Consider the following 56,421-nt stretch of genomic DNA (forward strand, 5'->3'; position numbering starts at 1 on the left):
TGTAGCGGCCGATGACGTGCTGCCACTCGACCGCGGAAAGCTCGGTATCCTGCTCGTGGCCGAGGCGGCCCTTCTCGTCTTCCAGGATTTCCTCGAAGACCTCGTGGTCGAGGCCCATGACGACATCGCCATACATCTGGATGAAGCGGCGGTAGCTGTCCCAGGCGAAGCGCGCGTCGCCGGCATCGTGGCCGAGCGCCTGCACCGTGCTGTCGTTGAGGCCGAGATTGAGCACCGTATCCATCATGCCGGGCATGGAGGCGCGCGCGCCGGAGCGCACGGAGAGAAGCAGCGGCTTTGCCGTATCGCCGAAGGCGCGGCCGGTGATGGCCTCCATCTGGCGAAGCCCGGCGCGGACCTGATCCTTCAGCTCCGGCGGCAGCATGCGGCCGCTGTCGTAATAGTGGTTGCAGGCGGAGGTAACGATGGTGAGCCCGGGCGGCACCGGCAGGCCGAGATTGCACATTTCGGCAAGGTTCGCGCCCTTGCCGCCGAGCAGATTGCGATCGCTCGCGCTGCCTTCGGCGCGGCCTCCCCCAAAGGTATAGACCCACTTCTCCATCGACGCCTCCCCAAATGCGTTTTGACAATCTACATGAACAGCATGTCCTTGAAAACGCGGCGTGATGAGTTTTTTGCTGCATTGCATCAAAATTGCGACCGCGATGCAAAATTATAAGGATCAAATATAAAAGCCGTGCCCCTGGCGGGAACACGGCTTGCGATCGGTGCGATCCGAAGGCTCAGTTTCCTTCGATGGAAAGCCCCTGGTCGTCGAGCTTTATCTCCACGCCGTCCGGCTTCTTCTCTTCCTGATAGGCATAGTAGGAAAAGCCGGCCACCACGACGATGAGGGCGCCGATGATCATGTAAAGTGCGTTTCTATTCACGTTTGGTCCCCGATTTCACAGATCGCCCGCGAATGTTCGCAGGCTCTCATAAACGCACGGGGGCAGCGTTTGTTCCTGAATGCAGTCAGGAGGCTTCGCGCAGCTGCTCGGCCGTCTGCAAGTCGACGGAGACCAGTTGCGAGACGCCCTGTTCGGCCATGGTGACGCCGAAGAGGCGGTTCATGCGGGCCATGGTGATGGGGTTGTGGGTGATGATGATGAAGCGGGTCTCGGTGGAGGCCGCCATCTCGTCCATCAGGTTGCAGTAGCGTTCCACATTGTGGTCGTCGAGCGGCGCGTCCACCTCGTCCAGCACGCAGATCGGCGCCGGGTTTGTCAGGAAGACGGCGAAGATCAGCGCCATCGCCGTCAGCGCCTGCTCGCCGCCGGAGAGCAGCGTCATGGTCTGCGGCTTCTTGCCGGGCGGGCGGGCGAGGATTTCGAGGCCGGCGTCGAGCGGGTCGTCGCTCTCGATCAGTTGCAGCTCGGCCGTGCCGCCACCGAAGAGGTGGGTGAAGAGGCGCTGGAACTGCACGTTGACCACGTCGAAGGCGGCAAGCAGGCGCTCGCGGCCTTCGCGGTTGAGGCTCTGGATGGCGGAGCGCAGCTTGCGGATCGCCTCGATGATATCCTCGCGCTCGGCGACGAGAGCGTCGAGCTTGTCCGTCAGTTCCTTCTGCTCTTCCTCGGCGCGCAGGTTGACCGCGCCGAGCCGTTCGCGCTCGATCCGCAGGCGGTCGAGCTCCCGCTCGCGCTCGCGCGGGTCCGGCAGCGGCGAGCCGGACGGATGGCCGGTGAGCTTGAAGGCTTCATGCGGCGCGCAGGACAGCGCCTCGCGGATGCGCGCCTCGCCCTCGACACGGCGCTCGCGGGCCGAGACGAGGCGTTCTTCCGCGCGGCCGCGGGTTTCGCGCGATTCGGCGAGCTGCGAGAGCGCGGTGACGGCGACGCGGTCGGCCTCGCGCTGGCGGTTTTCCGCCTCCTGGAGGGCATCGGCGGCCTCGCGGCGGGCGGCTTCGGCATTGGTGAGGCCGGTCAGGAGTTCGCGGCGCTTTTCCTCGATTTCATCCGGCGCCTCGGCGAGGCTCTCCATCTCGTCGCGCGCCTCCGCCTCGCGGTCGCGCAGCGTCGCGATGTGGTTTTCCGCATTGGCGGCGCGGCTTTTCCACGTCTCGCGCTCGGCGGAGATCGCCATCAGGCGGCGGCGGCGGTCGGCCATTTCGCGGGCGAGGCCGTCATGGGCGGCGCGGGCTTCGGCGAGTGCGGCGCGGTCGGTCGCGACGTCCATCGTGTGGGTGCGCAGGCGCAATTCCAGATCGCCGAGGTCGGGCGCGTCTTCCAGCGCGCCGCGGGTGTCTTCCAGGAATTCCGCGGCCTCTTCCGCCTGCGCCTCGATCTGCGCCCTCGTTTCGGAGAGCACGGCGCGGCGGCGGATGAGATCACCGGCGGCGCGCTCGGCGGCCTCCAGCGCGTCACGCGCCTCGGCGAGCATGCGGCCGGCATTGCGCTGCGCCTCTCGCGCCGCCTGCTGGCGCTGCGTTTCCGCGCGGATGGTTTCACCGGCGCGGGTGAGATCGGATTGCGCATCGGCAAGGGATGCGCGGGCGTCTTCCAGTTCGGCTTCGAGTTCGGCGAGGCGGTTCTTTTGTTCGAGACGCAGGGCGGCGGCACTTGGCGCATCGGCGCCGGTCACATGGCCGTCCCAGCGGAAGACCGCACCCTCGCGGGTGACGAGCCGCTGGCCGGTGCGCAGGTGCGGAAGGAGGGACAGCGCCTCGTCGACGCTTGCGACGACGCCGATCTGGGCAAGCCGCCGGTGCAGCACTTTTGGCGCACGGACGTGTGCGGTCAGCGCGGTGACGCCGCTCGGCAGATGCGGATCGTCCGAGGTATTGCCCGACAGCCGCCAATGGGCGGGCGCCGAAACGTCCGTCGGCGATTCGAGATCGTCGCCGAGGGCTGCACCGAGCGCGGTCTCATAGCCGCGGTCGACATGCACATCCTCGACAACGGGCGCGAAGGAGCCGTCGCCGGCTCCGGCCTCCAGCATGCGGCGGATGGTGCGGGCTTCCGTCTCGATACCGGCAAGGCGGGCGCGCGCCACGTCGACGGGCGCGCGGAGCGCGGCTTCGGCAAAACGCGCCTCTTCCAGCGCCTCTTCCACGGCGGCGAGCATTTCGCCGGCCGCCTCCAGCGCCTCCTCGGCGGCCTGAACGTCGGCGCGGCGCTCTTCCGGATCGGGAAGCGCCGCAATGCGGGCGTCCATCTCCTCAAGCTCGCGGGCCTGCGCTTCGAGCTGCTGGCCGAGCCGCAGATGGCGCTCGGACAGGTCGCGGATCGCCTTCTCGAGCTGGTTGCGCATGGCGGACGCTTCCGCGCGTTCCGCCGTGACGGCTGCAAGTGCCGCTTCGCTTTCCGTAAGTTTCGCGGCCGCCTCGTCCATGGTTTCGCGGGCGGCCTCGGCGCGCTCGTCGGCCTCGGCGAGGATCTCGCCGATCTCCTCCTCCTCCGCGACCAGCCGCTCCAGCACGGCGGCATTGTCGGCCACCATGCGCTCCTCGCGCACGATATCCTCCGCGAGCTGCGCGAGGCGGCGGGTAAGTTCGTCGCGGCGGCGGAGCAGCCGGGCAGAGTCCTCTTCGAGCTGCGCGCGGGCGATCTGCAGGCGTTGCAGCACGGCGGCGAGTTTCGCTTCGTTCTCGCGCAGTTCCGGCAGCTTCAGGCTGGCGACCGCCTGTTCCTTGGCCGCCTGCATCTGCGCATTGGCGCGTTCGGCGACGAGCGAGGTCGCCTGGTTGAGCTGGCTTTCCGCCTCGCCTTCCGCTTCCTTCGCCTGCACCCAGCGAATGTGCAGCAGCATCGCCTCGTGGCGGCGGATATCGGCGGAGAGCGCCTTGAAACGGTTCGCCTGGCGCGACTGGCGCTTGAGACTCTCGATCTGGCTTTCGAGCTGCGAGGTCACGTCATCGAGCCGTTCGAGATTGGTTTCGGCGGCGCGCAGGCGCAGTTCCGCCTCGTGGCGGCGCGAATGCAGGCCGGAAATGCCGGCCGCCTCTTCGAGAAGCTGGCGGCGCGCCTGCGGTTTGGCCTGGATCAGCTCGCCGATGCGGCCCTGGCCGACCATCGAGGGCGAGCGGGCGCCGGTGGAGGCGTCGGCGAAGAGCAGCTGCACATCCTTGGCGCGCGCTTCCTTGCCGTTGATGCGGTAGATCGAACCGTTTTCGCGCTCGATGCGGCGGGTGACCTGGATCTCGTCCTGGTCGTTGAAGGCGGCAGGCGCGGTGCGGTCGGCATTGTCGAGATAGAGGCCGACTTCGGCGGTGTTGCGTGCGGGGCGATGTCCGGAGCCGGAGAAGATGACGTCGTCCATGCCGGACGCGCGCATGTTCTTGTAGGAATTCTCCCCCATCACCCAGCGCAGCGCCTCGACAAGGTTCGACTTGCCGCAACCATTCGGCCCGACGACGCCGGTAAGGCCGCGTTCGATGATGAATTCGGTGGGTTCGACGAAGGACTTGAAGCCGAGCAGGCGGAGTTTTGTGAACCTCATGCGGCGCACGCGAAGTGGCCGTGGCCACCCCCCTCTGCCCTGCCGGGCATCTCCCCCTCAAGGGGGGAGATCGGCAAGAGGAAACCACCCTGCCCAAACTGGGCTGCCTGCGATGGGCAAAGCGTCACCCCATCCAATCTCCCCCCTTGAGGGGGAGATGGCCGGCAGGCCAGAGGGGGGTAAGCGACACCCGCTACCATCCAATAAAAAGCGGGCGAGCGGCTTCCGCCGTCGCCCGCTTGAAATCCGGCCGAAGGATCAGAGCATGCTGTCGATGAGGGCCGACATGGAGTCAACCGACATGTCTCCGGAATAACGCTTGCCATTGATGAGGAAGGTCGGTGTCGCCGCGACGCCGAATTCCTTGGCACCGCGCTCGCGTACCGAGTTCACATCATCCAGAAGCTTCTGGTTCGTCAAGCAGGCCTGGAAGCTCTCCTGTGTAAAACCGGCGAGTTTCGACATCTGGAGCAGCGCTTCGCGGCCATCCTGCGCCGCAGCCCAGGTTTCCTGCTGTTTCATCAGCATGGAGATCATCGGGAAATACTGCGAGGCGTCCGTCAGTTCGGCGGGCGTCGCCGGCTTGCAGCGCGCCAGCATGAAGGCTGCGGCAGCGCGCGGATCGAACGGGAATTCGCGCACGATGAAACGAACCTTGCCGCTGTCGACATACTTCACCTTGATCGCGTCGAAGGTGTTGTTGTGGAAGGCCGCGCAGTGCGGGCAGGTCGTCGACATGTATTCGACGATGGTGACGGGGGCATTGGCCTCGCCGAGCGCCATTTCCGGCAGCGCGCCGGCCTTCAGCACTTCCGCCATGTCCACGTCGCCTTCGGCGGATGGAACTTCCGCCTTCTTGGTCTCGGTGGCAGGGGTCTGCGCAGTCTCGGTGGTGGTCGTTGTCGTGGTGGTCGGGGTCGTCGCGGTTTCCGTCGTCGTGCCGGTGGACGTGGCCGGTGTCGAGCTTGCGCTTTCCTCGGTCGTCGTCTGGCTGGTTTCGGGAGCCTTTGCGGTCTCCTTCTTCTCGTCGCTGCACGCGACGAGCGTCACGGCGAGCGCTGCAACGGCGACGCCGGAGAAGAGGCGCTTTATCAGGCTCATTTCGGAAAGGGACATGGTCTCTCCTGTCGGAAGGGATATGGAATTCTTTGGTCCATCGACGCAATGGCGGTCGGAAACCGGAATTGCTCTCGGCACTCCCGTTATACCTGCTTTGGGGCGGGAACAAGCGGAGTTAAGGCAAGTAACTTCAAAGAATTGTGACCGTTCGATGGTCTTACGCGACGCTTTCGAGCGCAGTTCGATCTGACTGGATCAGATCGGCGCTCTATCCTTTTTTTGAAGCGCAATCTTATCGATCCTCGTTTCACTCCGGTCGGATTGCGCTTTAGCGCGTCTTCGCGCGGCCGCCGAGCACCGCCGTGCCGAGCCGCTTCAGCGCCGCCTTCAACGCGTCACCCTCAATGCCGTCGACGAGGTCGTCGAGATGGCGGGCCGCCTCCCCCGTCAAGGGGCGCGGCTTCGGGCGACCACGCGACAGCGGCGTCACCGGTTTCTGCACGATGCGCACCTGGCTGATCGCCGGAAAGCCGAAGAAGCCGTTGATGCGCTGAATGATCTCGCCCTGCTGGTGGCTGAGGAAGAGCGCGCGCGCGCCTTCGCAGGCAATCGTCAAAACGCCCGGCTGGTGGCCGCCGCCCTCGCCCGTCATCTCGGAGGCGCGGCGCGGCCAGGTGATGCGCTCCGGCCGCGTGCAATCGGCAAATTGCGCGCCGGCGATCTCGTCCCAGGAGCCGAGCAGCATCGTGTTGAGGCCGGCGCGCTTGGCGAGCACGGGATCGATGAGCGCATTCGCCACTTCGCTGATCTGGACGATGCCGCGCCGCTGGCCGCTCTTGTAGCCGCTCTGCGGGCCGCGCCAGGGCGCCTTGCTGGTGTTCACGTGTCTCACCCCGATCGGGAAAATATTCCTGTCTTGCCGGCGAAGCACCTTGAAGATCGCCGGCTGCTCCGCCAGTTATAGGCGCTCCGACCCCGTTCAGGCAAATCATGACCCAGGCCCACCGGACCGCGGCGCCCGCCGACCTCATTCTCGACTGGTACGACCGGCACCACCGCGACCTGCCCTGGCGCGTGAGCCCGCCGATGGCCGCGCGCGGCGTGACGCCGGACCCGTACAGGATCTGGCTTTCCGAGGTCATGCTGCAGCAGACGACGGTGCAGGCGGTGAAATCCTATTTCGCGCTCTTCACCACCCGCTGGCCGACGGTGACCGATCTCGCCAAGGCCGACAACGAGGACGTCATGAAGTCCTGGGCAGGGCTCGGTTATTATGCGCGCGCCCGCAATCTCAAGAAATGCGCCGAGGCAGTCGCCTTCGACCATGGCGGCGTGTTTCCCGATAGCGAGGACGGGCTGAAGACGCTGCCGGGCATCGGCGACTATACCGCCGCCGCCATCGCCGCCATCGCCTTCAACCGCAAAAGCGCCGTGCTCGACGGCAATGTCGAACGCGTCATCTCGCGCCTGCATGCCATCGAGACGCCGCTTCCCGCGGCTAAACCCGAGATGCGGTCGCTGGTGGCGGCGATGACGCCCGAACATCGGCCGGGGGACTTCGCCCAGGCGATGATGGACCTCGGCGCGACAATCTGCACGCCGCGCCGGCCGGCCTGCGCGCTCTGTCCCGTCAATGCGCATTGTAGCGTGCTCGGCCGCGAGGACCCGGAGCTTTTTCCGCGCAAGGCCGCCAAGAAGGAGAAGCCGGTGCGCGTCGGCGCGGCGTTCATCGCCGAGGACCAGACCGGCGCGGTCTTCCTGCGCAAGCGCATCGACAGCGGCCTGCTCGGCGGCATGACGGAGGTGCCGGGCAGTGCCTGGACCGCCCGCATCGACGGCGAGACCGGCCCTGCCGCGGCCCCCTTCCCGGCCGACTGGCAGGCCTGCGGCACCGTCACCCATGTCTTCACGCATTTCGAGTTGCGCCTCTCCATCTACCGTTCCATGGTATCCGGCGCGGTACGGGCCGGCGAAGGGTGGTGGCAGCCGAAGGAGACGCTTGACGGCGAGGCGCTGCCGACCGTCATGAAGAAGGCAATAAAACAAGCGATACCGGACGCTTTCGAGCGAGTAGCGAATAGGGAGTAGCGAAGAGGAACAAGTGCTCGCGAACGTCCTTCTGGCAACTACTCCCCATTCGCTACTCGCCTATACACACGAGGAAAACATGAGCAGCATCGAAATCCGACACATCGTTTTCGACATCGGCCGGGTGCTGATCCATTACGATCCCCATATTCCCTTCACCCGCCTCATTCCCGACGATGCCGAACGCAACTGGTTCTTCGCCAATGTCTGCACGCATGACTGGAACCTGGAGCAGGACCGCGGGCGCGACTGGGCGGAGGCCGAAGCCCTGCTGATCGCCGAACATCCCGGCCGCATCGACGAGATCCGCGCCTTCCGCAAATATTGGCACGAGATGGTTTCGCATGCCTATGTGGAGAGTGTCGCGATCATGGAGGCCCTCATCGCTGAAGGCCGCGACGTGACCATGCTCACCAATTTCGCCGCCGATACCTTCAAGGAAGCGCGCAAGCTCTTCCCCTTCCTCGATATGCCGCGCGGCGTGACCGTTTCCGGCGAGATCGGCCTCATCAAGCCGGACCTCGCGATCTACGAGAAGCACACGAAGGATTTCGACCTGTCGCCCGCCCACACGCTGTTCATCGACGACAGCGGGCCGAACGTGGTGGGTGCCCGCGCCGCCGGCTGGCACGCCGTGCAGTTCACCGATCCGGAAAAGCTGAAGAGCGACCTTGCCGCGCACGGCATCCTGCTCTGAGCAATGCCTGATCCCTTGGAAACCGAAACGCCCGGAGCCTTGCGGCTCCGGGCGTTTTCGCATTTCCGGGACTGAAGGTACTAAAACCGGAAAAGCGATATCCTGCCTGCCTGACCGGTTGATCGATCTCAGCTTTCCACAACGATTTCCGTTGCTTGGCCTGATGTATTTGCCAAACTACCCTAAGCGCCTGATGGTTAAGATCAACTGAATGCCTCAAGTGGAAAGTTTGGGTTTTTGCGGCGCGCGGCGCCTTCAAAAGCCACAGCCCCCGGTGCAGGGAACACCGGAGGCCGCAGCTGGAGAACCACTTTTTTGGTTCGGGTATTGTCTATTCGAGGCCGGCCATGCCGCTGCGCACCACGGCGCGCAGCGCATCGATCGGCTTCAGTTCGGCGCCGTCGGCATAGTGCCAGAAGGTCCAGCCGTTGCAGGCGTCGAGCCCCTGCACCTTGGCACCCACCCGGTGGATGGAGCCGGCATCGCTGCCCGAGGCGAGCGTGCCGTCGGCGCGTACGATGGCGCTGTGGCGGCGGCGGGCATCCGTCAGCACCGTGCCCGGCGCGATCAGGCCGCTTTCGATCAGCGTGTTGAAGGCGACGCGCGGTTCGGCCTTCTTGCCGCTCATCACGGAAAGCGTGCCGGAACCGAGCGGTTCGACCGCGTCGATGCGTTCGCGGGCGGCGTCGATATAGGCCTGTTCGCGCTCGATGCCGACGAAATGGCGACCAAGGCGCTTTGCCACCGCGCCCGTCGTGCCGGAGCCGAAGAACGGGTCGAGGATGACGTCGCCGGGCTTGGAGGAGGCCATCAGGATGCGGGCGAGCAGCGCTTCCGGCTTCTGGGTCGGATGCACCTTCTTGCCGTCGGCATCCTTCAGGCGTTCGCCGCCGTTGCAGATCGGGAACAGCCAGTCGGAGCGCATCTGCACGTCGTCATTGGCGGCCTTCATGGCATCGTAGTTGAAGGTATAGCCCTTGGCCTTGGAATCGCGCGTCGCCCAGATCATCGTCTCATGCGCGTTCTGGAAGCGACGGCCCTTGAAGTTCGGCATCGGATTGGTCTTGCGCCAGACGATGTCGTTGAGGATCCAGAAATTGAGGTCCTGCAAGGTCGCGCCGACGCGAAAGATGTTGTGGTAGGAGCCGATGACCCAGATTGTGCCGGCGGGCTTCAGCACGCGGCGGCAGGCCAGCAGCCAGGCGCGGGTGAAGGCATCGTAGGCTTCGAAGGAGGCAAACTGGTCCCACTCGTCATCGACCGCGTCGACCAGCGACTGGTCCGGCCGATGCAGCGTGCCGCCGAGCTGGAGGTTATACGGCGGATCGGCGAAGATGACGTCGACCGACTGGTCCGGAAGCGCCTCGAGCGCTGCGACGCAGTCCCCCTTGATGATCGTGTCGAGCCACGCACTCCTGCGGGGCGAACGGGAGACGTCTGCAAGCGAAAGAACAGATGGCATTTTATACTCGCTGATACGCTTACTCGGAACTGAACTGTCCCTTATGGTTACCGAAGATGGTTACCAAAGGCTGAAAGGACTGAAGAAAAAGCGAAACTCGTTTCGCGGTGGGATTGCCGGCAGAATTCAAGCCACACCGAATAGACCTCCCTTCCCGCACGTCACTAACGCAACATCGCCGAGCCCTGCCGGCGTGGGCGGGCGGGTTTTACTTAAGGGTCGAGGAGGACAAACGTGCGATTGAGAGCCGTCTTCATGCTTCTGGCGGGGCTTCTTGCCGCCACCGAGACGATTGCCGCCGACAAGACGATGATCGTGCTCGATGCCTCCGGCTCGATGTGGGGGCAGATCGGCGGGCGCGCCAAGATCGATATTGCCCGGGAGACGCTCGGCACCGTTCTGAAATCCGTGCCTGTCGGCACCGAGCTCGGCCTGATGGTCTATGGCCACCGCGAGAAGGGTTCGTGCAGCGATATCGAACTCGCCGTGCCGCCGGGTGCGGGCACCGAGGACGCGATCAATGCCTTCGTCGCCGGGCTCAATCCGAAGGGCAAGACGCCGATTTCGCATTCCGTCGAGCAGGCGGCCGATATCCTCAAATATACCGAGGACAAGGCTACGGTCGTGCTGGTGACGGACGGGCTGGAGACCTGCGAGGCGGACCCCTGCGCGCTCGCCTCGGCGCTCGAAAGCAAGGGCGTCGATTTCACCACCCATGTCGTCGGCTTCGGCCTGACGGAAGAGGAAGGCAAGCAGGTCGCGTGCCTCGCGGAAAACACCGGCGGCAAATATTTCCAGGCTTCCGATGCCACCCAGCTCGTCGCGGCGCTGACGGAGACGGTGGCGGATGCGCCCATGTCGAAGCCGACGCAGGACGTGGCGGTCGCCGAGCCGGAGCCCGAACCGGTGCCGGCGATCGAGTTCAACACCGAGCTCGACAGCGTGCTTTCCGAAGGCGGGCCGTCGCTCGGCGACAACAACGACGTCTTCTGGACGATCTACAAGGCGGACGCGAATGGCGCGCCGGAAGGCGACTACATCGAGAGCCAGTACAAGGGCAAATATTCCGGCAACTACCCGCCGGGCAAATATGTGGCGGTCGCGACGCTGCAAAGCTCGATCAAGCGGCAGGTGGCCTTCGAGGTGAAGGATGGCGAGGTCGCAAAACCCTTCATCAATTTCGATGCGGGCCTGTTGACGATCAAGCCGAAGCGCACGCCGCAGGACGCGGAAGCCGATTCCAACGCCGCCATCGAAATCGCCTTCGGCGACTATTCCACCACCTATTACGGCACCGCGAAGTTCTACGCTTCGGCCGGCGACGTGACGCTCAACGGCTCCATCGGCCCGGCCAAAGTGACGGAGACCGTGGCGATCAAGGCCGGCGAGACGATCGAGCGCGACCTCGTCATCGGCTCGGGCATAGTGCTCAACAAGGCGATCTATGCGGAAGGCGGGCCGGAGGTGGATTCGGGCAACATATTCTTCGAAGTGGTCGAGGCGAAGAAAGCCATCGACGGTACGCGCAAGGCCATCGCCAACAGCTACGGCACCGGCACCAAGATCGACGTTCCCCCCGGAGACCATGTGCTGACGGCAAAACTCGGCTCGGCGACGGGCGAAATCCCCTTTACCCTGAAGGCGGGCGAGATGAGCGAGGTCATCGTCAACATCAATGCCGGCGTATTGGCCGTCACCGCCCCCGGTGCCTACAGCATCGAAATCGTCAGCGCCAAGAAGGACATCCAGGGCAACCAGAAGTCCATCTCCACCAATTACGGCGCCGAGGTGCAGGACACGCTGCCGCCCGGCGATTACGTCGTGCGGGTGAAATACGAGGGCGACCTGGCGCCGAAGGAAGCCAAGACGACGATCAAGGCCGGCGAGCGGTCGGAAGTGACGGTGGAGTAGGCTAAAACAGACGCCCCACTCTCATCCGTCATCCTCGGGTCAAGCCCGAGGATGACGGATGAAAAGGTTGAGAGTCCCATAAACGAACTGGAATGGCCTACCGTGAGTGGGCCGCCCTCACGTCACGCCGCATGAAACGCCCGGCTGTCCTCCGGCGCCTCATCCCGGTCGTTGAGGCCATAGTCCCGCACCACGCTCGCAATGCGCAGCCGGTAGGCGTCGAGCACGCCGTCGCGGCCCATGGCCTGGGCGGCGCGGTGTTCCTCGGTGTTGCGCCAGGCCTTCACCGCCGCCTCGTCGCGCCAGAAGGAGAGTGACAGCAGCCGCGTCGGGTCGGTGAGGCTGCGGAAGCGCTCGATGGAGAGGAAGCCGTCGAGCAGCGGGCGCAGGTCCCGTGCGGTATCGAGGTAGAGATCGATGCGGCCGGGGGCGGGAACCACCTCGAAGATGACGGCGATCATGGCGTCACCTTCGGTGCGTGCGGCAGCGAGACGTTTTTCAGGAAGATGCGGTCCTCCTTCAGGATGAAGCGCTCGTTGCGGGAGAAGTCGTAATTTTCCCGGCCGAGCGGATCGGCGGCGAGCCTCGCGCGGTAGGCCTCATAGGCGGCGAGATTTTCGATGTTGTAGACGCCGTAGGCGGTGGTGGCGGAGCCTTCGTGCGGGCCGAAATAGCCGATCAGGTCTGCGCCGCAGCGCGGGATCGCCTGGCCCCAGTTTCGGGCATAGGTGGCGAAGGCGTCTTTCTTGAAGGGATCGATCTCGTAGCGGATGAAGCAGGTGATCATCGTGATTTCTCCTTGTTTGGCGCAATCCCGGACGCAAAACCGCGTACGCACATTTTGCTGGTATCGCTTCTGTTTGCGATGACCCCTTTTCCCACATTGCCGGACGTGAATGCTTCGGCTATCATCGAAGTATGAAAGAAGGACCGGACATTTCCCAGATCGGCGCGCTGATCGGCGACCCCGCCCGCGCCAACATGCTGACCGCGCTGATGGGCGGGCAGGCATTGACGGCGACCGAGCTTGCGGGCGTCGCCGGCATCACCCTGCAGACCGCCAGCTCACACCTTTCCAAGCTGGAGGCGGGCGGGCTGATCGCGCAGCGCAAGCAGGGCCGGCACCGCTATTTCGCGCTTGCCGACGACGCGGTGGGCCTGCTGCTCGAAAACATCATGGGTTTTGCCGCAAACCGCGGCCATATGCGCACCCGGCCCGGCCCGAAGGACCCGGCGCTGCGCAAGGCCCGCGTCTGCTACAACCATCTCGCCGGCGATTTCGGCGTGCGCATGCTTGACCGGCTGGTGGGTGACGGCGACGTGACGCTCGACGGCGACGATGCCGCGCTGACGCCATCGGGCGAGACCCGCATCGCCGCCATCGGCATCGACCTTGCCGCGTTGAAAGCCCAGCGCCGCCCGGTCTGCCGCACCTGCCTCGACTGGAGCGAGCGGCGCTCGCACCTGGCGGGTTCGCTCGGCGAGGCGCTGCTCGCCCGCTTCATAGCCGATGGCTGGGCCAAGCGCGAGAAGGACAGCCGCGCCATCCGCTTCACCGCCGAGGGCGAGCGGCGATTCATGGCGCTGTTTCCGTGAGGCCGGCGCGCGCATAGCTCGTGCGCTTAATCGGCAATTGTCCGAGAGGCCCCTTTCGTGTAGGGAAGCCGCGACTTCATGGGCGCTTGCGTGCCCCTCCTGACCCCCACTTGAAAGACGGCATGTCATGGACGGTTTCGACCTCATCATCTTCGACTGCGACGGCGTTCTGGTCGATTCGGAAATCATCGCGGCGGAAGTGGAATCGCGGCTCCTCACCGAGGCGGGCTATCCGATCGGCGTCGAGGAAATGGGCGAGCGTTTTGCCGGCATGACCTGGCACAACATCCTGCTCACCATCGAGCGCGAGGCATCCATCCCGCTCTCCGCCTCGCTGCTCGACAAGTCGGAAAAGCTGCTCGACGAACGGCTTGCCGCGGAGGTGCAGGTCATCGACGGCGTCAAGCTGATGCTGTCGCGCATCCGCAAGCCCTATTGCATCTGCTCGAATTCATCCCTGCACCGCCTCGACATGATGCTGTCGAAGGTCGGCCTCAAGGAGGTCTTTGCGCCGCATATCTACTCGGCCAAGGATCTCGGTCCCGATCGTGTCAAGCCGAAGCCGGACATCTTCCTGCACGGCGCAAAGCAGTTCGACGCCGATCCGGCCAACACGCTGGTGATCGAAGACTCCGTGCACGGCATTGCCGGTGCGCGCGCCGCCGGCATGCGCGTCGTCGGCTTCACCGGCGCCTCGCACACCTACCCCTCCCATGCCGACCGCCTGACGGAAGCCGGCGCCGAGACCGTGATCTCGCGCATGAGCGAACTGCCGGGCGTGATCGCGGCGCTTGCGGAGTGGCAGGAAGCTATTTGAGCGAATAGCGAATAGCGAATAGCGAATAGCGAATAGCGAATAGCGAATAGCGAATAGCGAATAGCGAATAGCGAATAGCGAATAGGATTGTCCCTCTATTCGCTATTCGCAACTCCCTATTCGCTCATTTCGTGTTGTACGGGCCTTCATCGAAGCCGACATAGACCTTCGTGAAGCCGCCCGAACCGCCGGGGATCGCGACTTCGCCCTTGGTGAAGATGAACTGGCCGGCCTCGGTGTTCACCGGATACTGGATGAGCTCGGAATAGAGCGTCGTGCTGCCGTCGCTTGCGGCGACGCGGATCGGCACGTTGACGGTTCCGCCGGAGCTTGCCGGACCGGTGACCACGCGGCCCTGCACCATCACGGTCATCACGAGCTGGCTTTCGTTCAGCACGCAGCGGCGCGTCGTGTCGGCCAGCGTCACCTGGTAGAGCAGGTTCTGCGGATCGTCCTTCGCGCCCTTGGCGTAGCGGCGCAGCACCGCGGTGCCGTCACGCAGGTAGACCTGCGGGCACGAGCCCTGCACGATGGCGGTCTGCGTCTGCTGCTGGGCGGCGGTCTGCGCGCCGGACGGGTCGCTGTTGACGCCCATGTCGGCGGGCTTGTCGGTCTGGTTGCAACCGGCAACGACGGCGAAAAGGGAGATGCCGAGAAAGCGGCGAATGGTCATTCCAAACACGTTACTGTAACCCCTGCAATCAGGCCCCGCCCCCGGCGTCCAAGCCTTTCGGAACTCTTCTGGCGGGCCTTTTCACGGCCCTAGGCGATGGTCTATAGCAGCGGCGTGGCGAAAAATCGATTGTCGAATGAATCCGCCCGCAGAATTTCGAAAAGCCCGCGCCCGCGGGCAGGAAACAACGGCATTGCCACGATCTGCCGCAAAGAGACCTGCGGTATTCGTGGCCTTTCGTTAGGGTCAAAAAAGCGCTGGTGTGGAGCGAGTGTAGGTTTTTGCGATCGACATCGCTCGACATAACCAACAATTCCAAGGACGTATGACGTGGATTATGTTTCGACGCGGGGCGAGGCCCCTTCCCTCGGTTTCTCCGATGCGCTTCTGGCGGGCCTTGCCCGCGATGGCGGCCTCTATGTGCCGCGCGAATGGCCGACCTTCTCCAAGAAGCAAATCCGGGCGCTGCGCGGAAAATCCTATGAGGAAATCGCCTTCACCGTGCTCTCCCCCTTCGTCGAGGGTGACATTCCGGCAGACAAATTCCGCGCGATGATCGACGAGGCCTACGCGACCTTCCGCCATCCGGCGATCGCGCCGCTGGTCCAGACCGGCCCGAATGCCTTCGTGCTGGAGCTCTTCCACGGCACGACGCTCGCCTTCAAGGACGTGGCGATGCAGCTTCTCGCCCGCCTGATGGACCATGCGCTGACCGTGCGCGGCGAGCGCGCCACCATCGTCGGTGCCACCTCGGGCGATACCGGCGGGGCCGCGATCGACGCCTTTGCCGGGCGCGAGCGCACCGACATCTTCATCCTCTTCCCGGAAGGCAAGGTCTCGCCGGTGCAGCAGCGCCAGATGACCACGTCGAAGGAAAAGAACGTGCACGCGCTCGCCATCAAGGGCAATTTCGACGATTGCCAGAACCTCGTGAAGGCGATGTTCAACGACGTGAAATTCCGCGACCGGGTCAAGCTTTCGGGCGTCAACTCGATCAACTGGGCGCGCATCATGGCCCAGATCGTCTATTACTTCACCAGCGCCGTGGCGCTCGGCGGGCCGGACCGGAAGATCTCCTTCACCGTGCCGACCGGCAATTTCGGCGACATCTTCGCCGGCTATGCCGCCAAGCGCATGGGCCTGCCGATCGACAAGCTGGTGATCGCCACCAACGAGAACGACATCCTCGCCCGCACGCTGAAGACCGGCCGCTACGAGATGAAGGGCGTCAAGGCCACCACCTCGCCGTCCATGGACATCCAGATCTCGTCGAACTTCGAACGCCTGCTGTTCGAGGCCAACGACCGCGATGCCGGCGCCGTGCGCCGCGCGATGGAAAGCCTCAAGCAATCCAATGCCTTCGAGATCGAAGAGGGCGCGCTGAAGACGATCCGCAAGAAGTTCCGCGCCGGCCGCGCGACCGAAAAGCAGGTGGCCCAGACGATCAAGGACACGCTGAAGAAGACCGGCTACCTGCTCGATCCGCATTCGGCGATCGGCGTCTTCGTCGCCGCCAAGCACGAGAAGCCCGGTGCGCCGATGGTTACGCTTGCCACCGCCCACCCGGCCAAATTCCCCGCCGCAGTAAAATCGGCATGCGGTATTGACCCGGCGCTTCCGTCGTGGCTTGCTGACCTCATGCAAAGGGAGGAGCGGTTCGACGTCCTCGATGCGGAGCTCGATGGGTTGGAAGACTTCATCGGGAAACAGACGCGGGTTCGAGGCTAGAAACGCAGAAAGTGCGCATGATGAAAGTTGAGTGCACCCGGCTTCCGTCCGGGTTGACCGTGGTGACCGAAAACATGCCGCATCTCGAGAGCGTCGCTCTCGGCGTGTGGATCAAGTCGGGGTCGCGCAACGAAACCACGGACGAGCACGGCATCGCCCATCTCCTTGAACACATGGCCTTCAAGGGCACGGAGCGCCGCTCCGCCCGCGAGATCGCCGAGGAAATCGAAAATGTCGGCGGCGAGGTCAACGCCGCGACATCGACGGAAACCACCTCCTACTATGCCCGCGTGCTGAAGGACCACGTTCCGCTCGCCGTCGATATCCTTGCCGACATCCTGACGGAATCCGTCTTCGACGAGGAAGAGCTGCGCCGCGAGAAACACGTCATCCTGCAGGAAATCGGCGCGGCCAACGACACGCCGGACGACGTGGTCTTCGACAAGTTCTCCGAGGTCGCCTATCGCGACCAGATCATCGGCCGCGCCATTCTCGGCACGCCGGACTCCGTGCTGTCCTTCTCGCCCGGCGAGATCCGCCACTATCTCGACCGCAACTACACGACGGACCGCATGTTCGTCGTTGCGGCCGGTGCCGTGAACCACGAGGACTTCGTGCGCCAGGTCGAGGACCGTTTCTCGACGCTTCCGACCGCCCCGAAAATCTCGCCGGTCTTCGAGCCGGCCCGCTATACCGGCGGCGACATTCGCGAGACGCGCGACCTGATGGATGCGCAGGTGCTGCTCGGCTTCGAGGGCAAGGCCTATCATGCGCGCGACTTCTACTGTTCGCAGATCCTCGCCAACATCCTGGGCGGCGGCATGTCCTCGCGCCTCTTCCAGGAAGTGCGCGAGCATCGCGGCCTGTGTTATTCGATCTACGCCTTCCACTGGGGCTTTTCCGATACCGGCATCTTCGGCATCCATGCCGCGACCGGCGGCGAGAACCTGCCCGAGCTGATGCCCGTCATCTTCGACGAGCTGCGCAAGTCGTCTGAAAACATCGAGCAGCAGGAAATCGAGCGCGCCCGCGCCCAAATCCGCGCCCAGCTGCTGATGGGCCAGGAAAGCCCCGCCGCCCGCGCCGGCCAGATCGCCCGCCAGATGATGCTCTACGGCCGCCCGATCCCCAACGAGGAACTGATGGAACGCCTGCAAGGCATCACCATCGAACGCCTCACCGACCTCGCCGGCCGCCTGTTTTTCGACACCGTCCCGACAATCTCGGCGATCGGCCCGCTGGAGCACCTCGTCTCGGCCGGCGACATCAGCCGCTCGCTCGCGCGCGGCACGGTACCGGAGCGCGCAGCGAGCTGAGGGGCGGCTTAGTGGCTGACATCCCGGATAGGTGCCGGTAAACGCGATATCGATTGTTTGTAAATCGGCGCGCTGCTGTCGCATGCCATACCCGAATTGTCGACACCATCATACACAGCGAATTTGGCCGACCTTGTGTGCAATCTTGCCAATATGACGCCCGTCGGTTCCACAGCATCCGCCCCAGACATTGATATGCGGGAATCGTTGCGCCAGTTGCGCCATTTGATGGCCAAGCTCCTCAGGGTCGCCGTCCTCCAAATGCCCGAGTTTGCAAAGCGCGAGGGTCTCCATGGCAACAGCATTCGGCATGAAGCCGCCGAGCCGGCTCACCCAGTCTCCACTCGTCAATGCGGGCGCGAATTCCGTTGGATGGGTGCAATTGATCATGTAGTAGACAGGCGCGGCATCGGTGGCGGCATCTATCATTTCAATGGCTTGCTGCATGGTCTGGCCACCTGAAAGCAACCCGCCACGCTGTACGAAAAATGAGATGACGATCGGAATGTCAGCCGCGCGCGCAGCTCTGGAAATACCGATTGCCTCCTCGACCGATGAAAAAGTCATTGCCGTGATCATATCCGCGCCGGCCTTTTTCAGAGTCTGTATCTGTTCGGAGTGATAGTCTTCAGCAGACGCAGCGTCGATGACTTCCCCTCTTTGATAGGCGTCTCCTCGCGGTCCGATCGCACCGCCGACGATCATCGGCGTTTCTGCGGTGTGATATTCGCGGGCGATCTCGCGGTAGAATTCAACCCCTCGGATGTTGATATCTTCAAGCGCCCGTGGTGAATAACCGATAAGCGTGCCCCAGTCGCGGCTGGCCCGATAATGCACACCCTCGTTGATCACGCCGAAGCCTTGAGCAACGGCCGCCTCGACAAGCCTTCTTTGGTATTGTTCGAGACACATCGCTCCGCGTTCGTCATCCAGCAGTTCAAAGCCGCAGAAATGCCGCAGCTCGAAGCCGTCGACGTATTGGAGCCAGGTCTCAAATCCACCTCCGGTGGCCATTAGTCGACCACGAAGCTGCGGGAGCATTTCGATACCCATAGCCATTCTCCGTTTTGACGGAGCCCAATCTACACCTCCTCGTCGTTCTTCGCAGCCATCCGCATAAAAAATTGACGGAAAGCAACCTCCTGCCAATGTAGGCTTCGCTGCCGCAAAGCGCCCACCCACCCTCTCCCCACCAACACCATTTGACGCCGTCCCGCCCGCTGTCATACTCTTAACCGATGGCGTGCCTCAGGGCTGGCGTGCGCGGAGGTTTGAATGACAAGGTCGGTATTTCGGTTTCTGTCCCGGCAGTCCGAGACCCTCGAGCTTGCCAGCGATCGCCATCTGCTTCGCCTGCCCCGTTTCCAGGATTACCGGCAATGGTATCAGCTGCGCTCGGAGAGCCGGCGCTTTCTTGAGCCGTGGGAGCCGACATGGCGGGGGGACGAGCTGACCGAGAGCTCGTTTCGGGCGCGCGTCATCAGAAATGAACAGGAATTTTCATCGGGCCAGGCTGTGCCGCTTTTGATGTTCGAGCGCGAGGAAAAGGTGCTGCTGGGCGGGCTTACCATCGGCTATATCAGGCGTGGGGCGGCGCAATGCTGCATGATCGGCTACTGGATGGGCGAGCGCCATGCCGGCCACGGCCACATGTTCGGTGCCCTGAAACTGGCCATACCCTATATCTTTTCGAGCCTTCAGTTGCACCGTATCGAGGCAGCCTGTATTCCAGACAATACAAGAAGCATCCGTCTCCTTGAAAAGGCCGGCTTTCAACAGGAAGGCTACCTTCGGGAGTATCTGAAGATAAACGGGGAGTGGCGCGACCACGTGATGTACTCGCTTCTGGCGGCCGACAGGCGGTCTTGAGCGGCACCCGGGCGCGACAGGACTGGGCCGTACCTAAGGACAATGCAGTTTCAATGATGCCTCCATCCGTGCAGCAAACGCTGCGTGCCAGCCGGTTGCTTGCCCTCGTTCTCCTCGCCGTGACGATGCTCGTCGGCGCGCTGGGGCTGCCGGCCCATGCCGTCGAACCCGTCAAGATCTCCCGTGACGACACTGCGCTCGACCTGACCGCCACCACCGAAATCTATACCGGCCGCGGCGAGGCCTTCCAGGTTTCCACGGCGCCCGGCACGGACGGCATCGTGCGCCGCATCGAGGTGCGTGCGACCTCGGAAGACCACCAGGGTGACTGGGCCGTCTTCGCGCTCGCCAATGTCTCGGAAGAGCAGATCGACCGCGTGATCGTCGCGCCGCACTTCCGCCTCGTGCAGTCGAAACTGTTCTGGCCGGACCTCGGCGCCAAACGCATCATCTCGATCACGCCGAGCGAAGGCTTTGCGCTCGACCGGCAGCCGAGCGAAGAGGCGGACGTCTTCCGCATCACGCTCAACCCCGGCTCCGTCGTCACCTTCGTCGCGGAACTCGCAACGCCCGACCTGCCGCAGATCTACCTGTGGGAGCCGGACGCCTACAAGGACACGGTCAACGCCTTCACGCTCTATCGCGGCATCGTGCTCGGCATTGCCGGCCTGCTCGCGGTGTTCCTCACCATCCTCTTCGTGGTGAAGGGCACCTCCATGCTGCCCGCGACGGCAGCGCTCGCCTGGGCGGTGCTCGGCTATATCTGCGTCGATTTCGGCTTCCTGTCGAAGCTCATCAGCATCACCGCAGGGGATGAGCGAATATGGCGGGCGGGCACGGAAGTCTTCCTCGCCGCCGGCCTCGTGGTGTTCCTGTTCACTTACCTGAACCTCAACCGCTGGCACGCGCACCTCTCCTATGCGACGCTCGCCTGGATCCTCGGTCTCGGCCTGCTGTTCGGCGTGGCGATCTACGATCCGCCGATCGCGTCCGGCATCGCGCGCCTCTCCTTCGCGCTCACCGGCTCCGTCGGCATCGTGCTCATCGCCTATCTCGGCTTCAACCGCTATGACCGCGCGATCCTGCTTGTGCCCGCCTGGGCGCTGATCCTCGTCTGGCTGTTCGGCGCCTGGCTGACGGTGACGGGGCAGCTCAACAACGACATCATCCAGCCGGCGCTTGGCGGCGGCCTCGTGCTGATCGTGCTCCTCATCGGCTTCACGGTGATGCAGCACGCCTTTGCCGGCGGCGCCTATAGCCAGGGCCTGTTCTCCGATCTCGAACGCCAGTCGCTGGCGCTGACCGGCTCCGGCGATACGGTCTGGGACTGGGACGTGGCGCGCGACCGCGTCGTCACCATTCCCGACATCTCCATCCAGCTCGGCCTTGCGCCCGGCGTCATGCATGGCCCGGCGCGCAACTGGCTGCCGCGCCTGCATCCGGACGACCGCGACCGTTTTCGCGCGACGCTCGATGTGCTGCTGGAACACCGCAAGGGCCGGCTCAACCATCAGTTCCGCGTGCGCGCCGAGGATGGCCATTATCACTGGCTGTCGATCCGCGCCCGTCCGGTGCTCGGGGCGAATGGCGAAATCATCCGTTGCGTCGGCACGATCATCGACATCACCGAACAGCGCAATTCCGTCGATCGCCTGCTTCAGGACGCGCTGCACGACAACCTCACGGGCCTGCCAAACCGCCAGGTCTTCCTCGATCGCCTGCAATCGGTCCTCGCGCTGACCGCCAGCTCGGAAAACGTCCGCCCGACGGTGCTGACCATCGATATCGACCGCTACAAGCAGGTCAACGATGCGCTCGGCATTGCGGCCGGCGATAATATCCTCATCGCGCTGACCCGCCGCCTGCGCCGTCTCCTGAAGCCGCAGGACACGCTGGCGCGGCTGGCCGGCGACCAGTTCGGCCTGATCCTGATGTCCGAGCGCGACCCCGCCAAGGTGGCGGATTTCGCGGATGCCGTCAGCAAGGCCATCATGGTGCCGATCAATTTCGGTGGCCGCGAGATCATCCTGACCGCCTCGATCGGCCTCGTCTCCTGGGTCGACCAGCAGGAGGATGCGGCGGGCCTGCTCAACGACGCTGAGCTTGCCATGTACCGGGCGAAAAAGGCCGGCGGCAACCGCGTCGAGCCGTTCCGCCCCGCGTTCCGCACCTTCGGCGCCGATCGCCTGCAGATCGAGACGGATCTGCGCCGCGCCATCGAGCGCAAGGAACTCTCGCTCGTCTACCAACCGATCGTGCGGCTCTCGGATGCCGAGATCGCCGGCTTCGAGGCGCTGATGCGCTGGGACCACCCCAAGCGGGGCAACATCTCGCCGACGGAATTCATCCCGATCGCGGAAGCCTCCGACCTCATCAACCAGCTCGGCCTCTTCGCATTCGACAAGGCGGCCAGCGACCTGATGGACTGGCAGCTCCAGACCGGCGAGCTGCCGATCTTCGTCTCGGTCAACCTCTCAAGCGCCCAGCTCCTCAACAACGAGCTCTATAACGACGTGCGCGCGGCGCTGGCCAAGACGCGTTGCGAGCCGCACAAGCTGAAGCTGGAACTCACCGAATCCGTCGTTATGGAGAACCCGGAACAGGCCCGCCTCATCCTCAACAAGCTCAAGGATGTCGGCCTCGGCCTCGCGCTCGACGATTTCGGCACGGGCCACTCCTCGCTTTCCTACCTCACCCGCTTCCCCTTCGACACGATCAAGCTCGACAAGGCGCTGGTGCGCGACACCTCCGACAAGCGCCCCGTGCTGCTGCGCTCCGTCATCTCGATGGCGCGGGAACTGGAAATGCAGGTCGTCGCCGAAGGCATCGAGTCCGAGGAGGACGCGATCGAACTCGGCAACATGGGCTGCGAATTCGGCCAGAGCTACCTCTTCGGCCCCCCGATCGGCTACGACTCGGTGCAGCGGCTGCTCAAGGAGCGTTTTCCGCTGATGAAGCGGGCGTGAGCGGATAGCGAATAGCGGTTTACTGCCTATTCGCTCTTCCGCACCAGCCGGTTGATAAAATCGAGCTTCTCCACCACCGGCGGCGGCAGGACGAAGGGGTAGCTGTCGGGCTGGCCCATGGAGCGCTGGATGGCGTTCAGGGCCACGCTGAGGGGGATCCAGGATTCGACGAGGCGGCCGGCGTTGGGCGCACGGTAGGGGTCGAAGGTGACCTCGGCTTCCAGTTCCTCGTGGCCCTTCGGATCGGTGTTGAGGCCGAAGGCGCGGGCGGTCTCCAGCGTATCGACGATGTGGAAGAAGTGCGCCCAGCATTCCGCGAAGTCTTCCGCCGGGTGGCTGCTCGCATAGGTGCTGATGAAATCGTTCTGCCAGTCGGCGGGCGGGCCTTGCTCGTAGTTGCGCTGGAGGGCGGCGGCGTAGTCCTGCCGTTCGTCGCCGAAGAGGCGCCTCGCCTCCTCCAGGGTCGCATCGTCGCGTACGAGCTGCGACCAGTAGAAATGGCCGATCTCGTGGCGGAAATGGCCGAGCAGCGAGCGGTAGGGCTCGCCCATGGAGACGCGCACGCTCTCGCGCACTTCATCGTCAGCCTCGGCCGCGCGCAGGCTGATGAGGCCCGCTTCATGGCCGGTCATGGCGGCATTGACGACATTGCCGCCGGCATCGACCTCGTCGGCCAGGAAATCGAAGACCAGGCCGCTGTTCGGGTCTTCCTCGCGCGTCGGGTGCGGCAGCCGCCAGCGCAGGATCGAATAGAAGAGGTGGTGCTGCGCGAGCCCGATGCGGCGCCAGCGTTCCAGCCCGTGCGGATCGGTCGTCGGCACGATGCGATTGTGGCGGCAGGCCTCGCAGAAGGCATGCGGACTATCGACCGGCAGCAGCCAGTTGCAGACGTCATGCACGGCATTTTCGCAAAAGCGGTAGACGCCTTCGTTCGGCGCGATCTTCCAGAAGCCTTCGCCTTCCGGCACCAGCGCATGCAGCGTCACATCCTGCGCCAGGAAGCCCAGCGAGGAGCCGCACCGCACGCAGACGCGGTTGTCGAAATGGATGGTCTGGCCGCAGGTCTGGCAGGTGAAAAGTTTCATGAGGTCCCCGGTATGGCATCGTAGAGAATACCCGCATCGGCCGAAGTCGATACGGGTATGCTTCAATCGCTATCGCTTGATGACACCGGCGGTGCCACCTCGCGTTCATCAGAGGCGGTCGACCGCGCCCTTGACGGCGTCCTTGGCCTTGCCGACTGCCTTCTGGGTCTTGCCCTTGGCTTCCTGGCCGGCGCCTTCTGCCCGCAGCTTGGGGCTGTTCACTGCCTTGCCGGCGGCCTGCTTGGCCTTGCCTGCAACTTCGTTTGCGGTGCCCTTGATCTTGTCGCTCGTGCTACCCACCGTCGTACTCCTGTTGTTCGAGGCGTGCTCTTTCACGCGGCGAAACAACGGCGCAAAGCCGCACAAGTTCCAAAGAGAAGTCTGAAATAAGCGGAGGCGTCAGGCGTGGCCGGCTTCGGCTGAAAGCATGGCGGGCGAGATGCCCATCAGGCCGAGCGCGCGCTCGTATTTGTTGTCGAGATTGGTGTCGAAGATCAGCTCTTCCTGCGCCGGGCAGGACAACCAGCCATTGGCGCCGATCTCGTTTTCGATCTGCCCCGCGCCCCAGCCGGCATAGCCGAGCATCATGAGGCCCTTCTGCGGGCCGCGGCCGCGGGAAATGGCGCGCACGATATCGAGCGTCGCCGTTAGGCAGATGTCGTCGCTGACGGGGATCGAGGATTCCGACATGTAATCATCTGAATGCAGCACGAAGCCCCGGCCGCTTTCCACCGGCCCGCCGCAACGGATGGGGAAATCGAGCGTGGAGCCCGGCAGGCGGATCACCTCGTCCTCGCCGAGTAGGTCGAGGTGCAGAAGCACGTCGGAGAAACTCAGCTGCTGTGGCCGGTTGATGACGAAGCCCATCGCGCCGTCATCGGAATGGGCGCAGATATAGACCACCGTGCGGGAAAAATTGGAGTCGGCCATACCCGGCATGGCGATCAGGAACTGACCGTCAAGGAAGCCGCGTTCTCGTCTGTTTTTCAGAACCGACATAGCCATAATGCGGACAGCCTACCAATTCACCGCCAAATGAAAAGCGTTCTTTTTTGCTGGCGCGGCATGCCAGCCTTGCAGGAAAGTTATGGACGGAAAGCGCGCGATCAAGCTTTTATGATGGACCCGCACGGTTTTGTTGCTGGAAAGCCGGTGCCCCCGGCGCTAGATATCGTTTCATGAAACGCCTGCAAACCGCTGCCATCGCGCTCATTTTTCTGCATTCGCCCGCCGCCGCCGCGACCTCGCAATGGGTCGAGACGCCCGGTGGCGACGTGCGCCTCGTTGCCCTTCCGGCCGGCGCCGACGGCGTGGTGCGCGCCATGATCGATATTCGCCTGCATGACGGCTGGAAGACCTATTGGCGCGATCCGGGCGGCAGCGGCATCCCCCCGTCGATCGCGATCAGCGGAGCCGAGCTGAAATCGATCGGCTTCCCCGCGCCAAAGCGGCTCGGCGACCAGGAGAACCATTATATCGGCTACGACAGGCCGGTACGATTTCCGCTGAAGCTCGACAAGGCGGCCGGCGGGGCAATCACCGCGACGGTGTTTCTCGGCGTGTGCAAGGACATCTGTATTCCCGTGCAGGCGGAGCTGACGGTGGATTCGATCGGCGAGAGCTTTGCCAATCCGCTGGAGGAGACGGCGATCGCCGATGCCGAGGCGACGCTGCCGGGTGGATCGGGCGACGGGTTCAAGCCGCTTTCCGGGCGCTTCGCGGCGGACGACAAGAGCCTGACGGTGCGCTTCGAGGCGCCTGCCGATGGCGAGCTACCCGACGTCTTCCTCTCCGGTTCCTCCACCTTCGAGTTCGGTGCGGCCGGTCCCGTCCGCCGCGATGGGAACGTCTTCGTCGCGGAGGTGCCGGTGCTGCACAAGCCCAAGGTTTTCGATCTGGCAAAAGATCCGATCCGCCTGACGGTGCGCTCCGGCGAGAAGACGATGGAAAGCCCGCTTGCCATCGAGTGACCGTCGCCTATAGTTCCCCGGCACGGCCTTTCGGCCGCCCGCCATTCCAGACAGATTGGGAGAGACCCGTGACCATTGCCGTTGGAGACAAGCTGCCCGACCTCAAGCTCAAGGAGCGCACGCCGGACGGTCCTGCCGAAATCTCGACCGAGGACCTGTTCAAGGGCAAGCGCGTCGTGCTCTTCGCCGTGCCCGGCGCCTTCACGCCGACCTGCTCGCTGAACCACCTGCCGGGCTATCTCGAAAACCGTGACGCGATCCTTGCCAAGGGCGTGGACGACATCGCCGTCGTCGCCGTCAACGACCACCATGTCATGGGCGCCTGGGCGAACTCCACCGGCGGTGCTGGCAAGCTGCGCTTCCTCGCCGACTGGGACGCCGGCTTCACCAAGGCGCTCGGCATGGAGGTCGACCTCTCCGCCGGCACGCTCGGCGTGCGCTCCAAGCGCTATTCCATGCTCGTCGAGGACGGCGTGGTGAAGAGCCTCAATGTCGAGGAAAGCCCCGGCCAGGCCACCGTCTCCGGTGCCGCCGCGATGATCGAGCAGCTCTGAATAGAGCCGATCGCCGGACCGTCATCCTTTCAACGAGCCGAGAATGCCCGGGCAGCACCCGGGCATTTCCATGCGGGCTTGCGGAAGGGAATGTCGGATGCAGGAAAACACGTGGCGCAAGGGCAGCACGGCAGGGGTGCCTGCGGGCATTGCCATCCGGCTTGACGGCGCAATTCTGGCGCTGCGTGCGGGCAGCCTCGACGCCGGCACGCTCGATGCGCTTCTCGCCGACCTCGACCCTATTTCGCCAGAAGCGGCGCAGCAGGTCGCGCGCCTCTGCACGGCATCCTTCCGCTATGGCCTCCCCTCGGATCCGGCCCCGACGCTGCTTGCCCGCCTGCTCGCCCTGCGCAAAAGCATCCCGGACGCGCCGCGCCAGACCGCTTCGCCGGGAGGAGCGGCCTGGCTTCGCCTTTGCCATCCGGACGGTTTCGTGCGCGAGACTGCGCTTCAGGCGCTGGACGATGCACCCCGCACGGCGTTCCGCCTCGCCTTGCTCCTGCTGCGGGTCAACGACTGGGTGCCGGAGGTGGCCGCCGCCGGGCGCGCAGCCTTCGAGCGTCTTTCGCCCGTCATCCCGCTGTCGGCGGCCCAACGCATCGCGCCGATGATCGCCAATCATTATGTGAAGCGCCGCGGCCGGGTCGATCTCGCAGCCCCGGTCATCGCGCTGCTGACGCGCGACGAAACCTGGCCCGCGCTGCTCTGCTGGCTGACAACATCGACGGACGAGGCCGTAGCACCCGTCATGCGGCTCCTGCTGCTGTCGGATCGCCTCGACTCCGCCCTTCCAAGGCTGCTGACAGCCCGGCATTATCTGGTGCGGGCGCTCGCCGCGCGCACGCTGATGTCCGGCCAAGCCGAGGTCGTGGTCGGCAGGACGCAGAAGATCGAAGCCGGTTATTCCGGCCGCCACGCATCCTCTGTGCCGAAGCTCCTCACCCGGCCGATCACGATTGCATCGGATGTCGAGGGCACGTTGCGGCAGGTGGCTAAGGACAGGGCCACCGCGGTGCGCAAGATCGCGGCCGACGGGCTGATCGCCCATCGGGACCGGCTCGACAATCTGGACGGGCTGCTGGCGCTTTTCGACAAGGAACCGAACGCGGCCATCCGCGAGCGGGTCGATTTCATTCGCCGACGGCGCGCTTGCCTTTGAAGGGCGCCATGCCCTGGCGGGCGAGTTCGTCGGCGCGTTCGTTTTCCGGGTGGCCGGCATGGCCCTTCACCCAGTGCCACTCGACCTTGTGGCGCAGCCGCGCCTCGTCGAGCGCCTGCCAGAGGTCGCCGTTCTTCACCGGCTTCTTGTCGGCGGTCTTCCAGCCGTTTTTCTTCCAGCCGAAAATCCACTTGGAAATGCCGTCCATGACGTATTTCGAGTCGGTATAGAGATCGACCTCGCAGGGGGATTTCAGGGCCGACAGCGCGCTCATCGCCGCCGTCAGCTCCATGCGGTTGTTGGTCGTGTCGGCCTCGCCGCCGGACATTTCCTTCTCGACCTCGCCATAGCGCAGCACCGCGCCCCAGCCGCCGGGGCCGGGATTGCCCGAGCAGGCGCCGTCCGTGAAAATATCGACATGTTTCATCGCAAAAGTCCGTATTCCGCAGGGTTCTGGACCTGACGATGGAAGCGCAGCTTGCGCAGGTATTCGAGCGGGTCCTTCTTGACGACAAGCGCGCCGGGCGGCGTCATCAGCCAGTCGTAGAGCCGCGTCAGGAAGAAGCGCAGTGCCGAGCCGCGCGCAAGCAGCGGCAGGGCGGCCGCCTCCTCGGGCGAGAGCGGGCGCACGCTCTCATAGCCGTCGAGCAGCGCCATGCCCTTGGTGAGGTTGAAGGAGCCGTCCTTCTCGAAGCACCAGGCATTGAGGCAGATCAAGACGTCATAGGCCAACAGGTCGTTGCAGGCGAAGTAGAAGTCGATCAGGCCCGACAGGTCCTCGCCGATGAAGAAGACGTTGTCGGGGAAGAGATCGGCGTGGATGACGCCGGCCGGCAGGTCCTTCGGCCAGTTCTTTTCGAGAAAGGCGAGCTCGCCGCCGATCTCGTCCTGCAGGCCCTTCTCCACCTCGTCGGCGCGATCGGCAGACTTGTCCCACAGCGGCCGCCAGCCGCCGACGGAGAGCGCGTTCTCGCGGGTGATCTCGAACCCCTCGCCGGCAAGGTGCATTTCGGCGAGCGCCCGGCCGACCTCGCGGCAATGTTTTGCCGAAGGTTTCCGCAGCCACATGCCTTCGAGGAAGGAGATCATGGCGGCCGGGCGGCCGGAAAGCTCGCCGAGCTGCGCGCCGTCATTCCTCGGCAGCGGCAACGGGCAGGACAGGCCCCGCTCCGCCAGGTGGTGCATCAGGCCGAGGAAGAACGGCAGGTCGTTGCGGTCGACGCGCTTCTCGTAGAGCGTCAGGATGAAGGCGCCCTTGGTCGTGTGCAGCAGGAAATTGGAATTCTCCACGCCCTCGGCGATGCCCTTGTAGGAGAGCAGCGTGCCCGCATCATAGGCGGTCAGGAAGCGGGAAAGATCGTCTTCGGTGATATCGGTATAGACGGCCACGGGCGAGTCTCAGGCTTGCGGGGGTGGGAAGGATCGGGGGAGTGCTGCCCGCAAGGCCCTACTCGCCATTGACGAAGGCCATGTCGGCGGGGGTGAGTTCGATGGCGCGCAGTTCGCGGTTGACGAGGAAGTGCTCGTTTTCCTCGACCGTGTCGGCAAGCTCCACCACCGCATTGTAGCGCGCGCGGAAGGCTTCGATGATCTCGTTGACGATGACTTCCGGTGCCGATGCGCCGGCCGACAGGCCGACGGTGCGGATGTCGCCGATCGTCTCCCAGTCGATCTCGGAGGCGCGCTGCACGAGCACGGACTTGGTGGCCCCTGCCCTCAGCGCCACTTCGACGAGGCGCTTGGAGTTGGACGAATTCGGCGCGCCGACGATCAGAAAGAGGTCGCAGCCGGGGGCGGCCTGCTTGACGGCTTCCTGCCGGTTGGTGGTGGCATAGCAGATCGAATCGGCTGCCGGCGCCGTAAGATTCGGGAAACGCTCGTGCAGGCGCTTGATGACGCCGGCAGTGTCGTCGACGGAAAGCGTGGTCTGCGTGACGTAGCCGAGGTTTTCCTCGTCCGGCGGCATGTAGGTCTCGGCATCCTCGACGGTCTCGACCAGCGAGACGGAGCCTTCCGGCAATTGCCCCATCGTGCCGATGACTTCCGGGTGGCCGGCATGGCCGATCAGCACGACATGGCGGCCGAGGCGCTGGTGGCGCATGGCCTGCTTATGCACCTTCGAGACCAGCGGGCATGTAGCATCGAGATAGAATAGGTTGCGCGCCTGCGCATCCTCCGGCACCGACTTCGGCACGCCATGCGCCGAGAAGACGACCGGCTGCTGGCGGTGTTCTTCGGGGATCTCGTGCAGTTCCTCGACGAAGATCGCGCCCTTGGCCTCCAGGCCTTCCACGACATAGCGGTTGTGCACGATCTCGTGGCGCACATAGACCGGCGCGCCGTAGGCCTTCAGCGCCAGCACGACGATCTGGATCGCGCGGTCCACGCCGGCGCAGAAGCCGCGCGGGCCGCACAGTCTGATGGTCAAGTCCGATCGGGTATCAATCATGCTCATCGGTTATCCGGCAATCAGGACGGCAGCAAGGGCGACGGCCGCCGGAAGCGCCTGAATGACGAAAATCTTCCGCGAGGCCGTTGCGCCCCCATATAGGCCGGCGACCAGCACCGCGCCAAGAAAAAACAATTTGATCTGCCAGGCGAAGGCCGGATCGGGATGCAGCAGCGCCCAGAACAGGCCGGCGGCGAGAAAGCCGTTATAGAGCCCCTGGTTGGCGGCGAGCACTTTCGTCGCCTCGGCCTGGGCGGGCGTCATGCCGAAGGCCCTGAGGCCGCGCGGCGTCGTCCAGAGGACCATTTCGAGGATGAGGATATAGACATGTTCGATGGCGACGATCGCCACGAGGATGGTTGCAAGCGCCTGCATGTCCTCTTTCTCCCCTTTCCGGTTCCGGGATGCGCCCCTGCTTCCTTCCTAAGCCATTTCAAGGCGCCGGGCGATCGCCCTTGCGGCGGAAGACGGCGTAGAGCGCGACGCCGACGAGCGCTGCGGCGAGGCCATACCAGGTGACGGCATATTGCAGGTGGTTGTTCGGCAGGTCGAACTGGGTGACGGCGCCGATGGGCAGGCCCTTCGGGTTCAGCGCATCGCCGGCATCGACGAAGAACGGCACCAGCCTGTCGGCCGGGATGGCGACGCTCGATGCCATCACGTCGAGGTCCTTCCAGTAGAAGATGTTCTTCGCGACGTCGTTGTCCGGCACGATGGAGGAGGGTTTTTCGGCAAGCCGCGCGCGGGCGAGGCCGATGACAGTCTGCTCGCCGGTCAGCTGGCCCTGCTTGCGCATTTCCGGCTCCTTCGCCTCGAAGGGCACGAAGCCGCGATTGACGAAGAGGAAACGGCCGTCGGCAAGCTGGAGCGGTGTGTAGACGTAATACCCGGTCTGGCCGCGCCAGGTGGCGAAGAAGTGGCGCTCGCGGTTGTTGGCGAAGATGCCGGTGACCGTGACGGGGCGGTATTCGATATCGTCGCCCTTCGCCGCCATCGCCTCGATATCGGCAAGCGGCGCCGGGGCCGCGATGCGGCGTTCGGCCATATCGGCGAGAAGCTGCTCCTTCCAGGCGAGCCGCTGCATCTGCCAGGTGCCGAGCGACAGCAGGATGGCGAGTGCTACGAGGAAGGCGATGCCTGTCAGGACCGCCTTGCCCTTGCCCGGCATGCGGCTTGCCGGCACCTCAGCCACGGTCGATCTCGCCCGGGCGCGCATTGTTGCGGTATTGCAGGGTGATCAGCAGGCCCTTGAGGATGCGCGTCAGCCAGAGGCCGAGGCCGATGGCGAGCGGGATCCACAGGATGAAGTGCAGCCAGAGCGGCAGCGCGTAGTTCACCTCCGCCCACAGCGCGATACCGACGACGATGAAGCCGACGATGAGCAGCACGAAGACCACCGGGCCATCGCCCGAATCGGCGAAGGAATAGTCGAGGCCGCAATTCGTGCAGGCCGGCCGCACCTTCAGCAGGCCATTGAACAACCTGCCCTGGCCGCAGCGCGGGCAACAGCCGCGCACGCCGGCGCTGAAGGGGTCGACGGGCGGAAAGAGCGCCTTGTCCTCGTCCATGATGCGGATCCAATCAAAATGCAGATGTCTGCATAGGTAGCGGCCCGCCTGCCCTGCGTCCAACTGAAAAGCTGCGACAAAGCGGCCGGGGTGCGCCCCAAAACACAAACGGCCGCATCGCTGCGGCCGTTGGCAAAGTCTTGTTCGGCCCGGATCAGCCGTGCGCGATCGGCGCGCCCCAGCCACCCCAGATGTAGATGGAGAAGAACAGGAAGAGCCAGACCACGTCGACGAAGTGCCAGTACCAGGCGGCGGCTTCGAAGCCGAAGTGCTGCTTGGGGGTGAAATCGCCACGAAGCGCGCGGATGAGGCAGACGATCAGGAAGATCGTGCCGACGAGCACGTGGAAGCCGTGGAAGCCGGTCGCCATGAAGAAGGTGGCGCCGTAGATCGAATCCTTGAAGGCGAACGGTGCGTGCGCATATTCGTAGGCCTGGACGAAGGAGAACAGCACGCCGAGCGCCACGGTGAGCGCCAGGCCGTTGACGAGGCCCTTGCGGTCGTTGTGCAGCAAAGCGTGGTGCGCCCAGGTCACGCAGGTGCCCGAAAGCAGCAGGATGACGGTGTTGTACAGCGGCAGGTGCCAGGGATCGAGAACCTCGATGCCCTTCGGCGGCCAGACGCCGCCGGTATAGGTGGCGCGCGCGGCCTGGATGGCTTCGCCGGGGAAGAGGCTCGCATCGAAGAAGGCCCAGAACCAGGCGACGAAGAACATCACCTCGGAGGCGATGAACATGATCATGCCGTAGCGCAGGTGCAGCGAGACGACGCGCGTGTGGTGGCCCTCATGCGCTTCCTTCACCGTGTCCGCCCACCAGGCATACATGGTGTAGAGAACGATCAAGAGGCCGATGTAGAAGATCCACGGCGTGGCGAGGTTGACGCCGAACAGGTGGAACGCGCCGCCCGAGACGTAGCGCATGTAGCCGATGCCGCCGAGCGCCATGACGAACGCGCCGATGGAGGCAAGCAGCGGCCACGGGCTGGGGTCGATGATGTGGTAGTCGTGTTTCTTCTGATGCGCATCGGCCATTTGACTTATCCCCGAATGTATCGCGTTCATTCCCGGCATAGCCGGAAACGCATGTCTTTCAAAGCTTGTTCGCGTCGTCCGTCTTGATATCCGCAGACGAAACCACCGGCTTCGTCGCCTCATGCGGATAGAAGGTGTAGGACAGCGTGATGGTGTGGATGCCCTTGGTCTCGACCGGCTTGACGATCTCTGGATCGACGAAGAAGACCACGGGCATTTCGAGTTCCTCGCCCGGCTTCAGCGTCGTCTCGGTGAAGCAGAAGCACTGGACCTTGTTGAAATAGGCGCCGGCGGCCTGCGGCGTGACGTTGAACGTCGCCTGGCCGGTGGTCGGCGTCGAGGCGTTGTTGCGCGCCTTGTAGAGGATCTGCACGGTCTCGCCGATCTTCATCTCGACTTCGCGCTGCACCGGCTCGAAGCTCCAGGCGAGGCCCGGGCCGACATTGGCGTCGAAGCGCACCTTGATCGTCTTGTCGAGGATGACGTCGGAGGCCTGCTCGACGCGCTGCGTCGTGCCGCCGTAGCCGGTGACCTTGCAGAACATCTCGTAGAGCGGCACGGCGGCATAGGCCATGCCGGCCATGCCGATGACGAAGGAACAGCAGATGGCGACGATCGTGCCGTTGCCCAAACCACTCTTTTCGGTCTGTTTCGTCTCGCTCATGGCTCAGCCCACCATTCCGCCGGCGAATTTCACCAGCGTGACGATGTAGAAGAGCACGACGAGGCCCAGGAGCACGATGCCGAGCGCAATGTTGCGGCCGCGGCGCGACTTCTTCTGGCTTTCCGTGAGATTTACCGTTTCCATTATAGTACCCATCCGAATGACGCGATCAGGTGGTCGAGCATCAGCCCAGAGAAGACCGCGAACAGGTAGACGATGGAGAAGGCGAAGAGTTTCTTGGCCGGCACCATCGCGCGGTCGCCTTCCGGCATGCGCAACACACCGACAGAATACCATACGAAGCCGAGGCCGAGCGCTGCGGCAAAGAGACCGTAGCCGAGGCTGGCGAAGCCGAGGAAGGTCGGCACGACGGCGATGACGGCGGTCAGGATGGCGTAGATCAGGATCTGCACCTTCGTCGTCCACTCGCCGGCGACGTTCGGCAGCATCGGCACGCCGACGGCCTCGTAATCGCGCATCTTGAAGAGTGCGAGCGCCCAGAAGTGTGCGGGGGTCCACAGGAAGGTGATGAGGAAGAGGACGACGCTCTCGATGGAGACGCCGCCGGTGACACAGGCCCAGCCGATCATCGGCGGGAAGGCGCCGGCGGCACCGCCGATGACGATGTTCTGCGGCGTCGAGCGCTTCAGCCACATCGTGTAGATGACGGCGTAGAAGAAAATGGTGAAGGCGAGCAGGCCGGCGGCCAGCCAGTTGACCGCAAGGCCGAGGATCGCGACCGAGAAGGCGGAGAGCGTCAGGCCGAAGGCGAGCGCTTCTTCCGGGCGGATGCGGCCGGACGGGATGGGACGCTGGGCGGTGCGGGTCATGACCGCATCGATATCCGCGTCGTACCACATGTTGAGGGCACCGGAGGCTCCGGCGCCCACGGCGATACAGAGGATCGCTATGGCGCCGATGAACGGGTTGATCGTGCCGGGCGCCATGACCAGGCCGGCAAAGGCCGTGAAGACGACGAGGGACATGACGCGCGGCTTCAGGAGCTCGAAGAAATCACGCGGCGACGCTTCGGAGAGGGTGATCTCGCCGCCGCCTGCTGCTGTGTCGTGATGCTCGATGACCGCCATGTTCTTTCCGTCGCGTTCGGCCGGGTTTGCCGACCTCTTTTAGAAATGGAGCCGCCGTTGCCGGCGGCCCCGATCGTCTGAAGACCTTACTTGATCTTCGGGAGCTGTTCCCACTGGTGGAACGGCGGCGGCGAAGACAGCTGCCATTCCAGCGTGTTGGCGCCCTCGCCCCACGGGTTGTCACCGGCGACGCGCTTCTTGGCGAAGGCTTCGACGATGCTGAAGAGGAAGATCAGCACGGCGAAAGCCGAGATGTACGAACCGTAGGACGACACCGCGTTCCAGCCTGCGAAGGCATCCGGATAGTCGATGTAGCGACGCGGCATGCCGGCGAGGCCGAGGAAGTGCTGCGGGAAGAAGATCAGGTTCACGCCGACGAACATGACCCAGAAGTGCAGCTTGCCGAGGAATTCCGAATACATGTAGCCGGTCATCTTCGGGAACCAGTAGTACCAGGCCGCGAAGATCGCGAAGACGGCGCCGAGCGACAGAACGTAGTGGAAGTGGGCCACCACGTAGTAGGTGTCATGCAGGGCGCGGTCGAGGCCGGCGTTTGCGAGCTGGACGCCCGTGACACCGCCGACGGTGAACAGGAAGATGAAGCCGATCGCCCAGACCATCGGCGTGGTGAAGCGGATCGAACCGCCCCACATCGTCGCGATCCAGGAGAAGATCTTCACGCCCGTCGGAACCGCGATGACCATCGTGGCGAAGACAAAGTAGCGCTGCGTGTCGAGCGACATGCCGACCGTGTACATGTGATGCGCCCACACGATGAAGCCGACGGCGCCGATCGCGACCATGGCGTAGGCCATGCCGAGGTAGCCGAAGATGGGCTTACGCGAGAATGTCGACACGATGTGGCTGACGATGCCGAAGCCGGGCAGGATCAGGATGTACACTTCCGGGTGGCCGAAGAACCAGAACAGGTGCTGGAAGAGGATCGGGTCACCGCCGTTTTCCGGCGCGAAGAAGGCCGTGCCGAAGTTGCGGTCCGTCAGCAGCATGGTGATGCCGCCTGCCAGAACCGGCAGCGAGAGCAGGAGCAGGAAGGCGGTGATCAGAACCGACCAGGCGAAGAGCGGCATCTTGTGCAGCGTCATGCCCGGAGCGCGCATGTTGAGGATCGTCGTGATGAAGTTGATCGCGCCGAGGATCGAGGATGCGCCGGCGATGTGCAGGCCGAGGATGACGAAATCCATGGCCGGACCGGGCTGGCCCGCGGTCGAGAATGGTGGATAGATCGTCCACCCGCCGCCCGCGCCATAACCGCCCGCCGGGCCTTCGACGAACATCGAGAGCAGAACGAGCAGGAAGGCCGGGATGATCAGCCAGAAGGAGATGTTGTTCATGCGCGGGAAGGCCATGTCCGGCGCGCCGATCATGATCGGCACCATCCAGTTGGCAAAACCGCCGATGAGGGCCGGCATGACCATGAAGAAGATCATGATGAGCGCATGCGCCGTCGTGAAGACGTTGAACATGTGCTTGCCGCCGTCGATGGCGGCGTCACCCTCGAAGCCGTAGACCATCTGGGCCAGGCCGTGGAAGATCTGGATGCCCGGCTCCTGCAGCTCCATGCGCATGAAGACCGAGAGCGTGCCGCCGATGATGCCGGCGAGGATCGCGAAGATCAGGTAGAGGGTGCCGATATCCTTGTGGTTGGTCGACAGGAACCAACGCTGAAAGAAAGTGAGCGGCTTGTGTTCGTGGTGATCGTTGTGATCGCCGTGGGCAGCGGATGTTCCGGCCATGGTCTCAACTCCCTTGGAATTACTGCGCGGCGTTCTGGGCGACGTTCACGGACTTGTCCGCTCCGTCGACAGACGCCATCAGGGCCTTGTTTGCCTCGCCGACATTTGTCGCGGCGACAGCAAGCCAGGTATCGAACTTTTCCTGCGAGACGACGCGGATGGCGATCGGCATGAACGCGTGGTCCTTGCCGCAGAGCTCGGAACACTGGCCGTAGAACAGGCCTTCGCGGTCGGCCTTGAACCAGGTCTCGTTAAGGCGGCCCGGCACGGCGTCGATCTTCACGCCGAAGGACGGCATGGCGAAGGCGTGGATCACGTCGGCTGCGGTGACGAGGACGCGCACATGCTTGCCGACCGGAACGACCAGTTCGTTGTCGACAGCGAGAAGGCGCGGATAGACGCCCTTGTCTTCCTTGCCGGCCGCGGCGCGGTCGCCGTCCTGCAGGAGAAGGCTGTCGAAGGAGAGCGGCGCTTCGCCGACCTGGTATTCATAACCCCAGTACCACTGGAAGCCGGTGGCCTTGATCGTCAGTTCCGGCTCTTCCGTGGGGGCGAGCTGCTTGGTCAGAAGCTGGAAGGACGGGATCGCCAGGAAGAGGAGAACGACGACCGGGCCGAGCGTCCAAACGACTTCGATCGCCGTGTTGTGGCTGGTCTTGGACGGAACCGGGTTCGCACTTTCGCGGAATTTCACGACCACGAGGATGAGCAGGACGAGAACGAACAGGGTGACCGGTACGATGAACCAGAGTGTGTACTGCTCGAACCAGCGGATCTCTTCCATCATCGAGGTCGCGGCGGGCTGGAGGCCCTTCTGCCAGTCGAACGGCTGATCAGCGAAAGCGGTCGAAGCAAAGAGCAGACAGCCTAGAGCGGCCAGAACTGCAAAAGCTTTGTTTTTCACAACGTATCTCCCCAAGGCGTTTGATTGGGATCAAACAGGCGCGCAGAATCCCTGCTATACTGAGTGCTTAAAACCACAGTTTCATGCTCGCCGCAACAGCCATGGGGGACCGCCCGTGCGGCATTTTTGCGCAAAAGCAAAAGCCTTGGGCCTCTCCCCACAGTTTCTTCATAATTCCCTATAGCATGAAAGGTTTGGCCGCGGCGATCCCGGCCGGAGCCCCCTTTTCACGCGCCGCAAGCGCCTGTCCGGCAGGGCCTGGCCCGCCCCTATTATAAAGTGTGCGCGGCCGGTCCAATTTCCGCCTTCAATCAATTGGAAATGAGCGCGCAGGGCTTTTCATTTCGGCCCCGTCCCTTCAAAGATACCCCGACTGATTCGAGATTCCGAGGTTTTCATGGGTTTTGCTCCCCTTTCCCGGCTGTCCCGGGCAGCATTCGGCCTTGCCGTCTTCGCGCTCGGTACGACTGCACTGGCCTCTGTTGCGACGGCCCAGCAGCCCGGCACGGTGAAATCCAACCACGGCGCCTGGTCGATCGTCTGCGATCAGCCGGCAGGTGCGTCGGGCGAACAATGCGCGCTGATGCAGAACGTTCTCGCCGAAGACCGGCCGGAGCTCGGCCTCTCCGTCGTCGTGCTGAAGACCGCCGACCGCAAGGCGAAGATCCTTCGCGTGCTCGCACCACTCGGCGTGCTGCTGCCGAACGGCCTCGGCCTCAATGTCGACGGCAAGGATATCGGGCGGGCCTATTTCGTGCGCTGCTTCGCCGACGGCTGCTATGCCGAAGTCGTGCTGGAAGACGAACTCTTGAAGACCTTCCGCTCCGGCGCCACCGCCACCTTCATCGTCTTCCAGTCGCCGGAAGAAGGCATCGGCATCCCCGTCGACCTCAAGGGTTTTGGCGAAGGCTACGACGCGCTGCCGTAAGCCGCCCTCCGGCGGGCTTGCCGCCCGCCGCCGGGGGACTTACATGAACCCCGAGTTTAAAAGTTTGCGGAGCCTGCCATGAACACCGACCTCCTCTCCCTCTTCGATGCCGACGAGGCATCCGTGCAGGCGGTGCTGCGGGAAACGCTGAAGAGTGCCGACGACGGCGAACTCTTCCTCGAACACGCCCAGGCGGAATCGCTCTCCTTCGACAATGGCCGCCTCAAGGGCGGCAGCTTCAACACCGACCAGGGTTTTGGCCTGCGCGCGGTGGCCGGCGAGGCAGTCGGGTATGCGCATTCCGGCGAGATGACTCTTTCGGCGCTGAAGCGCGCGGCGGATGCGGCAGGTGCCGTGACGCGCGGCTATTCCGCCGACTATTCCGAAGCGCCACAGGGCACCAACCGCCAGCTCTACACGCAGGACAACCCGATCGGCTCGCCGACCTTCGAGCAGAAGGTGGCGCTCCTAACCGAGATCGACGGCTACCTGCGCGGCAAGGACCCGAAAGTGCGGCAGGTGACGGCCTCGATCGCCGCAAGCTGGCAGGTCGTCAACATCCTGCGCGCCGACGGCCACCGCGTCACCGACGTGCGCCCGATGACCCGCGTCAACGTCTCCGTCGTCGTCGGCGAAGGCGACCGGCAGGAGACGGGCAGCTACGGCATCGGCGGGCGCACGACCTTCGACGCCTTCCTCACCGAGGAGAGCTGGCGTTTCGGCGCGGACGAGGCGCTGCGCCAGGCGCTGGTCAATCTGGAAGCGGTGGAAGCACCGGCGGGCACGATGGATATCGTGCTGTCCTCCGGCTGGCCGGGTGTCATGCTGCACGAGGCGGTCGGCCATGGGCTTGAGGGCGATTTCAACCGCAAGAAGACCTCGGCTTTCGCCGGTTTGCTCGGCGAGCAGGTCGCGGCCAAGGGCGTCACCGTGGTCGACGACGGCACGATCGACAACCGCCGCGGCTCGATCACCGTCGACGACGAAGGCACGCCCTCGGCCTATAACGTGCTGATCGAGGACGGCAAACTGGTCGGCTACATGCAGGACCGGCAGAATGCCCGGCTGATGGGCATGAAGGCGACCGGCAACGGCCGTCGGCAGGGTTACGCCTACCGTCCCATGCCGCGCATGACCAACACCTACATGCTCTCCGGCGACAAGACGCCGGAAGAGATCATTGCCTCGGTGAAGAACGGCCTTTACGCCGTCTCCTTCGGCGGTGGGCAGGTGGACATCACCTCCGGCAAGTTCGTCTTCGGCTGCACCGAGGCCTATCTCATCGAGAACGGCAAGGTGACGGCCCCCGTCAAGGGCGCCATGCTGATCGGCAACGGCCCGGACGCCATGCGCCGCGTCTCGATGGTCGGCAACGACACCAAGCTCGACACCGGCATCGGCAATTGCGGCAAGGCCGGCCAATGGGTCCCGGTCGGCGTCGGCCAGCCGCATCTGCGGATGGATCAGATCACGGTGGGTGGGACGAAGACCTGATTTTATAGGAACGGTTCGCGGTGCCCATCATGCGCCGTGGGGCACAACAATCCGCCGCAACAACCACTCCCGAAACGCCCGCGCCTCCGGCGACAAGCGCTTGAAGTCGCGGGCGACGAGCCAGTAGGCGCCGTAGCGGATCGAGACGTCGAAGGGTTGCACGAGGCGGCCCGCGGCGATGTCCTCGGCGGCGAAGGACCGGTCTACCAGCGCCACGCCATGGCCGCGCAGCGCGGCCTGCAGCACCAGATTGCCCTCCGTGAAAATCTGCGCACGCCCCGGCGGCGCCTCGGGCAGGCCGGCGGCGGTGAACCAGCGCTGCCAGCTGCTACGGTTCTCCTCGTGCAGCAGGGTATAGGCCAACAGGTCGGCCGGCGTGTCGAGTGGCGGGCCGTCCTCGGCGAGGCACGGCATGATCACCGGGACCATTTCCACGTCGGCAAGATGCTCCGCCTGCGCGCGCGGCCAGGCGGTCGCGTCCGTCGAATGGCGGATGGCGATTTCGGGTTCGTGGGTGCGGAACTCGATCAGCCGCATGTCGGAATCGACCACGACGTCGATCTCGGGATGGTCGGAGTGGAAATCGTCGAGATTCGGCACGAGCCAGCAGGCGGCGAAGGAGGGTTCCGCGCTAATTTCCAGCACGCCGCCGCCCCGCCTGCCCCGGATTTCCGACAGGCTCGCATCCATCGCATCGAAGGCGCGCGAGAGCACCTCGATCAGCGCCTGTCCGGCGGTGGTGAGCCGGACGCTGCGGTGGCGGCGCTCGAAGAGCGGTTTGCCGAGCTCGGCCTCCAACTCCTTGACCTGCCGGCTGACGGCCGCCTGCGACACCAGAAGCTCTTCCGCCGCGAGCGTGAAACTGCCGAGCCGGCCTGCCGCCTCGAAACTCCTCAGTGCCGTCAAGGGCAGCCGTCCGCGTTTCATCGCATAACCTCAAGTCATTCGAAATCGACGATAAACTCGTTTGAGCAAGGGTGGCAAGCGGGCGGACAATGCTGGCAGTGCAACAGACAGGAGGGCGCAACGATGTTTGGCCCCGTCACGCTCATTTTCATGGACGTCATCCGTATCCTCACCTTCCAGCAGGGTCCGCCCCTGCCCTCGCGCCACAGGAAAGCCGTTGTTAACCACTCGGATACCGACCGGATGCGATAACGGCGGCGAGAACGAGCCAAGGGAAGACAAAGACGACATGCCGATCCGCAGCACAATGCGACAGGGTCTGAAGCGCGCGGTGATCACCGGCGGGCTGGAATTTGCGCATCTGGCGGAGCGGGTCGGGCTGATGGCGTCGGCGCGCGGCATGGGCGCGATCTTCACGCTGCACCATGTGCGGCCCAAGGTGGCGCAGGCCTTTGATCCCAATGCGCATCTGGAGATCACGCCGGAATTCCTGGATGCGGCGATCGAGCACCTGACCGAAGAGGGCTACCAGTTCGTGGCGCTCGCCGACATGCCGGCGCGCCTCGCGATCGCCCGGGCCGGCGAGCGTTTTGCCGCCTTCACGCTCGACGACGGCTACCGCAACAATGCGGTGCATGCCCAGCCGGTCTTCACCCGCCACAAGGTGCCGTTCACCGTGTTCGTCGCGCCGGGTTTCTGCTGCAAGACGCATGGCATCTGGTGGGAGACGCTGACGGAGCTTCTGCGCGAGGCGCCGCATCTGGAGTTCGATTTCGGCTCGGGTGCGGTCACCATGCCGCTCGCCACGCCCTTCCAGAAACAGGCCGCCTTCAGCCGCTTTGCCCGCTTCATCCAGGTGGAGACGGAGGAAGCGGCGGCGATCGAAAAGCTCGACGCCGCAGCCAAGGCCCATGGCATCGATCCAATGATGCTGACCGAACGGCTCGTCATGCGCGAACCGGAACTGAAGTGCCTCGTGCTCAACCCGCTGGCCTCGATCGGCGCCCATACGGTCAGCCACCGCGCCCTCGCCCGCCTCAGCGACGAGGAGGCGCGCCGCGAGATGGAACACTCGGCCGACCGCATCGCCGCGATCATCGGCCACCGCCCGGAAACCTTCGCCTACCCCTATGGCGACCGTGCCGCCGTCTCGCCGCGCGAACACCGCCTCGCCAAGGACCTCGGCTTCCGCGTCGCCGTCACCACGGACCCCGGAACGCTCTCCACCCGCTCCTTCGACAGCCCGACGACGCTGCCCCGCATCTCGCTGAACGGGCTCTACCAGAAGCCGAAATATGTCGGCGCGCTCGCCTCCGGCATCCCGTTCCGGCTGCTCCGGCGCTGATCCCTCACGGATACATCCGCACCTTCGTCCAGCCCTTGCCGTCCTCCGCGTGGCGGAATTCGACGCGGTCGTGCAGGCGGAAGGGGCGGTCGTGCCAGAATTCGATCGAGACGGGTTTCAGGCGGAAGCCGGACCAGTGCGGTGGGCGGGGGATTTCGCCGATCGCGTAGCGGGCAGTGTATTCGGCGACCGCCTTTTCCAGCGCGAAGCGGCTTTCGAGCGGGCGCGACTGTTTCGAGGCCCAGGCGCCGATGCGGCTGCCGCGCGGGCGCGAAGCGTAATATTCGTCCGCCTCGGCATCGGTGACCACCTCGATGTCGCCGCGCACCCGCACCTGGCGGCGCAGCGATTTCCAGTGGAAGCACATCGCGGCCTTGTGGGCGCCGAGCAGTTCGACGCCCTTGCGGCTTTCGAAATTCGTGTAGAAAACGAAGCCGCGCTCGTCGAAACCTTTCAAGAGGACCATCCGTACATTGGGCAGGCCGGTCTCGTCGACGGTCGCGAGCGCCAGCGCGTTCGGGTCGTTCGGCTCGGTCTTTCCGGCCTCTTCCAGCCATGTGCCGAACAGGGAATAGGGCTCGTTCTCCTGGGTGAAGTCACCGCTTGTTAACGCATTTTCGCTCATATTCGATTCAATGCCGATCTTTTTGACGATTGGGGGCAGACAGGAGTGGATGTCATAGCAAAGTCGCGACCCGAGACAAAGCCATACTGGGCGCGCTGCCTTGCTGTTGCCGGCGTGACGATGGGCTGCGCGCTTCTGCCGGGCTGCATGGGCGGCCTCGACGTCTTTTCCGACAGCAAGGTCGATACCGTGCGCACCAGCGCCGTGCCGGCCGGCGCGGAGCGGCTGACCGACGAGATCACCGTGCGCAACGCCGTCTCCTCCGCCGATATTTCGCGCACCGCCGGCAACCCGATCCCCTGGGCGAATTCCGCCTCGGGCAGTGCCGGCGTGATCAGCACGATTGCCGAAAACCGCGACGATGCCGGGCGCACCTGCCGCGATTTCGTGACGACGAAACATTCCTACCAAGGGATCGCCAATTATTCCGGCCGCACCTGCCTCGGCAGTTCCGGCGAATGGCTGCTGCTGGCCTTCGATCGCCAGGGCTGAATCGTCTCGCGCGCATGTTTGCGATTTTTCAACCCTGACCCGTAACCAGTGATTAGGACGTGCCCCCTATCATGGTCGGCAAAACGACAATGGGTGGAAGTTATGCGTGACCCCTATTCGGTGCTGGGCGTGAAAAGAAGCGCCGGGCAGGATGAAATCAAGGCGGCCTGGCGCTCGCTTGCAAAAGCGGTGCATCCCGACCAGAACCACGACGACCCCAATGCCACCGTGCGCTTCACCGAAGCCGGCCGGGCCTATGACCTTCTGCGCGATCCCGACAAACGCAGCCGCTACGACCGCCAGCAGCGCGAGGCCGAGCTTCGCCGCATGGAGCAGATGCGCCGCCAGCAGGCAGAGCGCAAAGTAAGAAACGACCCGCCGCCGCGCATGGCGGACGAAGGCGCGGAAGACATGATCGCCCGCATCTTCGGCGTCGATTCCCGCGGCCAGCCGGCCGAGGGCAAGCCGCAGGCCCAATCGCAGGCGCAGGCCCAGAATCAGGCCCGCCCGCAGCCGCAGGCCGCAGCAGCACCCGCCCAGGACGCCCGCAAGGCGGCCGACGAGCCGGAAACGGACGATGCGGGCCAGGGCCGCGGCATCGCGCCGGCCGCCGCCATCATCTCCGCCATCATCCGCCGCATTCGCGGTGGCCGCCCCAAGGTCGACAAGGCGCCGGACTTCTTTGCTGACGTCACGGTTTCCGTCGAGGACATCCTGAACCGGGTGCGCCCGACGCTCGAAACGCCGGACGGCCAGACGCTGCGCGTGCCGATCGGCGCGGGCACGACGGATGGCCAGGTCATGCGCCTCAAGGAAGCCGGATACCGCTTCGAGAACCTGAAGCGCGGCGATGCCGTCATCACCGTGCGCGTGGCGCCGGGCCGCTTCCGGGTGGATGGGTTCGACCTGAAGGTCGACCTGCCGGTGACGATCGAGAATGCCGTGCTCGGCTGCGAAACGACGGTCGAAGGGCCGCTCGGTTCTTTCCCCGTGACGGTGCCGGCCTGGTCGGGCTCCGACCAGAAAATCCGCATCGAAGGCGAAGGCCTCGTCATGGAGAATGGCGAACGCGGCGATCTGATTGCCGAAATCCGCCTTCTCCTGTGGGAAAAGCCGGATGCCAAGATGATCGACCTGATGCGCAGCCTGCGCGAAGGCCTTTATCTTTAAATCGATTGTGACGCTTTCGTAAAACATGCACCCATTGTTACGGATGCTAACAGTTCCTGAAGCCCCGCGCGCTTGAACCGCATTGCTGCCTATGCCATAGGCACAATTGACTTAAGTATCAGGGGGCAAACCATGGTTCAGGCATCTGGTCTGATGAAGGGCAAGCGCGGCGTCATCATGGGCGTCGCCAACAACCGTTCCATCGCCTGGGGCATCGCCAAGGCTATCCATTCACAGGGCGGCGAAATTGCCCTCACCTATCAGGGCGATGCGCTGAAGAAGCGCGTCGAGCCGCTGGCGGCCGAAATCGGCGCGGTGCTGGCTGGCGATTGCGATGTTTCCGACGAAGCGTCGATCGACGCGGTCTTCGAGAATATCGAGAAGACCTGGGGCAAGATCGACTTCCTCGTGCACGCCATCGGCTTTTCCGACAAGGACGAGTTGACCGGCCGTTACGTGGACACGACACCGGCGAACTTCGCCAAGACCATGCAGATCTCGGTCTATTCCTTCACGTCGGTCGCCCGGCGCGCGGAAAAGCTGATGACCGATGGCGGCTCGATGCTGACGCTGACCTATTATGGCGCGGAAAAGGTCATGCCGAACTACAACGTCATGGGCGTCGCCAAGGCAGCACTCGAAGCGAGCGTGAAGTATCTCGCGGTCGACCTCGGCCCGAAGAACATCCGCGTCAACGCGATTTCGGCAGGCCCGATCAAGACGCTTGCCGCCTCCGGCATCGGCGATTTCCGCTACATCCTCAAGTGGAACGAGTACAACGCGCCGCTGCGCCGTACCGTCACCATCGAGGAAGTGGGCGACGTCGGCCTCTACATGCTCTCCGACCTGTCGCGTTCCGTGACCGGCGAGACGCATCACGCCGACAGCGGCTACCATGTCGTCGGCATGAAGGCCGTCGATGCGCCGGACATTTCCGTCATCAAGGACTGAGTGAACTCCAAGCAGCGGGACTGCACCTTGCCCATCTACATGATCCGACACGGCCAGACCGCGTGGAATGCAGAGGGCAGGCTGCAAGGCCAGCAGGACGTCCCGCTGAACGACACCGGCCGCAAACAGGCGGCCGGTAACGGCGCCGCCCTCAAGGGCATTCTCGGGCAGACGGTTTCCGACTACGATTTCGTGGCGAGCCCGCTCGGGCGCACGCGCGAGACGATGGAAATCCTGCGCCGCGCCATGGGCCTAGACCCCCTCGCCTACCGCACCGACCCGCGCCTCGTCGAAGTCTCCTTCGGCGACTGGGAGGGACATACGCTGCCCGAACTGATGGCGAAGGTGCCGGACAGGGTCGAGGAGCGCATGCATTCCAAGTGGAACTTCATTCCGCCGGGGGAAGCCGCGGAAAGCTACGAAATCCTCTCCTGGCGCATCGCCTCCTGGCTTGCCGATGTGCGCGGCCCGACCGTCTGTGTCAGCCATGGCGGGGTTTTTCGCGCGGCCTTCCGGCTGCATGGCATGGCGGAAGAAGAAGCGGCTAACACGCCCATCCACCAGGACCGCCTGCTGCGCATCGACGCGACGGGCATGCACTGGCTGTGAGGCTTGCGCCATAGTGGCCCCTCACCTGCCTGCCGGCATCCTCTCCCCGCAAGCGGGGCGAGGAATGATGGGCTCACCGTTTTGCCCCTTCGCCCCGCTTGCGGGGAGAAGGTCCCGGCAGGGGGATGAGGGGCAAATTTTTACTGGATGATTTCGAGATCGTTGATGACGCGCTTGCCGTCGACTTCGGTGTAGAACACCAGCACCTTCACGCCCGGCTCCAGGCCTTCGAAGTTGAACTCTTCCGGCGCCTGGTACTTCTTGCCGTCGTCGAGCGACAGGCTGAGGCTGCCGGTGTCGACGCTGGTGATCACGGCCTCGACATCGGCGCTTTCGGCCGAGGCGGCGAGCGGCGAGAGGAAAACGGCCGTAGCCAACAGCGCGGCGATCAATAGGCGCATCGTGCGAACCCCTGGAAATGAATCAGTCTTTTTGCTGGTCACGTCAGATGCCCCCCAAATATGGCGAAATTCGCCCGTCCCCACGCGCGTTTTTGAATGGATGGCCGGAAAGATCATACGAATCAAGCCGTGCCGCCGGCTCATCCCCTGGATTGTCGGACAAATGGCCTGGCCGATCTGTCGTGAAATGACACGATTCGACCGGTTAACCGCGCGGAAGTGCAAGTATTTCAGTTGCTTATAAATGCAATTTTAAGGATGCGAGCCTTACCGTTCGTCCCTCATCGGGGATCGATTCTTGCCATTGACTGCTGCCCTTCGCCGCCATCTGGCATCCATCGCAGAATGGGCGCGGCCATCGCTCGTGCCGGCGACGATCGCCGGCTGCGTCATCCTCACCGCGGGCATCATCTACGAGCGGCAGAACGAGCGCATCTACCTCAAAGAGCTGGAAAGCCATGTCTCGGGCGACCTTGCGCTGGTCAGCGCGCGGTTGCAGAGCGAGGTGAACAGCAATGTGGCGGCGCTGCGCAGCGTGGCCAACATGTTCGCGGTGGCGCCGGACCAGGCGACGCTGCAATTCAACGTCTTCGCCCGCAAGCTGATGTTGCAGAACACCCATTTCCGCCGCGTCGGCGTAGCGCCGGACGCCAAGGTCACGCACGCCTTCCCGCTCGACGGCAACCAGCACTATATCGGCAACGATTTCAACCGCTTCCCCTCCTTCCGCCGCGCCGCCCAGATGGATCGCTCGCGCGGGCGCCCGCTGATGTTCGGGCCGGTGCAGTTCGCCAAGGGCGGCCGCGGTTTCAACCTCTTCATGCCGGTCTTCACCAATGTCGACGCGCGTCACTACTTCTGGGGCTATATCGACGGGCTGATCGACGAGCGGAAGCTCTTCACCGATGCCGGCCTGATCGATCCCGACAGGCCTGGCCAATATGGCATGCCGCAGCACCCGACCGATATCCAGCTCGCCATCCGCGACGTCAGCGTGCCGGACAACATCGTCGATCCGTTCTTCGGCGCGGCCGAAATCTTCGAGAATGAACCCGTGGTCCAGGTGCTCGACTTTCCCGGCGGGCGCTGGGAGCTCGCGGCCATTCCGGCGAAAGGCTGGCATCACCCGCCGGAAAACCTGACGCAGGTGCGCCTGATCATCGCCGCCGCCGCGCTCGTCATCATCGTGCCGATCTTCCTGACCGGCGGCCTCGTCAGCGAGCGCCAGCGCAACATCGCCCGCCTCCGGGCACGCGAGCGGCAGGTGAAATCGCTGTCGCAGCGCCTCGACACCGCGCTGGACGCCTCCAAGATCGGCATCTGGGAGATCGAGCTTTCGACCGGCTCGCGCAGCTGGGATGTCCAGATGCACCGCATGCACGGCGTGCCGGAGAACGAATCGCCGAACGACCTCAACTGGGACGCCGTTCTCTCCGCCGAGGACGTCGCCACCGCGAGGGCCGAGATGGACGTGGTCCGCGCCGGCGGCAACGACTACAAGTCGCAATATTGCATCCGCCTGCCCGACGGCAGCGTGCGCCACATCCGCAATGTCGGCTCTCGCCTTGCCGGCCCGAACGGCAAGGACAAGCTGACCGGCATCAGCTGGGACGTCACCGAGGACGTGCTCCTGAACGAGGCGCTGAAGAGCGCCAAGGAACACACCGAGGTGCAGAATGCCGAGCTCGCCAAGCTGACGCAGCGCCTCGACCTGGCGCTCGATTCCTATGAATGCGGCCTCTGGGAGGCCGATCTGGAGGATGGGCTGACGCTGTGGGACGACCGCATGCACCAGCTCTACGGCGTCGTGAACACCGGCGAGCGGGTCACCCACGACACCTGGGTGAACGCCATTCACCCCGACGACCGCATCGAGGCCGAGCGCAAGGCCAACGAGACGATCCGCGAGAACGTGCCCTATATACGCACCTCGCGCGTCGTGCATCCGGACGGGTCGATCCGCCATGTCCAGTCGGTCGGCAAGCTGCACATTGCCCAGGACGGCCGCCGCAAGCTTGTCGGCCTCGCCTTCGACGTCACCGAAGACGTGCAGATGACGGACAGCCTCAAGGAGGCCAAGGAGCGCTCCGACCGGCAGAATGCCGAGCTGGAACAAACGACCCGGCGCCTCGACCTCGCGCTCGATTCCTATCAGTGCGGTCTCTGGGAGGCCGATCTCGATCTCGGCCGGACTTTCTGGGACGGCCGCATGCACCAGCTCTACGGGCTGACCTTCACCGACGGCATCGTGTCGCACGAGGCCTGGCTCGGCGCGGTGCATCCGGAGGACCGCAACGATATCACCGCCAATGTCGAGCGCTGCATCGCGCAGGACCTGCCCTATGTGCACGAGGCACGCGTGGTGCTGCCGGGCGGCGAAATCCGCCATGTGCGCTCCGTCGGCAAGATCCACTACGGCCACGGCGGCAGCCGCAAGCTGATCGGCCTTGCCTTCGACGTCACTGAGGATGTGATCCTGAAGGAGCACCTCAAGGCGGCGAAGACGCAGGCCGACGTCAAGAACATCGAGCTCGAACAGGCGAAGGTCCGCATTGAGCACAATGCGCTGCACGACCCGCTGACCGGGCTCGGCAACCGCCGCAAGCTCGACGACGAACTGACCGCCATCGCGGCGCTCAGCGAAGCGTCCGAGGTTCGCGTCGGCATCCTGCATATCGACCTCGACCGTTTCAAGCAGATCAACGACACGCTCGGCCACGCCGCCGGCGATGCCCTGCTGGTGCACGCCTCGCAGGTGCTGCGCGCCTCCGCCCGGCCGGGCGATCTCGTCGCGCGCATCGGCGGCGACGAATTCGTCGTCGTGGTGACCGACACGACCGACCAGACCTATCTCAGCACGCTGTCGCGCCGCATCATCACCCTGATGCAGCAGCCGGTCGAATATGAGGGCCACCTCTGCCGCTTCGGCGTCAGCATCGGCGTGGCGCTGGCCGAGGGCCGCTCGATCGACACCGCGAAACTGCTCGTCAATGCCGATATCGCGCTCTACCGCGCAAAGGCGCTCGGCCGCAACCGGCACGAATTCTTCACGCAGGCGCTTCAGGCCGAGATCATCTCGAACAAGCGCATCGCCGACGATATCCTGGCCGGCATCGAGAACAATGAGTTCGTGCCCTATTACCAGCCGCAGATTGACGCCGGCACGCTGAAGCTCGCCGGTGCCGAGGCGCTGATCCGCTGGAACCATCCGCGCGACGGGCTTTTGACGCCCGACCGCTTCCTGAAGATCGCCGAGGACCTCAACGTCATGGCGACGCTCGACCGGATCGTGCTGGAAAAGGCGCTGATCGATTGTGCCCGCTGGGCCGCACAAGGCCTGATCATGCCGAAGATTTCGGTCAACGTGTCGGCCCGGCGGTTGCGTGACGAGAGCCTGATCGACAGCCTCACCGGCCTCTCCATCCAGCCCGGCCAGATCGCCTTCGAACTGGTCGAATCGATCTTCCTCGACGAGAGCGACGACGTGGTGCTGTCCAACCTGGAACGCATCAAGGCGCTCGGCATCGATATCGAGATCGACGATTTCGGCACCGGCCATACCTCGATCGTCAGCCTCCTGAAGCTGAAGCCCAAGCGGTTGAAGATCGACCGCCAGCTCGTGGCGCCCATCCTCTCCTCGCGCGATGAGCAGGCGCTGGTGCGCTCGATCATCGAGATTGGCCGCTCGCTCGGCATCGAGATCGTGGCGGAAGGCGTGGAGACGATGCAGCACGCCGAAATGCTCGGGCTTCTCGGCTGCGACCTCTTGCAGGGTTATGCCTTCGCCCGGCCACTGTCCCGCGACGCGTTTCTGGCCTTCGGCACCGAGATGCGCTGGAAGCTGGCTTCGTAGAGAGCGGTTGGCGGCTACGACCGCTTTGCGCCAACAGCACGCCACATCCTGCCGGCGCAATAAGCACGCACCTCCCTCTCGTTTCGCAACGGTGATATGAGGGAGCGATGTGGCACACGCGACGGAGATGGGACAGGGGAAGACTTGCCTTGCTTGCTGCAGGGGCGCTGGCCTCCAGCATCCCGACGGATGCCGCGATCGCCCAGATTGAATGGCGCGCGCCGCCTTGTATCTACTCAATAGCCACCAACACTGGAACGCTCTGCGTCCGCGCGACCAGCTTCAATCGCGACATATGCGGGGCGCTTGCCCATTTCGCCGGCGAGAACGATCTACCGCCCGATTTCTTTGCGCGGCTGATCTGGACGGAAAGCCGGTTCCGTCCAGATGCCGTCAGCCCGAAAGGCGCGGAAGGAATAGCGCAATTCATTCCCTCCACCGCAAGACTGCGCGGCCTATCGAACAGTTTCGACGCTTTGGAGGCATTGAAGAAATCGGCCGAGTATCTCGATGACCTGCGAGATCGCTTCGGCAATATCGGGCTCGCCGCCGCTGCCTACAATGCCGGCGAAGGCGGATTGCAGACATTCCTGAAAAACGGAAGACTGCCGCAGGAGACCCGCAACTACGTCCTTGATATCACGGCTCATGCGGCCGAGGACTGGCGCGACAACCCGCCTGCAGCCATCGACCTGCGCCTCGACGGGCAGAAGTCCTTCGAGGACGCCTGCATCGCGCTTGCCGACACGCGGCGCCTCAAGGCCCTGGAATTCGAAGCGGAAGGCGCTTGGGCACCGTGGGGCGCGCAACTGGCGGGGCATTTCCAGAAGACGGTGGCCGTCAGATTGTTCCTGTCGACCGTTCGATCCCTGCCCGCGCCGCTGAACAAGGAAAAGCCGCTGATCCAGAAGGAACGCAACCGTGCCTTCGGGACAAGGCTGCGATACACGGCCCGCATTGGCCGTCCGACCCGGCAGGAAGCCGAGGCCGTGTGCCGTGAAGTCCGCAAGAGCGGCGGCGCCTGCATCGTCTTCAGGAACTGACCGGGACCAACGGTTCGTGGATTTGGCCAACGCGCTATAGGCCTTGAGCTGCCGGAAAGCTGCTGTTCGGTTTTCCAACCCATCTCAGAGATGCTCGGATCACCCTTCCATGAACGCTTTGGGCAAAAATCAGCCGCGACCGCGGCTCGCCCCCAAAAAAGCAACAAACTCCCAAAGCGGCATCTCTGCGCGAAACCCTTGTCCCTCCCCTCTCTTTTCCACTAAGAGAGGACCCACTTCCTTACAGGTCCGGTTCCGCTCATGTCGCACAATACTTTCGGTCACCTTTTCCGCGTCACCACTTGGGGCGAAAGCCATGGGATCGCGCTTGGCTGCGTGGTGGATGGCTGCCCGCCCGGCATTCGCTTCACGCTGGCCGAACTCCAGGCCTGGCTCGACAAGCGCAAGCCCGGCCAGTCGCGTTTCGTGACGCAGCGCCGCGAGGACGACCTCGTGAAGGTGCTCTCCGGCGTGATGATGGACGCGGATGGCGAGACGATGATCACCACCGGCACGCCCGTGTCGATGATGATCGAGAACACCGACCAGCGCTCCAAGGACTATGGCGAGATCGCCAAGCGCTATCGCCCCGGCCACGCCGACTACACCTATGACGCCAAATACGGCATCCGCGACTATCGCGGCGGCGGGCGTTCTTCCGCGCGCGAGACGGCGGCCCGTGTCGCCGCCGGAGGGCTTGCCCGCAAGGTCGTGCCGGGGCTCACTGTCCGCGCCGCCCTCGTGCAGATCGGCAAGCACAAGATCAACCGCGACAATTGGGACTGGAACGAGGTCAACAACAACCCGTTCTTCGCGCCCGATCCGGCCATCGTGCCCGTTTGGGAAGACTATCTCGACGGCATCCGCAAGTCCGGCTCCTCCATTGGCGCCGTCGTGGAAGTCGTCGCCGAGGGTGTTCCCGCCGGCATCGGCGCGCCGATCTATGGCAAGCTCGACCAGGATATCGCCTCGCTGCTGATGTCGATCAATGCCGTCAAGGGCGTCGAGATCGGCGAAGGCTTTGCCTCCGCGGAACTCACCGGCGAGGAAAATGCCGATGAGATGCGCATGGGCAATGACGGCAACCCGATCTTCCTGTCCAACCATGCCGGCGGCATCCTCGGCGGCATTTCCACCGGCCAGCCGGTGATCGCCCGCTTCGCCATCAAGCCGACCTCCTCGATCCTCACCGAGCGCCGCTCGATCGATTCGGACGGCAACAATGTCGACGTGCGCACCAAGGGCCGGCACGATCCCTGCGTCGGCATCCGCGCCGTGCCGATCGGCGAGGCGATGGTTGCCTGCGCCGTTGCCGATCACTATCTGCGCGATCGCGGCCAGACCGGCCGCCTGAAATAACCGGCTGAATAGGAGCCTGCCATGAGCTACGACCAGAAGCGTGTCGTCGATGCCATCCGCGCCTTCGAGGCCGGCGAGATCGTCGTCGTCATGGATGACGACGGCCGCGAGAACGAGGGCGACCTGATCGTCGCCGCGGTGCATTGCACGCCGGAAAAGATGGCCTTCATCGTGCGCCACACCTCCGGCATCGTCTGCACCCCCATGCCGCGCGAGGAGGCCAAGCGCCTCAACCTCAACGCCATGGTGGCGGAAAACGATTCGGCGCACACCACCGCCTTCACCGTCTCCGTCGATTTCAAGCACGGCACGACGACCGGCATTTCCGCCGATGACCGCACGCTGACGGTGCGCAACCTTGCGAACCCCAATGTCGGCCCGACGGATTTCGTGCGCCCCGGCCACATCTTCCCACTCGTCGCCCGCGAAGGCGGCGTCTTGATGCGCTCCGGCCATACGGAAGCCGCCGTCGACCTCTGCCGCCTCGCCAGCCTGCCGCCGATCGGCGTGATCAGCGAGCTTGTCAACGACGATGGCACTGTGATGCGCGGTCCGCAGGTGGCGAGCTTTGCCGAGACGCATGGCCTTAAGCAGGTCTCCGTCGCCGATCTCATCGCCTATCGCCAGCGCAAGGAAACGCTGATCGAGCAGGTCGACACCTTCACCATCGAGACGCCCTACGGCCGGGCGAAGGCCCTGACCTACACGCTGCCCTGGGACCCGATGCAGCACCTCGCGGTGATCTTCGGCGACATCCGCGACGGCGTCGACATTCCGGTGCGCCTGCATCTGGAAAATGTCGGCGGCGACGTTTTTGGCGCGGACCGCCAGATCGACGGCATCATGAAACGCATCGCCGAGCAGGGCCGCGGCGTCATCGTCTATCTGCGCGAAGGGTCCGTCGGCGTCGGCGCCTCGCAGACCGCCCGCCGGGGCAAACATGACGGCGAAGGCCATAACGAGGCGCAGGCGCGCGAAAGCGAATGGCTGGAAATCGGCCTTGGCGCGCAGATCCTGAAGGATCTCGGCATCACCTCGATCCGCCTGATGGCGTCGCGCGAGCGCCACTATGTCGGCCTCGAAGGGTTCGGCATCCAGATCAGTTCCACCGACCTCTGCTGAGATAGAATATCCCGCATCGCCGAAACGTTTGCTCTTCACGCGACGGTTCGGGGCTGCGGGATTTTCTTTGAGGGGCGGTAGGCGCATGTGGGATTTCAGCATCGGCAAGACCATCGGCATCCTCGCCAGGACCATGCCCTTCATCCTCACCCGCATGGTGATCTATTTCGTCATCACCCTCGCCTTCATCCTGGCCACCGGCGCCGGCGCCGGCATCGGTTATGGCGTGGGCTCGATCAGCGAAAGCCCGGAATCCTATGCGGTCTGGGGCGGCTTCATCGGCATGGGTTTCGTGGGCGCCGCCGTCTACTGGGCGCGGGAATGGCTGCTCTACATGGTCAAGGCCGCCCATATCGCCGTCATCGTCAAGCTGATCGACGGCGAGGCGCTGCCGGAGGACAAGGGACAGGTCGCCTATGGCCGCGAGATCGTCACGGCCCGCTTCGGCGAGGCGAACGTGCTTTTTGCGCTCGACCAGCTCATCAAGGGCGTGATCGGCGCAATCACCGGCCTCATCGGCGGTGTTGCGGCCTTCCTGCCGATCCCCGGCCTCGATGCGCTGGCCCGCTTCGCCAATACGGTGATCCGCCTGTCGCTGACCTATGTCGACGAGATCATTCTCGGCTACAACATCCGCACCAACAGCGACAACGCCTGGGAAAGCTCGCGCCGCGGCCTCGTGCTCTATGCGCAGAACGGGCTGAAGATGGTCAAGAACGCCGTCTGGCTCTCGATCTTCCTGTGGATCCTCTCCATCGTCGTCTTCCTGCTGGCGCTGGCCCCCGCCGCCGCCATCCTCTACGCCTTCCCGGGCGAGATCGCCGGCTACAGCTTCATCGTCGCCATCGTCTTCGCTTGGGCCTTTAAGGCCGCCGTGCTGGAACCCTTCGCCATCACCGCGCTGATGGCCGTCTATTTCGACACGATCCGCGGCCAGGTGCCGGACCCGGAATGGGACGCGAAACTGGCGGGCGCATCGGCCAAATTCCGCGCGCTGACGGAGCAGGCGACGACCGCGTTTGGCGGGCGGCCGGTGACGGCTTAGAGTTCACGCGGAATGCAGAGAATTTGAACCATTCCGATTACCGGAAGTTGTGGATTTTTCTCTACTGTCCCTTTCAGCAATTCGCTGGGGATTTCCATGCGTCTGTTCATCGTTCTCATGCTGGCGACAATGCTGGCCGCGCTGTCGTTCACCGATGATGCCGAGGCCCACCGTCGCGGCTTTTCCTTCGGCAGCAGCCGGGCGAAAACCCGATCCGTGCCCGTCATCATTCCCATATCGAGCGGCGGCTCATCCGTCGTCTTCGTCAAGAAACTGCCGAATGTCGCAACGTTCAGGTTCAAGGACAAGGGCTTCTACGATCTCGGCTACAAGTTCGATACGTTCGGCGGCGGAGAATGGGTCGGCTATTTCAAGGGCAAGTCCAGCTATGTCAGGCTCGACCAGGCGAAGGTCAAGCAGCTCGTATTGCCCATGGTGGGACTGACGGAGGCGGACGCTCCCACGCGCGGGGCCGGCGGCCAGCTGATGGTGGGCTTCGTCTGGATCATCGCAGCGCTTGTCGCCGCCGTCTTCGCCCTGCTGCGCTTTTCGGGCCTGCGCCGCGCCATTTTCGCGCCGCGGGGCCGGAAGCAAACGGAGGATGATTTCGACGACCGGCGCTTTGTCGTCAGCGCACCGGAGCCATCCTTCCAGCAAAAGCCGAACCTAACGGTGGTGCCGCGCGCGCAATCGGCCGCACCGTCCTTCAACCGCGCCGTTCCGGCCGGTGCCTTCGGGAAAAGGCGCTAGAACGTTTCCGCTTTTCTTCGAATAGCGAAAACGTTCTATCTCTTGTTTTTGCGCAATTCCGGACGCAAAACCGCTGCGCACTTTTGCTGGAGTTGCTCTAGTCCTCCCCGCGCCACCCATCCAGATAGCGCACCGTTTCCACGCCCGAAAATTTTGCGAGCCGCGTTAGTTCCGCGTCCAGCTTCTCCAGCCGCCCGGTCGATGCGCGCACCTTCGGTTCCCACCAGAGCCGCTTGACGTCGAGCGAGCCGGCCTTGCGGTCGGCCTTCATGTCGATGCGGCCGACGAGGCGGTCGCCTTCGAGCAGCGGGAAGACGTAGTAGCCATATTGCCGCTTCGGCTCCGGCACGAAGATCTCGATGCGGTAGAAATAGCCGAACAGCCGTTCCGTGCGGTTGCGGTCGCGGATCAAGGGATCGAAGGGCGAGAGCACGCGCAGGCGGGCCGGCGGCTCGGGGATGTCGCCGAGGTTTTCCGGGAAATCGGCGAAGGCATGCGAGGCGCGCGGCTTGCCGCCGTCCATCGTCTCGATCGAGACGGGCCGGAGTTCGTCGCGGTGCGTCTCCACCCAGGTTTTGGCTTCCTCCGGCGTGATCAGCGCCCAGAAGGCGGCGATCTCGCCATGCGTGGCAAAACCCAACCGTTCGAGCGCGCTGCGGCAAGCCCAGTCGACGAAAGCGTCATGGTCGACGGCCGGTTCGTGGTGATGCGGTGGCAGCACGCGCTCGGCAAGGTCGTAGACCTTCTGGAAATTCTCCCGCCGGGCAATCGCCAGCTTGCCGGTATGCCAGAGATATTCCAGCGCCGTCTTGTTGGGATGCCAGTTCCACCAGCCGCCGGATTTGTGATCGTCCACCTTCAATTCGCGCGACAGCACCGGTCCGCTGGCGGCGATGCGCTCATAGGTCTCCTCGAAAGCCTTGTCGAAGCCTTCACCCTGCCATTTTCGCCAGTTTTCCAGGATGGACGCTTCCTTGCGGCGGAAACGGTGCTTCCAATAGCGGAAGAAGGCGCATGGGATGATCGAGGCGTCGTGCGTCCAGTGCTCGAAGAGTTCACCATCCTTCTCGAGCAGCTCGGCAAGATGCTCGCGCCGGTAGGTCTGGTTGCGCGAGAACAGGATCTGGTGATGCGCCCGCTCGACGGTGGCGATGCTGTCCACCTGCACGAAGCCGATATCGTGGATGAGCTGCAACAGCCCCGCCTTGCCGAGCTGACGGCCGGGGGGAGCGCTGAGACCCTGCCGGGCAAGGAAGATCCGCCGGGCCTCGGCATTGGAGAGGAGAATCGTCATGGCTGGATCATAGGCATATATTCTTGGTTTGTTCCACTGTTTTCCGCACGCCGGCGCGCGAGGCGTTTGCGCTTTTCCCCGAATTGCTTATAGCTCCCTCACCATCCGCGAACCGGGATCCCGCTCTTGGATATCGTCTTCTCCGCCGCCACGGTGACCTATGCCGGACGCGTGGCGCTTCACC

55 protein-coding genes (2 of these 55 cut by a window edge) are annotated in these 56,421 nt (G+C 64.2%); 26 read left to right on the forward strand and 29 right to left on the reverse strand.

Annotated elements, in window-relative coordinates; all coding sequences use genetic code 11:
• The 5 genes from ppdK to J2Y63_RS18970 all read right to left on the reverse strand — a co-directional run.
• Nucleotides 1-562: the beginning of a pyruvate, phosphate dikinase gene (ppdK, locus tag J2Y63_RS18950; protein ID WP_435267372.1), read on the reverse strand. 2,108 nt of this gene lie to the left of the window's left edge; the window shows 562 of its 2,670 coding nt (coding positions 1-562); it begins with the start codon at nt 560-562; the stop codon falls past the left edge of the window.
• Nucleotides 563-743: 181 nt separating this feature from the next.
• Nucleotides 744-890, reverse strand: coding sequence for a hypothetical protein (locus J2Y63_RS18955; protein WP_256118651.1), 147 nt, complete (start codon nt 888-890; stop codon nt 744-746).
• Between the two features lie 85 nt (nt 891-975).
• Nucleotides 976-4,440, reverse strand: a complete 3,465-nt coding sequence (gene smc / locus J2Y63_RS18960; RefSeq protein WP_435267373.1) for a chromosome segregation protein SMC — start codon at nt 4,438-4,440, stop codon at nt 976-978.
• A 258-nt stretch (nt 4,441-4,698) separates the two neighbouring features.
• Nucleotides 4,699-5,556: a DsbA family protein gene (locus tag J2Y63_RS18965; protein ID WP_435267374.1), complete on the reverse strand. Its 858-nt coding sequence runs from the start codon at nt 5,554-5,556 to the stop codon at nt 4,699-4,701.
• Nucleotides 5,557-5,827: 271 nt separating this feature from the next.
• A complete protein-coding gene (locus tag J2Y63_RS18970) occupies nt 5,828-6,382 on the reverse strand; it encodes a DUF721 domain-containing protein (protein ID WP_256118646.1) in 555 nt (184 codons plus the stop codon).
• A gap of 107 nt (nt 6,383-6,489) precedes the next feature.
• Here J2Y63_RS18970 and mutY point away from each other — a divergent pair, with 107 nt between their 5' ends.
• Together mutY and J2Y63_RS18980 are read left to right on the forward strand one after the other, a co-directional pair.
• Nucleotides 6,490-7,587 carry an A/G-specific adenine glycosylase gene (gene mutY, locus J2Y63_RS18975; protein WP_435267375.1) on the forward strand — a complete coding sequence of 366 codons (1,098 nt, stop codon included), beginning with the start codon at nt 6,490-6,492 and terminating at the stop codon, nt 7,585-7,587.
• Between the two features lie 79 nt (nt 7,588-7,666).
• Nucleotides 7,667-8,284 (forward strand): HAD family hydrolase, encoded by a 618-nt coding sequence (locus J2Y63_RS18980; RefSeq protein ID WP_435267376.1) that lies wholly within the window; start codon nt 7,667-7,669, stop codon nt 8,282-8,284.
• A gap of 331 nt (nt 8,285-8,615) precedes the next feature.
• Here J2Y63_RS18980 and J2Y63_RS18985 read toward each other — a convergent pair whose 3' ends face one another.
• Complete coding sequence (locus J2Y63_RS18985) at nt 8,616-9,746, reverse strand: site-specific DNA-methyltransferase (protein WP_435267377.1); 1,131 nt, start codon at nt 9,744-9,746, stop codon at nt 8,616-8,618.
• A gap of 234 nt (nt 9,747-9,980) precedes the next feature.
• Here J2Y63_RS18985 and J2Y63_RS18990 point away from each other — a divergent pair, with 234 nt between their 5' ends.
• Nucleotides 9,981-11,657, forward strand: coding sequence for a vWA domain-containing protein (locus tag J2Y63_RS18990; RefSeq protein ID WP_435267378.1), 1,677 nt, complete (start codon nt 9,981-9,983; stop codon nt 11,655-11,657).
• 122 nt (nt 11,658-11,779) lie between these two features.
• Here the strand turns inward: J2Y63_RS18990 and J2Y63_RS18995 are convergent, their stop codons facing one another.
• Nucleotides 11,780-12,118, reverse strand: a complete 339-nt coding sequence (locus tag J2Y63_RS18995; protein ID WP_435267379.1) for an antibiotic biosynthesis monooxygenase family protein — start codon at nt 12,116-12,118, stop codon at nt 11,780-11,782.
• Nucleotides 12,115-12,444, reverse strand: coding sequence for an NIPSNAP family protein (locus J2Y63_RS19000; protein ID WP_435267380.1), 330 nt, complete (start codon nt 12,442-12,444; stop codon nt 12,115-12,117). The genes J2Y63_RS18995 and J2Y63_RS19000 overlap by 4 nt, the downstream gene beginning before the upstream one ends.
• 131 nt (nt 12,445-12,575) lie before the next feature.
• Between J2Y63_RS19000 and J2Y63_RS19005 the strand changes: the two genes are divergently transcribed.
• Both J2Y63_RS19005 and J2Y63_RS19010 read left to right on the forward strand, forming a co-directional pair.
• On the forward strand, nt 12,576-13,253 hold the full coding sequence (locus tag J2Y63_RS19005) for an ArsR/SmtB family transcription factor (RefSeq protein ID WP_435267381.1): 678 nt from the start codon (nt 12,576-12,578) through the stop codon (nt 13,251-13,253).
• Between the two features lie 127 nt (nt 13,254-13,380).
• On the forward strand, nt 13,381-14,070 hold the full coding sequence (locus J2Y63_RS19010) for an HAD family hydrolase (RefSeq protein WP_256118636.1): 690 nt from the start codon (nt 13,381-13,383) through the stop codon (nt 14,068-14,070).
• Between the two features lie 124 nt (nt 14,071-14,194).
• Here the strand turns inward: J2Y63_RS19010 and J2Y63_RS19015 are convergent, their stop codons facing one another.
• Nucleotides 14,195-14,752 (reverse strand): hypothetical protein, encoded by a 558-nt coding sequence (locus J2Y63_RS19015; protein WP_435267382.1) that lies wholly within the window; start codon nt 14,750-14,752, stop codon nt 14,195-14,197.
• Between the two features lie 321 nt (nt 14,753-15,073).
• On the opposite strand from J2Y63_RS19015, the gene thrC reads away from it, so the two are divergent.
• Nucleotides 15,074-16,471 carry a threonine synthase gene (gene thrC / locus J2Y63_RS19020; protein ID WP_435267383.1) on the forward strand — a complete coding sequence of 466 codons (1,398 nt, stop codon included), beginning with the start codon at nt 15,074-15,076 and terminating at the stop codon, nt 16,469-16,471.
• A gap of 17 nt (nt 16,472-16,488) precedes the next feature.
• A complete protein-coding gene (locus tag J2Y63_RS19025) occupies nt 16,489-17,787 on the forward strand; it encodes a M16 family metallopeptidase (protein WP_369431677.1) in 1,299 nt (432 codons plus the stop codon).
• A 108-nt stretch (nt 17,788-17,895) separates the two neighbouring features.
• Here the strand turns inward: J2Y63_RS19025 and J2Y63_RS19030 are convergent, their stop codons facing one another.
• A complete protein-coding gene (locus J2Y63_RS19030) occupies nt 17,896-18,840 on the reverse strand; it encodes a homocysteine S-methyltransferase family protein (protein ID WP_435267384.1) in 945 nt (314 codons plus the stop codon).
• A 222-nt stretch (nt 18,841-19,062) separates the two neighbouring features.
• Between J2Y63_RS19030 and J2Y63_RS19035 the strand changes: the two genes are divergently transcribed.
• Both J2Y63_RS19035 and J2Y63_RS19040 read left to right on the forward strand, forming a co-directional pair.
• Nucleotides 19,063-19,656, forward strand: a complete 594-nt coding sequence (locus J2Y63_RS19035; RefSeq protein WP_256118630.1) for a GNAT family N-acetyltransferase — start codon at nt 19,063-19,065, stop codon at nt 19,654-19,656.
• A gap of 53 nt (nt 19,657-19,709) precedes the next feature.
• Entirely contained in the window at nt 19,710-22,622 is a 2,913-nt protein-coding gene (locus tag J2Y63_RS19040; RefSeq protein WP_435267385.1) for an EAL domain-containing protein, read from the forward strand.
• A 26-nt stretch (nt 22,623-22,648) separates the two neighbouring features.
• Here J2Y63_RS19040 and J2Y63_RS19045 read toward each other — a convergent pair whose 3' ends face one another.
• From J2Y63_RS19045 to J2Y63_RS19055, 3 genes are all read right to left on the reverse strand, one after another.
• Complete coding sequence (locus tag J2Y63_RS19045) at nt 22,649-23,707, reverse strand: zinc-binding metallopeptidase family protein (RefSeq protein ID WP_435267386.1); 1,059 nt, start codon at nt 23,705-23,707, stop codon at nt 22,649-22,651.
• 108 nt (nt 23,708-23,815) lie between these two features.
• Entirely contained in the window at nt 23,816-24,007 is a 192-nt protein-coding gene (locus tag J2Y63_RS19050) for a CsbD family protein (RefSeq protein WP_256118628.1), read from the reverse strand.
• A 99-nt stretch (nt 24,008-24,106) separates the two neighbouring features.
• Nucleotides 24,107-24,712 (reverse strand): YqgE/AlgH family protein, encoded by a 606-nt coding sequence (locus tag J2Y63_RS19055; protein ID WP_435267387.1) that lies wholly within the window; start codon nt 24,710-24,712, stop codon nt 24,107-24,109.
• Between the two features lie 173 nt (nt 24,713-24,885).
• On the opposite strand from J2Y63_RS19055, the gene J2Y63_RS19060 reads away from it, so the two are divergent.
• From J2Y63_RS19060 to J2Y63_RS19070, 3 genes are all read left to right on the forward strand, one after another.
• Nucleotides 24,886-25,677: a protein-disulfide reductase DsbD domain-containing protein gene (locus J2Y63_RS19060; protein WP_435267388.1), complete on the forward strand. Its 792-nt coding sequence runs from the start codon at nt 24,886-24,888 to the stop codon at nt 25,675-25,677.
• A 68-nt stretch (nt 25,678-25,745) separates the two neighbouring features.
• Nucleotides 25,746-26,231, forward strand: a complete 486-nt coding sequence (locus J2Y63_RS19065) for a peroxiredoxin (protein WP_256118625.1) — start codon at nt 25,746-25,748, stop codon at nt 26,229-26,231.
• Nucleotides 26,232-26,328: 97 nt separating this feature from the next.
• The gene (locus J2Y63_RS19070; protein WP_435267389.1) at nt 26,329-27,390 is read left to right on the forward strand and encodes a hypothetical protein; all 1,062 of its coding nucleotides are present in this window, start codon (nt 26,329-26,331) and stop codon (nt 27,388-27,390) included.
• Here J2Y63_RS19070 and rnhA read toward each other — a convergent pair.
• From rnhA to coxB, 12 genes are all read right to left on the reverse strand, one after another.
• Nucleotides 27,362-27,817 carry a ribonuclease HI gene (rnhA, locus tag J2Y63_RS19075; RefSeq protein ID WP_256118623.1) on the reverse strand — a complete coding sequence of 152 codons (456 nt, stop codon included), beginning with the start codon at nt 27,815-27,817 and terminating at the stop codon, nt 27,362-27,364. The genes J2Y63_RS19070 and rnhA overlap by 29 nt on opposite strands.
• Nucleotides 27,814-28,779 (reverse strand): homoserine kinase, encoded by a 966-nt coding sequence (locus tag J2Y63_RS19080; protein ID WP_435267390.1) that lies wholly within the window; start codon nt 28,777-28,779, stop codon nt 27,814-27,816. Before J2Y63_RS19080 ends, rnhA begins: the two co-directional genes overlap by 4 nt.
• Nucleotides 28,780-28,837: 58 nt before the next feature.
• Entirely contained in the window at nt 28,838-29,845 is a 1,008-nt protein-coding gene (ispH, locus tag J2Y63_RS19085; RefSeq protein WP_435267391.1) for a 4-hydroxy-3-methylbut-2-enyl diphosphate reductase, read from the reverse strand.
• 3 nt (nt 29,846-29,848) lie between these two features.
• Entirely contained in the window at nt 29,849-30,214 is a 366-nt protein-coding gene (locus tag J2Y63_RS19090) for a DUF1304 domain-containing protein (protein ID WP_435267392.1), read from the reverse strand.
• A gap of 58 nt (nt 30,215-30,272) precedes the next feature.
• Nucleotides 30,273-31,007, reverse strand: coding sequence for an SURF1 family protein (locus tag J2Y63_RS19095; RefSeq protein WP_435267496.1), 735 nt, complete (start codon nt 31,005-31,007; stop codon nt 30,273-30,275).
• 16 nt (nt 31,008-31,023) lie between these two features.
• Nucleotides 31,024-31,407, reverse strand: a complete 384-nt coding sequence (locus tag J2Y63_RS19100; protein ID WP_256118619.1) for a DUF983 domain-containing protein — start codon at nt 31,405-31,407, stop codon at nt 31,024-31,026.
• 154 nt (nt 31,408-31,561) lie between these two features.
• A complete protein-coding gene (locus J2Y63_RS19105; RefSeq protein WP_435267393.1) occupies nt 31,562-32,440 on the reverse strand; it encodes a cytochrome c oxidase subunit 3 in 879 nt (292 codons plus the stop codon).
• A gap of 58 nt (nt 32,441-32,498) precedes the next feature.
• Nucleotides 32,499-33,104, reverse strand: a complete 606-nt coding sequence (locus J2Y63_RS19110) for a cytochrome c oxidase assembly protein (protein WP_256118617.1) — start codon at nt 33,102-33,104, stop codon at nt 32,499-32,501.
• 3 nt (nt 33,105-33,107) lie between these two features.
• A complete protein-coding gene (locus tag J2Y63_RS19115) occupies nt 33,108-33,248 on the reverse strand; it encodes a hypothetical protein (protein ID WP_256118616.1) in 141 nt (46 codons plus the stop codon).
• Complete coding sequence (locus tag J2Y63_RS19120) at nt 33,248-34,192, reverse strand: heme o synthase (protein ID WP_435267394.1); 945 nt, start codon at nt 34,190-34,192, stop codon at nt 33,248-33,250. The genes J2Y63_RS19115 and J2Y63_RS19120 overlap by 1 nt, the downstream gene beginning before the upstream one ends.
• An 86-nt stretch (nt 34,193-34,278) precedes the next feature.
• Nucleotides 34,279-35,946: a cytochrome c oxidase subunit I gene (gene ctaD, locus J2Y63_RS19125; RefSeq protein ID WP_256118614.1), complete on the reverse strand. Its 1,668-nt coding sequence runs from the start codon at nt 35,944-35,946 to the stop codon at nt 34,279-34,281.
• 19 nt (nt 35,947-35,965) lie between these two features.
• Entirely contained in the window at nt 35,966-36,850 is an 885-nt protein-coding gene (gene coxB, locus J2Y63_RS19130; protein ID WP_435267395.1) for a cytochrome c oxidase subunit II, read from the reverse strand.
• Nucleotides 36,851-37,247: 397 nt separating this feature from the next.
• Here coxB and J2Y63_RS19135 point away from each other — a divergent pair, with 397 nt between their 5' ends.
• Together J2Y63_RS19135 and tldD are read left to right on the forward strand one after the other, a co-directional pair.
• Nucleotides 37,248-37,778, forward strand: coding sequence for an invasion associated locus B family protein (locus J2Y63_RS19135; protein ID WP_435267396.1), 531 nt, complete (start codon nt 37,248-37,250; stop codon nt 37,776-37,778).
• A gap of 78 nt (nt 37,779-37,856) precedes the next feature.
• Nucleotides 37,857-39,272 (forward strand): metalloprotease TldD, encoded by a 1,416-nt coding sequence (gene tldD / locus J2Y63_RS19140; protein ID WP_256118611.1) that lies wholly within the window; start codon nt 37,857-37,859, stop codon nt 39,270-39,272.
• A gap of 27 nt (nt 39,273-39,299) precedes the next feature.
• Here the strand turns inward: tldD and J2Y63_RS19145 are convergent, their stop codons facing one another.
• The gene (locus tag J2Y63_RS19145; RefSeq protein WP_435267397.1) at nt 39,300-40,199 is read right to left on the reverse strand and encodes a LysR substrate-binding domain-containing protein; all 900 of its coding nucleotides are present in this window, start codon (nt 40,197-40,199) and stop codon (nt 39,300-39,302) included.
• Between the two features lie 268 nt (nt 40,200-40,467).
• On the opposite strand from J2Y63_RS19145, the gene J2Y63_RS19150 reads away from it, so the two are divergent.
• Nucleotides 40,468-41,523, forward strand: coding sequence for a polysaccharide deacetylase family protein (locus tag J2Y63_RS19150; protein WP_435267398.1), 1,056 nt, complete (start codon nt 40,468-40,470; stop codon nt 41,521-41,523).
• A 4-nt stretch (nt 41,524-41,527) separates the two neighbouring features.
• Here J2Y63_RS19150 and pdxH read toward each other — a convergent pair whose 3' ends face one another.
• Nucleotides 41,528-42,148: a pyridoxamine 5'-phosphate oxidase gene (gene pdxH / locus J2Y63_RS19155; protein ID WP_435267399.1), complete on the reverse strand. Its 621-nt coding sequence runs from the start codon at nt 42,146-42,148 to the stop codon at nt 41,528-41,530.
• Between the two features lie 45 nt (nt 42,149-42,193).
• Here pdxH and J2Y63_RS19160 point away from each other — a divergent pair, with 45 nt between their 5' ends.
• The 4 genes from J2Y63_RS19160 to J2Y63_RS19175 all read left to right on the forward strand — a co-directional run bounded on the left by J2Y63_RS19160 (nt 42,194) and on the right by J2Y63_RS19175 (nt 45,370).
• On the forward strand, nt 42,194-42,640 hold the full coding sequence (locus J2Y63_RS19160; RefSeq protein WP_435267400.1) for an RT0821/Lpp0805 family surface protein: 447 nt from the start codon (nt 42,194-42,196) through the stop codon (nt 42,638-42,640).
• 102 nt (nt 42,641-42,742) lie between these two features.
• A complete protein-coding gene (locus tag J2Y63_RS19165) occupies nt 42,743-43,810 on the forward strand; it encodes a DnaJ C-terminal domain-containing protein (RefSeq protein WP_435267401.1) in 1,068 nt (355 codons plus the stop codon).
• A gap of 132 nt (nt 43,811-43,942) precedes the next feature.
• The gene (fabI, locus tag J2Y63_RS19170) at nt 43,943-44,761 is read left to right on the forward strand and encodes an enoyl-ACP reductase FabI (protein ID WP_256118605.1); all 819 of its coding nucleotides are present in this window, start codon (nt 43,943-43,945) and stop codon (nt 44,759-44,761) included.
• 27 nt (nt 44,762-44,788) lie between these two features.
• The gene (locus tag J2Y63_RS19175) at nt 44,789-45,370 is read left to right on the forward strand and encodes a histidine phosphatase family protein (protein WP_435267402.1); all 582 of its coding nucleotides are present in this window, start codon (nt 44,789-44,791) and stop codon (nt 45,368-45,370) included.
• Nucleotides 45,371-45,510: 140 nt separating this feature from the next.
• On the opposite strand, the gene J2Y63_RS19180 is transcribed toward J2Y63_RS19175, so the two are convergent.
• Nucleotides 45,511-45,771: a DUF1344 domain-containing protein gene (locus J2Y63_RS19180; RefSeq protein ID WP_256118603.1), complete on the reverse strand. Its 261-nt coding sequence runs from the start codon at nt 45,769-45,771 to the stop codon at nt 45,511-45,513.
• 298 nt (nt 45,772-46,069) lie between these two features.
• On the opposite strand from J2Y63_RS19180, the gene J2Y63_RS19185 reads away from it, so the two are divergent.
• From J2Y63_RS19185 to J2Y63_RS19210, 6 genes are all read left to right on the forward strand, one after another.
• Nucleotides 46,070-49,624: a bifunctional diguanylate cyclase/phosphodiesterase gene (locus J2Y63_RS19185; RefSeq protein ID WP_435267403.1), complete on the forward strand. Its 3,555-nt coding sequence runs from the start codon at nt 46,070-46,072 to the stop codon at nt 49,622-49,624.
• A 107-nt stretch (nt 49,625-49,731) separates the two neighbouring features.
• Nucleotides 49,732-50,667: a lytic transglycosylase domain-containing protein gene (locus J2Y63_RS19190; RefSeq protein ID WP_435267404.1), complete on the forward strand. Its 936-nt coding sequence runs from the start codon at nt 49,732-49,734 to the stop codon at nt 50,665-50,667.
• A 261-nt stretch (nt 50,668-50,928) separates the two neighbouring features.
• Complete coding sequence (aroC, locus tag J2Y63_RS19195) at nt 50,929-52,026, forward strand: chorismate synthase (protein WP_435267405.1); 1,098 nt, start codon at nt 50,929-50,931, stop codon at nt 52,024-52,026.
• Between the two features lie 21 nt (nt 52,027-52,047).
• The gene (gene ribB / locus J2Y63_RS19200; RefSeq protein WP_435267406.1) at nt 52,048-53,148 is read left to right on the forward strand and encodes a 3,4-dihydroxy-2-butanone-4-phosphate synthase; all 1,101 of its coding nucleotides are present in this window, start codon (nt 52,048-52,050) and stop codon (nt 53,146-53,148) included.
• Nucleotides 53,149-53,233: 85 nt separating this feature from the next.
• Nucleotides 53,234-54,193: a hypothetical protein gene (locus tag J2Y63_RS19205; RefSeq protein ID WP_435267407.1), complete on the forward strand. Its 960-nt coding sequence runs from the start codon at nt 53,234-53,236 to the stop codon at nt 54,191-54,193.
• 96 nt (nt 54,194-54,289) lie between these two features.
• Nucleotides 54,290-54,943, forward strand: coding sequence for a hypothetical protein (locus J2Y63_RS19210; protein WP_435267408.1), 654 nt, complete (start codon nt 54,290-54,292; stop codon nt 54,941-54,943).
• 97 nt (nt 54,944-55,040) lie between these two features.
• Here the strand turns inward: J2Y63_RS19210 and J2Y63_RS19215 are convergent, their stop codons facing one another.
• Nucleotides 55,041-56,237 (reverse strand): winged helix-turn-helix domain-containing protein, encoded by a 1,197-nt coding sequence (locus tag J2Y63_RS19215; RefSeq protein WP_435267409.1) that lies wholly within the window; start codon nt 56,235-56,237, stop codon nt 55,041-55,043.
• Between the two features lie 126 nt (nt 56,238-56,363).
• On the opposite strand from J2Y63_RS19215, the gene J2Y63_RS19220 reads away from it, so the two are divergent.
• Nucleotides 56,364-56,421, forward strand: partial view of an energy-coupling factor ABC transporter ATP-binding protein gene (locus J2Y63_RS19220; RefSeq protein ID WP_435267410.1) — the 5' portion only. It continues 623 nt past the right edge of the window; only the first 58 of its 681 coding nucleotides appear in the window; it begins with the start codon at nt 56,364-56,366; the stop codon falls past the right edge of the window.

It is taken from the genome of Shinella sp. BE166 (assembly GCF_051201095.1).
GTDB classification, from domain to species: Bacteria; Pseudomonadota; Alphaproteobacteria; order Rhizobiales; family Rhizobiaceae; genus Shinella; species Shinella lacus.

Coding starts and splice junctions, on each gene's coding strand:
- J2Y63_RS19120 (WP_435267394.1), bottom strand. CDS start 34,192: ATGGCGGTCATCGAGCATCACGACACAGCAGCAGGCGGCGGCGAGATC.
- J2Y63_RS18965 (WP_435267374.1), bottom strand. CDS start 5,556: ATGTCCCTTTCCGAAATGAGCCTGATAAAGCGCCTCTTCTCCGGCGTC.
- J2Y63_RS19010 (WP_256118636.1), top strand. CDS start 13,381: ATGGACGGTTTCGACCTCATCATCTTCGACTGCGACGGCGTTCTGGTC.
- ribB (WP_435267406.1), top strand. CDS start 52,048: ATGAGCTACGACCAGAAGCGTGTCGTCGATGCCATCCGCGCCTTCGAG.
- J2Y63_RS18995 (WP_435267379.1), bottom strand. CDS start 12,118: ATGATCGCCGTCATCTTCGAGGTGGTTCCCGCCCCCGGCCGCATCGAT.
- J2Y63_RS19095 (WP_435267496.1), bottom strand. CDS start 31,007: ATGCCGGGCAAGGGCAAGGCGGTCCTGACAGGCATCGCCTTCCTCGTA.
- J2Y63_RS19100 (WP_256118619.1), bottom strand. CDS start 31,407: ATGGACGAGGACAAGGCGCTCTTTCCGCCCGTCGACCCCTTCAGCGCC.
- J2Y63_RS19000 (WP_435267380.1), bottom strand. CDS start 12,444: ATGATCACCTGCTTCATCCGCTACGAGATCGATCCCTTCAAGAAAGAC.
- fabI (WP_256118605.1), top strand. CDS start 43,943: ATGGTTCAGGCATCTGGTCTGATGAAGGGCAAGCGCGGCGTCATCATG.
- rnhA (WP_256118623.1), bottom strand. CDS start 27,817: ATGAAACATGTCGATATTTTCACGGACGGCGCCTGCTCGGGCAATCCC.
- J2Y63_RS18985 (WP_435267377.1), bottom strand. CDS start 9,746: ATGCCATCTGTTCTTTCGCTTGCAGACGTCTCCCGTTCGCCCCGCAGG.
- J2Y63_RS19005 (WP_435267381.1), top strand. CDS start 12,576: ATGAAAGAAGGACCGGACATTTCCCAGATCGGCGCGCTGATCGGCGAC.
- J2Y63_RS19190 (WP_435267404.1), top strand. CDS start 49,732: ATGTGGCACACGCGACGGAGATGGGACAGGGGAAGACTTGCCTTGCTT.
- J2Y63_RS19070 (WP_435267389.1), top strand. CDS start 26,329: ATGCAGGAAAACACGTGGCGCAAGGGCAGCACGGCAGGGGTGCCTGCG.
- ispH (WP_435267391.1), bottom strand. CDS start 29,845: ATGAGCATGATTGATACCCGATCGGACTTGACCATCAGACTGTGCGGC.
- J2Y63_RS19215 (WP_435267409.1), bottom strand. CDS start 56,237: ATGACGATTCTCCTCTCCAATGCCGAGGCCCGGCGGATCTTCCTTGCC.
- J2Y63_RS19110 (WP_256118617.1), bottom strand. CDS start 33,104: ATGAGCGAGACGAAACAGACCGAAAAGAGTGGTTTGGGCAACGGCACG.
- J2Y63_RS19030 (WP_435267384.1), bottom strand. CDS start 18,840: ATGGGTATCGAAATGCTCCCGCAGCTTCGTGGTCGACTAATGGCCACC.
- J2Y63_RS19135 (WP_435267396.1), top strand. CDS start 37,248: ATGGGTTTTGCTCCCCTTTCCCGGCTGTCCCGGGCAGCATTCGGCCTT.
- J2Y63_RS19150 (WP_435267398.1), top strand. CDS start 40,468: ATGCCGATCCGCAGCACAATGCGACAGGGTCTGAAGCGCGCGGTGATC.
- J2Y63_RS19055 (WP_435267387.1), bottom strand. CDS start 24,712: ATGGCTATGTCGGTTCTGAAAAACAGACGAGAACGCGGCTTCCTTGAC.
- J2Y63_RS19035 (WP_256118630.1), top strand. CDS start 19,063: ATGACAAGGTCGGTATTTCGGTTTCTGTCCCGGCAGTCCGAGACCCTC.
- aroC (WP_435267405.1), top strand. CDS start 50,929: ATGTCGCACAATACTTTCGGTCACCTTTTCCGCGTCACCACTTGGGGC.
- pdxH (WP_435267399.1), bottom strand. CDS start 42,148: ATGAGCGAAAATGCGTTAACAAGCGGTGACTTCACCCAGGAGAACGAG.
- J2Y63_RS19210 (WP_435267408.1), top strand. CDS start 54,290: ATGCGTCTGTTCATCGTTCTCATGCTGGCGACAATGCTGGCCGCGCTG.
- J2Y63_RS19060 (WP_435267388.1), top strand. CDS start 24,886: ATGAAACGCCTGCAAACCGCTGCCATCGCGCTCATTTTTCTGCATTCG.
- tldD (WP_256118611.1), top strand. CDS start 37,857: ATGAACACCGACCTCCTCTCCCTCTTCGATGCCGACGAGGCATCCGTG.
- J2Y63_RS19045 (WP_435267386.1), bottom strand. CDS start 23,707: ATGAAACTTTTCACCTGCCAGACCTGCGGCCAGACCATCCATTTCGAC.
- J2Y63_RS19115 (WP_256118616.1), bottom strand. CDS start 33,248: ATGGAAACGGTAAATCTCACGGAAAGCCAGAAGAAGTCGCGCCGCGGC.
- ctaD (WP_256118614.1), bottom strand. CDS start 35,946: ATGGCCGGAACATCCGCTGCCCACGGCGATCACAACGATCACCACGAA.
- J2Y63_RS19025 (WP_369431677.1), top strand. CDS start 16,489: ATGATGAAAGTTGAGTGCACCCGGCTTCCGTCCGGGTTGACCGTGGTG.
- J2Y63_RS19090 (WP_435267392.1), bottom strand. CDS start 30,214: ATGCAGGCGCTTGCAACCATCCTCGTGGCGATCGTCGCCATCGAACAT.
- J2Y63_RS19165 (WP_435267401.1), top strand. CDS start 42,743: ATGCGTGACCCCTATTCGGTGCTGGGCGTGAAAAGAAGCGCCGGGCAG.
- J2Y63_RS18980 (WP_435267376.1), top strand. CDS start 7,667: ATGAGCAGCATCGAAATCCGACACATCGTTTTCGACATCGGCCGGGTG.
- J2Y63_RS19145 (WP_435267397.1), bottom strand. CDS start 40,199: ATGAAACGCGGACGGCTGCCCTTGACGGCACTGAGGAGTTTCGAGGCG.
- smc (WP_435267373.1), bottom strand. CDS start 4,440: ATGAGGTTCACAAAACTCCGCCTGCTCGGCTTCAAGTCCTTCGTCGAA.
- J2Y63_RS19105 (WP_435267393.1), bottom strand. CDS start 32,440: ATGGCCGATGCGCATCAGAAGAAACACGACTACCACATCATCGACCCC.
- mutY (WP_435267375.1), top strand. CDS start 6,490: ATGACCCAGGCCCACCGGACCGCGGCGCCCGCCGACCTCATTCTCGAC.
- J2Y63_RS19205 (WP_435267407.1), top strand. CDS start 53,234: ATGTGGGATTTCAGCATCGGCAAGACCATCGGCATCCTCGCCAGGACC.
- J2Y63_RS19040 (WP_435267385.1), top strand. CDS start 19,710: ATGATGCCTCCATCCGTGCAGCAAACGCTGCGTGCCAGCCGGTTGCTT.
- J2Y63_RS19180 (WP_256118603.1), bottom strand. CDS start 45,771: ATGCGCCTATTGATCGCCGCGCTGTTGGCTACGGCCGTTTTCCTCTCG.